47 protein-coding genes (1 of these 47 running past the window's edge) are annotated in these 57,671 nt (G+C 45.7%); 35 read left to right on the forward strand and 12 right to left on the reverse strand.

Annotated features, from left to right (window positions below):
• Window positions 1-183 (forward strand): hypothetical protein (locus tag DXD65_RS21315; protein WP_233556153.1); only part of this gene is annotated, 183 nt, incomplete at its 5' end.
• 60 nt (window positions 184-243) lie between these two features.
• On the opposite strand, the gene DXD65_RS15920 is transcribed toward DXD65_RS21315, so the two are convergent.
• Window positions 244-1,113 carry an NAD kinase gene (locus tag DXD65_RS15920; protein ID WP_009037868.1) on the reverse strand — a complete coding sequence of 290 codons (870 nt, stop codon included), beginning with the start codon at window positions 1,111-1,113 and terminating at the stop codon, window positions 244-246.
• A gap of 104 nt (window positions 1,114-1,217) precedes the next feature.
• Here DXD65_RS15920 and DXD65_RS15925 point away from each other — a divergent pair, with 104 nt between their 5' ends.
• From DXD65_RS15925 to folE, 13 genes are all read left to right on the forward strand, one after another.
• Window positions 1,218-1,931, forward strand: coding sequence for a pyridoxine 5'-phosphate synthase (locus DXD65_RS15925; protein WP_005833357.1), 714 nt, complete (start codon window positions 1,218-1,220; stop codon window positions 1,929-1,931).
• Window positions 1,931-2,647: a MotA/TolQ/ExbB proton channel family protein gene (locus DXD65_RS15930; RefSeq protein WP_005833356.1), complete on the forward strand. Its 717-nt coding sequence runs from the start codon at window positions 1,931-1,933 to the stop codon at window positions 2,645-2,647. Before DXD65_RS15925 ends, DXD65_RS15930 begins: the two co-directional genes overlap by 1 nt.
• 34 nt (window positions 2,648-2,681) lie before the next feature.
• Window positions 2,682-3,092, forward strand: a complete 411-nt coding sequence (locus DXD65_RS15935; protein WP_005833355.1) for an ExbD/TolR family protein — start codon at window positions 2,682-2,684, stop codon at window positions 3,090-3,092.
• 34 nt (window positions 3,093-3,126) lie between these two features.
• The gene (locus DXD65_RS15940; RefSeq protein ID WP_005829957.1) at window positions 3,127-3,945 is read left to right on the forward strand and encodes a TonB family protein; all 819 of its coding nucleotides are present in this window, start codon (window positions 3,127-3,129) and stop codon (window positions 3,943-3,945) included.
• 14 nt (window positions 3,946-3,959) lie between these two features.
• Window positions 3,960-4,514, forward strand: coding sequence for a DJ-1 family glyoxalase III (locus DXD65_RS15945; RefSeq protein ID WP_005829959.1), 555 nt, complete (start codon window positions 3,960-3,962; stop codon window positions 4,512-4,514).
• 41 nt (window positions 4,515-4,555) lie between these two features.
• Complete coding sequence (locus tag DXD65_RS15950) at window positions 4,556-5,230, forward strand: 2-C-methyl-D-erythritol 4-phosphate cytidylyltransferase (RefSeq protein ID WP_005833354.1); 675 nt, start codon at window positions 4,556-4,558, stop codon at window positions 5,228-5,230.
• Window positions 5,218-7,314, forward strand: a complete 2,097-nt coding sequence (recG, locus tag DXD65_RS15955) for an ATP-dependent DNA helicase RecG (protein ID WP_057258795.1) — start codon at window positions 5,218-5,220, stop codon at window positions 7,312-7,314. Before DXD65_RS15950 ends, recG begins: the two co-directional genes overlap by 13 nt.
• A gap of 269 nt (window positions 7,315-7,583) precedes the next feature.
• A complete protein-coding gene (locus DXD65_RS15960; RefSeq protein WP_005837478.1) occupies window positions 7,584-8,453 on the forward strand; it encodes a M23 family metallopeptidase in 870 nt (289 codons plus the stop codon).
• A 109-nt stretch (window positions 8,454-8,562) separates the two neighbouring features.
• On the forward strand, window positions 8,563-9,105 hold the full coding sequence (locus DXD65_RS15965; RefSeq protein ID WP_057258796.1) for a DUF1599 domain-containing protein: 543 nt from the start codon (window positions 8,563-8,565) through the stop codon (window positions 9,103-9,105).
• A complete protein-coding gene (locus tag DXD65_RS15970) occupies window positions 9,095-10,387 on the forward strand; it encodes a BT_3928 family protein (RefSeq protein ID WP_057258797.1) in 1,293 nt (430 codons plus the stop codon). The genes DXD65_RS15965 and DXD65_RS15970 overlap by 11 nt, the downstream gene beginning before the upstream one ends.
• 65 nt (window positions 10,388-10,452) lie before the next feature.
• Window positions 10,453-11,208 (forward strand): triose-phosphate isomerase, encoded by a 756-nt coding sequence (gene tpiA, locus DXD65_RS15975; protein WP_005829974.1) that lies wholly within the window; start codon window positions 10,453-10,455, stop codon window positions 11,206-11,208.
• Between the two features lie 101 nt (window positions 11,209-11,309).
• Window positions 11,310-11,768, forward strand: a complete 459-nt coding sequence (locus tag DXD65_RS15980; RefSeq protein WP_005829980.1) for an SPOR domain-containing protein — start codon at window positions 11,310-11,312, stop codon at window positions 11,766-11,768.
• Between the two features lie 9 nt (window positions 11,769-11,777).
• Window positions 11,778-12,365 (forward strand): GTP cyclohydrolase I FolE, encoded by a 588-nt coding sequence (gene folE / locus DXD65_RS15985; RefSeq protein WP_005829983.1) that lies wholly within the window; start codon window positions 11,778-11,780, stop codon window positions 12,363-12,365.
• A 22-nt stretch (window positions 12,366-12,387) separates the two neighbouring features.
• On the opposite strand, the gene dnaG is transcribed toward folE, so the two are convergent.
• From dnaG to recJ, 9 genes are all read right to left on the reverse strand, one after another.
• A complete protein-coding gene (dnaG, locus tag DXD65_RS15990; RefSeq protein ID WP_117887784.1) occupies window positions 12,388-14,490 on the reverse strand; it encodes a DNA primase in 2,103 nt (700 codons plus the stop codon).
• An 87-nt stretch (window positions 14,491-14,577) separates the two neighbouring features.
• The gene (locus tag DXD65_RS15995) at window positions 14,578-15,351 is read right to left on the reverse strand and encodes a prephenate dehydrogenase (protein ID WP_117887785.1); all 774 of its coding nucleotides are present in this window, start codon (window positions 15,349-15,351) and stop codon (window positions 14,578-14,580) included.
• A gap of 85 nt (window positions 15,352-15,436) precedes the next feature.
• A complete protein-coding gene (locus DXD65_RS16000) occupies window positions 15,437-16,504 on the reverse strand; it encodes a bifunctional 3-deoxy-7-phosphoheptulonate synthase/chorismate mutase type II (protein WP_005829998.1) in 1,068 nt (355 codons plus the stop codon).
• A gap of 214 nt (window positions 16,505-16,718) precedes the next feature.
• Window positions 16,719-17,900 (reverse strand): pyridoxal phosphate-dependent aminotransferase, encoded by a 1,182-nt coding sequence (locus DXD65_RS16005; protein ID WP_005830000.1) that lies wholly within the window; start codon window positions 17,898-17,900, stop codon window positions 16,719-16,721.
• Entirely contained in the window at window positions 17,875-18,723 is an 849-nt protein-coding gene (locus tag DXD65_RS16010; RefSeq protein WP_005830004.1) for a prephenate dehydratase, read from the reverse strand. Before DXD65_RS16010 ends, DXD65_RS16005 begins: the two co-directional genes overlap by 26 nt.
• 242 nt (window positions 18,724-18,965) lie before the next feature.
• On the reverse strand, window positions 18,966-19,766 hold the full coding sequence (locus DXD65_RS16015; protein ID WP_117887786.1) for an endonuclease/exonuclease/phosphatase family protein: 801 nt from the start codon (window positions 19,764-19,766) through the stop codon (window positions 18,966-18,968).
• A 21-nt stretch (window positions 19,767-19,787) separates the two neighbouring features.
• Window positions 19,788-20,747, reverse strand: coding sequence for a tetratricopeptide repeat protein (locus DXD65_RS16020; RefSeq protein ID WP_005830011.1), 960 nt, complete (start codon window positions 20,745-20,747; stop codon window positions 19,788-19,790).
• Between the two features lie 113 nt (window positions 20,748-20,860).
• Window positions 20,861-22,771, reverse strand: coding sequence for an ATP-dependent DNA helicase RecQ (locus DXD65_RS16025; RefSeq protein ID WP_008664190.1), 1,911 nt, complete (start codon window positions 22,769-22,771; stop codon window positions 20,861-20,863).
• A gap of 210 nt (window positions 22,772-22,981) precedes the next feature.
• Complete coding sequence (gene recJ / locus DXD65_RS16030) at window positions 22,982-24,697, reverse strand: single-stranded-DNA-specific exonuclease RecJ (RefSeq protein WP_005833333.1); 1,716 nt, start codon at window positions 24,695-24,697, stop codon at window positions 22,982-22,984.
• A gap of 195 nt (window positions 24,698-24,892) precedes the next feature.
• Here recJ and yaaA point away from each other — a divergent pair, with 195 nt between their 5' ends.
• The 12 genes from yaaA to DXD65_RS16090 all read left to right on the forward strand — a co-directional run bounded on the left by yaaA (window position 24,893) and on the right by DXD65_RS16090 (window position 44,775).
• Entirely contained in the window at window positions 24,893-25,666 is a 774-nt protein-coding gene (gene yaaA, locus DXD65_RS16035) for a peroxide stress protein YaaA (protein WP_005830017.1), read from the forward strand.
• 147 nt (window positions 25,667-25,813) lie between these two features.
• Entirely contained in the window at window positions 25,814-26,809 is a 996-nt protein-coding gene (locus DXD65_RS16040) for a phosphatidylinositol-specific phospholipase C (RefSeq protein WP_005830019.1), read from the forward strand.
• An 83-nt stretch (window positions 26,810-26,892) separates the two neighbouring features.
• Entirely contained in the window at window positions 26,893-27,717 is an 825-nt protein-coding gene (locus DXD65_RS16045) for an ROK family protein (protein ID WP_005833328.1), read from the forward strand.
• A gap of 173 nt (window positions 27,718-27,890) precedes the next feature.
• A complete protein-coding gene (locus tag DXD65_RS16050) occupies window positions 27,891-31,073 on the forward strand; it encodes a SusC/RagA family TonB-linked outer membrane protein (RefSeq protein ID WP_005830023.1) in 3,183 nt (1,060 codons plus the stop codon).
• 22 nt (window positions 31,074-31,095) lie between these two features.
• On the forward strand, window positions 31,096-32,733 hold the full coding sequence (locus DXD65_RS16055; protein ID WP_005833325.1) for a RagB/SusD family nutrient uptake outer membrane protein: 1,638 nt from the start codon (window positions 31,096-31,098) through the stop codon (window positions 32,731-32,733).
• Between the two features lie 202 nt (window positions 32,734-32,935).
• Entirely contained in the window at window positions 32,936-35,866 is a 2,931-nt protein-coding gene (locus tag DXD65_RS16060; protein WP_008664181.1) for a GH92 family glycosyl hydrolase, read from the forward strand.
• An 18-nt stretch (window positions 35,867-35,884) separates the two neighbouring features.
• Window positions 35,885-36,748 carry an endonuclease/exonuclease/phosphatase family protein gene (locus DXD65_RS16065; protein ID WP_005830032.1) on the forward strand — a complete coding sequence of 288 codons (864 nt, stop codon included), beginning with the start codon at window positions 35,885-35,887 and terminating at the stop codon, window positions 36,746-36,748.
• Between the two features lie 13 nt (window positions 36,749-36,761).
• Window positions 36,762-37,904 carry an alkaline phosphatase gene (locus tag DXD65_RS16070; RefSeq protein ID WP_008664179.1) on the forward strand — a complete coding sequence of 381 codons (1,143 nt, stop codon included), beginning with the start codon at window positions 36,762-36,764 and terminating at the stop codon, window positions 37,902-37,904.
• Between the two features lie 21 nt (window positions 37,905-37,925).
• Complete coding sequence (locus tag DXD65_RS16075) at window positions 37,926-39,530, forward strand: MGH1-like glycoside hydrolase domain-containing protein (protein WP_044468242.1); 1,605 nt, start codon at window positions 37,926-37,928, stop codon at window positions 39,528-39,530.
• A 14-nt stretch (window positions 39,531-39,544) separates the two neighbouring features.
• Entirely contained in the window at window positions 39,545-40,996 is a 1,452-nt protein-coding gene (locus DXD65_RS16080) for a glycoside hydrolase family 125 protein (RefSeq protein ID WP_022401375.1), read from the forward strand.
• Complete coding sequence (locus tag DXD65_RS16085; RefSeq protein ID WP_117887787.1) at window positions 40,993-43,314, forward strand: glycoside hydrolase family 20 protein; 2,322 nt, start codon at window positions 40,993-40,995, stop codon at window positions 43,312-43,314. Before DXD65_RS16080 ends, DXD65_RS16085 begins: the two co-directional genes overlap by 4 nt.
• A gap of 12 nt (window positions 43,315-43,326) precedes the next feature.
• Entirely contained in the window at window positions 43,327-44,775 is a 1,449-nt protein-coding gene (locus tag DXD65_RS16090) for a PA14 domain-containing protein (RefSeq protein WP_009037898.1), read from the forward strand.
• Window position 44,776: 1 nt separating this feature from the next.
• Here the strand turns inward: DXD65_RS16090 and DXD65_RS16095 are convergent, their stop codons facing one another.
• Together DXD65_RS16095 and DXD65_RS16100 are read right to left on the reverse strand one after the other, a co-directional pair.
• Window positions 44,777-45,949, reverse strand: coding sequence for a xylose operon transcription regulator XylR (locus DXD65_RS16095; protein WP_005830046.1), 1,173 nt, complete (start codon window positions 45,947-45,949; stop codon window positions 44,777-44,779).
• Between the two features lie 67 nt (window positions 45,950-46,016).
• Window positions 46,017-46,451, reverse strand: coding sequence for an acyl-CoA thioesterase (locus DXD65_RS16100; protein WP_005830048.1), 435 nt, complete (start codon window positions 46,449-46,451; stop codon window positions 46,017-46,019).
• 80 nt (window positions 46,452-46,531) lie between these two features.
• On the opposite strand from DXD65_RS16100, the gene DXD65_RS16105 reads away from it, so the two are divergent.
• The 9 genes from DXD65_RS16105 to DXD65_RS16145 form a co-directional block, all read left to right on the forward strand.
• Window positions 46,532-47,095 (forward strand): L-threonylcarbamoyladenylate synthase, encoded by a 564-nt coding sequence (locus DXD65_RS16105; protein ID WP_005830050.1) that lies wholly within the window; start codon window positions 46,532-46,534, stop codon window positions 47,093-47,095.
• Window positions 47,096-47,103: 8 nt separating this feature from the next.
• Window positions 47,104-48,894 carry a chloride channel protein gene (locus tag DXD65_RS16110; RefSeq protein ID WP_016273078.1) on the forward strand — a complete coding sequence of 597 codons (1,791 nt, stop codon included), beginning with the start codon at window positions 47,104-47,106 and terminating at the stop codon, window positions 48,892-48,894.
• A gap of 173 nt (window positions 48,895-49,067) precedes the next feature.
• Entirely contained in the window at window positions 49,068-50,039 is a 972-nt protein-coding gene (fmt, locus tag DXD65_RS16115; protein WP_117887788.1) for a methionyl-tRNA formyltransferase, read from the forward strand.
• A gap of 265 nt (window positions 50,040-50,304) precedes the next feature.
• The gene (gene rpe / locus DXD65_RS16120) at window positions 50,305-50,955 is read left to right on the forward strand and encodes a ribulose-phosphate 3-epimerase (RefSeq protein ID WP_005830060.1); all 651 of its coding nucleotides are present in this window, start codon (window positions 50,305-50,307) and stop codon (window positions 50,953-50,955) included.
• Between the two features lie 58 nt (window positions 50,956-51,013).
• On the forward strand, window positions 51,014-53,050 hold the full coding sequence (locus DXD65_RS16125; RefSeq protein WP_005830062.1) for a ComEC/Rec2 family competence protein: 2,037 nt from the start codon (window positions 51,014-51,016) through the stop codon (window positions 53,048-53,050).
• 86 nt (window positions 53,051-53,136) lie between these two features.
• Entirely contained in the window at window positions 53,137-54,174 is a 1,038-nt protein-coding gene (locus DXD65_RS16130) for a DHH family phosphoesterase (protein ID WP_005830066.1), read from the forward strand.
• Between the two features lie 103 nt (window positions 54,175-54,277).
• Entirely contained in the window at window positions 54,278-54,889 is a 612-nt protein-coding gene (locus tag DXD65_RS16135) for a DUF4827 domain-containing protein (protein ID WP_005830068.1), read from the forward strand.
• 25 nt (window positions 54,890-54,914) lie between these two features.
• Window positions 54,915-56,303 carry a phosphoglucosamine mutase gene (gene glmM / locus DXD65_RS16140; protein WP_005833310.1) on the forward strand — a complete coding sequence of 463 codons (1,389 nt, stop codon included), beginning with the start codon at window positions 54,915-54,917 and terminating at the stop codon, window positions 56,301-56,303.
• Window positions 56,304-56,402: 99 nt separating this feature from the next.
• A protein-coding gene (locus DXD65_RS16145) for an alanine/glycine:cation symporter family protein (protein WP_117887789.1) crosses the window boundary here: on the forward strand, window positions 56,403-57,671 show its 5' portion. It continues 87 nt past the right edge of the window; 1,269 of the gene's 1,356 nt are visible here — the first part of the coding sequence; it begins with the start codon at window positions 56,403-56,405; the stop codon falls past the right edge of the window.

A 57,671-nucleotide genomic window follows, 5' to 3' on the forward strand; every position in this document is an offset into this window, starting at 1 on the left:
CCGTCTACTGATATCGGTTATAAAAAGAAAAAGCGTCTAGCTAAATCAGGAAAAGACATACATTACATTTACAGCGTTGTTACATCCTTATGTAAAAGACGTTACATGCCGGGGAAAGACTCTTTACACACCGGGGTAAAGGCCGTTACATATCGGGGTAAAGGTAGTTACATCCTGGGGTAAATGGAGTTCCCCACTGAGGTAAATAAGTTATCCTGCTGGAGTGAATGAAGTGATATAGGCTTATCTGATGTCCGCCCCCCACATTAGTTTATTGCGAAGGGTATCAAAGAAAATATGGTTGAACCGTTTCACTACCTTTATGCTATAGTCGGCACGTGAGATGTGCAACTGGGTCGTTTCTTTGCAGGACTCGCTACGGCCGTCGATGGCAACCAAGAAGTTGTGGCTGCGGCTTTCCACATCAAGTGTAATTTCCCAGTCGTCACAAATGACGATGGGACGGACGTTGAGGCTGTGTGGAGCCACCGGGGTGATGGCAATGGTTTTACTGTGGGGCACAATGACCGGACCGCCGACGCTGAGTGAGTAGGCGGTGGAACCGGTAGGTGTGGAGATAACTAGGCCGTCAGCTTGATAAGTGGTCAACGGAGCGCCATTGATGGCGGCGTGGATACTGATCATGGACGAACTGTCCCGCTTCAATACGGCTATCTCATTGAGGGCGTAAGGGGATTGCATCAAGCGTTCATCGTCGCACCTCAATTGCAGTACACTACGCTCTTCCACCTTATAGTGGTTGTTGTAGATTTCATCGAAGGTCTCTTCCATCTCTTCCGGTGAGATGTCGGCAAGGAAACCCAGCCGGCCGGTATTGATGCCCAATATGGGGATATTCTTCTTTCCTACACGGCTGGCTGCTTTCAGGAAAGTGCCGTCGCCACCGATGCTGATAACCATGTCGGCACAGAAATCATCTCCGTCAAACAATTCGGCGTCAGGTATGTTTAAATGTAAATCGGTAGTCAGGAAGTGATGGAATTCCCGGCAGATGCAGAGCTGTGCATTATGCTGTCCGAGCAACCGGAAGAGGTTTTCTGCATGCGAGGATTTCTTTGCTTGGTAGGTATTTCCGAATATGGCAAATTTCATAATCAATTCTGTTGGATTGAAGTGCAAAGATGCTATTTTTTTCTCAGAATGCTGCCAATATATAACTATTATTTGTACTTTTGTCCCAAACTATAAACCGAATTATGACTAGATTAAGCGTTAATATAAATAAGGTGGCAACGCTGCGCAATGCCCGTGGAGGTGATGTCCCGAATGTTGTGAAGGTAGCGCTGGATTGTGAAGACTTTGGTGCTGATGGCATTACGGTGCATCCCCGTCCTGACGAGAGGCATATCCGCCGTAAGGATGTATATGATTTGCGGCCGTTGCTGCGGACAGAGTTCAATATCGAGGGTTATCCTACACCCGAATTTATGGATTTGGTCTTGAAGGTGAAACCGCATCAGGTAACTTTGGTGCCCGACAGCCCTACACAGCTGACTTCAAACGCAGGCTGGGATACCAAGACCCATTTTGACTTCTTGAACGAAGTGTTGGATGAGTTCAACAATGCTGGTATCCGTACTTCCGTATTTGTTTCCACCGATGCCGAAATGATAGAATATGCTGCCAAAGCCGGTGCCGACCGCGTGGAGCTATATACGGAACCTTATGCTACGGCTTATCCCAAAGGACGGGAAGCGGCTGTAGCTCCTTTTGTCGAGGCTGCCAAGGTGGCCCGCAGCTTAGGTCTGGGGCTGAATGCCGGACATGATCTGAGTCTGGTGAATCTGAATTATTTTTATCAAAACATTCCGTGGCTGGACGAGGTATCCATCGGGCATGCGCTGATTAGTGACGCGTTGTATCTGGGATTGGAGCGTACGGTCAAGGAATATAAAAACTGTCTTCGCTGATGAATGTAATGTTGTTATTGGCCCAAGTGGCTCCGGCACTGACTGACTCTATTGCAGGTGCCAATCCGGTACTGACACAAGTAAACGCTTCCGACGAAATGAATTTATGGAGCATGGCCATCAAAGGTGGCTGGATTATGATTGTCTTGGGTTTGATGTCCGTACTTTGTTTCTACATCTTGTTTGAACGTAATTATGTTATCCGGAAGGCGGGGAAAGAAGACCCTCAGTTCATGGATAAAATAAAGGATTATATTTTGGGTGGGGAATTGAAAGCTGCCATTGCTTATTGTCGCAGTGTGGATACTCCCTCGGCCCGTATGATTGAAAAGGGTATCAGCCGTTTGGGACGCCCGGTGAACGATGTGCAGGCTGCCATCGAGAATGTGGGTAATATTGAGGTTGCCAAACTGGAGAAGGGAATGACGATTATGGCCACGATTTCCGGTGGCGCTCCTATGCTAGGCTTCCTTGGCACGGTGACGGGTATGGTACGTGCATTTTGGCAAATGGCAAATGCCGGAAATAATATTGATATAACGTTGCTTTCCGGTGGTATTTATGAGGCGATGATTACTACGGTGGGCGGTTTGATAGTCGGTATCATAGCTATGTTTGCCTACAATTACCTGGTGACATTGATAGATGGCGTGGTCAACAAGATGGAAGCCAAGACAATGGCATTCATGGATTTGTTGAACGAACCGGCGAAATGATTAATTAAAGAATTAAGAATTAAAACTTAAAGGCGTGTTAAAACGTAGAGCTAAAATATCACCCAATTTCAGTATGGCGTCCATGACGGACCTGATTTTCCTGCTGCTGATTTTCTTTATGATAACATCTACCATGGTATCGCCCAATGCTATCAAGGTACTGCTGCCGCAGGGAAAGCAACAGACTTCTGCAAAGCCTTTGACAAGAGTCATCATAGATAAGAATCTGAATTATTATGCTGCTTTTGGCAATGACAAGGAACTGTCTCTGACGCTTGAAGAATTGACTCCTTTCCTACAATCGTGTGCGGAGAGGGAGCCTGAAATGTATATAGCTTTGTATGCTGACGAAACAGTGCCTTACCGGGAAATCGTGAAGGTGCTGAACATTGCAAACGAGAATAAATTCAAGATGGTGCTGGCTACACGACCACCGGAAAACTAAATCGTACATTGTACATGGCTAAATTGTAAATGCAATGGTGAATCGGAAGAAGAAAGGAAAATATATAGGTATGGCAGGTGCACTTGTGGTGCATGTTGCCATTATTGCCCTTCTGATACTGGTAGGATTCACACCGCCGGAACCCTCGGAAGAAGGCGGTGTACCCGTTATGCTGGGAGAGGTGCCCGATGCACTGGGCGCTGCCGACCCTTCTTTAGTAAAGGTGGATGTCATGCCGGAGGAAACCGCTCCTCAGGTGCAGGAAACGGTGGAGCAGGACATCATTACGCAGGAAACTGAAGAAACCGTTGCCATAAAGCCCAAAGCCGAACCCAAGAAAAAGGAGGAGGTGAAGAAACCGGAAAAGACGGAAGCCGAAAAAGCGGAAGAGGCCCGCAAACTGGCAGCGGCAAAAGCCGAACGGGAACGTAAGGAAGCCGAGGAAGCTGCCCGTAAACGGGTAGCTGGCGCTTTTGGCAAAGGTGCCCAAATGGGTAGTAAAGGCGATACGGAAGGCGAAGGTATTCAAGGAAGTCCTACGGGAAATGCTCCGTCCGGAGCCACTTCGGGTACGGGAGGCTACGGCTCGTTTAATTTGGGCGGACGTTCTCTTGGTGAGGGCGGATTGCCGCGGCCGGTATATAATGTGCAGGATGAAGGTAGGGTTGTGGTGACCATCACAGTGAACCCTGCCGGACATGTGATAGCAACCAGCATCAACCGCCAGACCAATACCGTCAATCCCGCATTGCGGAAAGCGGCGGAGGATGCTGCCAAGAAAGCCCGTTTCAATGCGGTAAGCGGCTTGAACAATCAGACGGGAACAATAACGTATTATTTTAATCTAAAATAAGAGGAGGAACAATTATGGGTACAGTTTATGTTTTTTTTGCCGACGGATTTGAAGAAATAGAAGCTTTTACTTCTGTGGATGTGATGAGACGCGCCGGACTGAACGTAGAAATGGTGACGGTAACCCCTGATGAAATAGTGACGGGAGCACACGATGTTCCGGTCTTGTGCGATAAGAATGTAGTGAACTGCGACTTCTTTGATGCAGAGCTTGTATTATTGCCTGGCGGTATGCCGGGTGCGTCCACTTTGGAGAAGTGTGGAGAACTGCGTAATCTGGTACTGCGTTTTGCCCAAGAGCAGAAACCGATTGCTGCTATTTGTGCGGCTCCTATGGTATTGGGTAAGCTGGGATTGCTGAAAGGCAAGAAGGCTACTTGCTATCCCGGCTTTGAACAGTATTTGGAAGGTGCCGAATGTACGGGTGCTCCGGTAGAAAGAGATGGCAATATCATCACTGGTAAAGGACCGGGCGCTGCCATGGAGTTTGCATTGGCCGTAGTGGAGCTGTTGCAAGGCAAAGAGAAGGTGCAGGAACTGAAAGAAGCTATGTGCGTAACGGATTTATGATTTTAAATCATAAATCATAAATCATAAATCATAAATCATAAATGGTTCAGTATGCTCTGATTGTTGCCGGTGGTAAGGGGTTGCGCATGGGGACCGAACTCCCCAAACAGTTTCTCCCGATAGGGGGGAAACCTGTTTTGATGCGCACTCTGGAGGCGTTTTATGACTACAATGCTGAGATACGGATAATATTGGTACTTCCCCACAGCCAGCAGGATTACTGGAGGCAGCTGTGCAGGGAGTACCGTTTTTCATTGCCGCATGCCATTGCAGATGGGGGGGAGACGCGGTTCCACTCCGTAAAGAACGGTTTGGCTTTGGTCAAGACACCTGCTTTGGTCGGTGTGCACGATGGGGTGCGTCCGTTCGTGGCCCGGGAAGTGATTGCACGCTGTTATGACTTGGCGGCCGAGAAAAAGGCCGTAATTCCGGTAATCGGTGTGGTAGAGACCGTTCGCCGTATGGAAGGGGAAAGCAGTGTGACTGTCGGCAGGGATGATTATAGATTGGTGCAGACTCCCCAGGTTTTTGATGCGGAACTGCTGAAAGCGGCATACGAGCAGCCCTATACACCCCATTTTACCGATGATGCTTCTGTGGTGGAGGCATTGGGTGTATCTGTCTTTTTGACGCCGGGAAACCGGGAAAACATTAAAATAACCACTCCTTTTGATTTAAAAATAGCCACAGCTCTGATAGGTTCATGTTCGATTTAGCCACGCGTGACATAAAATATTTGTCGGGCGTCGGGCCGCAGCGTGCTTCGGTGCTCAATAAGGAATTGGGCATTTACTCCTTGCACGATTTGCTATATTACTTTCCATATAAATATGTAGACCGCAGTCGGATTTATTATATTCAGGAGATCGATGGGACGATGCCCTATATTCAGCTGAAAGGTGAAATACTAAGTTTTGAGACGGCTGGAGAAGGGCGCCAGCGCAGGTTGATTGCTCATTTCTCGGACGGTACGGGGGTGGTGGACCTGGTTTGGTTCCAGGGCATCAAATATTTGGTAGGGAAGTATAAAGTGCATCAGGAATATATTGTGTTCGGAAAACCGACCTTCTTCAATGGTAGAATAAATATGGCTCATCCGGATATAGACTCTGCTTCGGATTTGAAATTGTCGTCCATGGGGTTACAACCTTATTATAATACGACTGAAAAGATGAAACGGAGTTCTCTCAATTCGCATGCCATCGAGAAGATGATGAATACGGTGGTGCAGCAGTTGCGTGAGCCGTTGCCCGAGACCCTTTCTCCCGCTATACTTGCCGAGCATCATCTGATGCCGTTGACGGAAGCTTTGGTCAATATACACTTTCCCGCTAATCCGGATTTATTGCGTAAGGCACAGTATCGCCTGAAGTTTGAGGAGCTCTTTTACGTACAGTTGAATATCCTGAGGTATGCAAAAGACCGTCAGCGGAAATATCGCGGTTATATTTTTGAAAGGGTGGGCGAAGTGTTCAATACCTTCTACTCCCGTAATCTTCCTTTTGAACTGACCAATGCACAGAAGCGGGTATTGAAGGAAATCCGTAAGGATGTAGGCTCAGGAAAGCAGATGAACCGCTTGCTGCAAGGGGATGTGGGAAGTGGAAAGACGCTTGTCGCACTGATGAGTATGTTGATGGCGCTCGATAATGGTTTTCAGGCATGCATGATGGCACCTACCGAGATTTTGGCAAACCAGCACTATGAAACCATCCGTGAGCTGCTGTATGGAATGGAGGTACGTGTGGAACTGTTGACCGGTTCTGTTAAGGGCAAGCGGCGCGAAGCTATCCTTGTCGGTTTGTTGACGGGAGACATACATATACTGATAGGTACCCATGCCGTCATTGAAGATACGGTGAATTTTGCTTCGCTCGGTTTGGTTGTGATTGACGAGCAGCATCGTTTCGGTGTGGCCCAACGGGCACGGTTGTGGACAAAGAATGTGCAGCCTCCCCATGTATTGGTGATGACGGCAACCCCGATTCCCCGTACATTGGCAATGACGCTTTATGGCGATTTGGATGTGTCTGTCATCGATGAATTGCCTCCCGGACGTAAACCGATTGTCACTCTTCATCAGTTTGATAGCCGTCGGATAAGCTTGTATCAGTCCATGCACAAGCAGATTGCCGAAGGCCGGCAGGTCTATATTGTCTACCCGCTGATTAAGGAAAGCGAAAAGATTGACTTAAAGAACCTTGAAGAAGGGTATCTGCATGTTTGTGAAGAGTTTCCCGAGTATAGGGTTTGCAAGGTACATGGAAAGATGAAACCTGCTGAAAAGGATGCTCAGATGCAATTGTTTGTATCCGGCGAGGCACAGATAATGGTGGCTACCACCGTGATTGAGGTAGGTGTAAATGTGCCCAATGCTTCGGTGATGGTGATTGAGAACGCCGAGCGTTTCGGGCTGTCCCAGCTTCATCAGCTTCGGGGACGTGTAGGACGTGGAGCTGACCAGTCCTATTGTATCCTGGTTACCGGCTACAAGTTGGCGGAGGATACAAGGAAGCGTTTGGAGATAATGGTGCGGACTAATGACGGCTTTGAAATAGCGGAAGCAGACTTGAAACTACGTGGTCCTGGAGATTTGGAAGGGACACAGCAGAGCGGCATTGCTTTCGACCTGAAGATTGCCGATATAGCCCGTGACGGACAATTGCTGCAATATGTCCGTGAAGTGGCGCAAACGGTGGTGGATGCAGATCCACATGGCATGTTGCCTGAGAATGAGGTCTTGTGGCGACAACTGAAAGCGTTGAGAAAAACGAACATTAATTGGGCTGCCATTAGCTGAAAAAACGGTTAAACATGCACTTTTATTGCATTTTATGTTGTAAAACATGTTTGCTTGTAAATCTCCTATCCATAGGGAATTAAGGCTTCTTTGCGGGCCTTGTAGTTCCCTCCACTTCGAAAAAATAGTTAATGACTGATGTCGTTTTTCAGAGAGAAATGTTACCTTTGGGAGAATTTTTGAAAATCAATCTGGATATTCGCATAGAACAGGTGGTGTTTGATTTGCCGAGATGCTTGCAACGGATATCAAAATGAATGACGAAACGGATGAATTTTAATTGGATAAAAACTGCTTTATTGGCTGCGACGGCAATGGTTAGCTTGAATTCTTTCTCGCAAGACCTGATTGCCCGCCAGGCCCCTATCGACAGAAAACTTAAGAGTGTTGATTCACTGGCTTTGCAAAAACAGATACGTGCAGAACAATCATTGTATCCGGGTTTGGATTTGTATCCCAACTGGAACAACGAATTCGTACAAGCCTATGGCAATGCGATTGTGCCTGAGAGCTATACATTTGATTTGACAGGTTTCTGTATGCCTACTCCCAATACCCGTATCACAGATGTATTCGGTTACCGTCCCCGGAGAAGAAGAGCTCATTATGGTTTGGATATCAAGGTGTATGTAGGCGATACAATCCGTGCGGCTTTTGATGGAAAAGTACGCGTTGTCAAGAATCAAGGTCGTCGTGGATACGGCAAATACGTCGTTATTCGTCACGACAATGGCTTGGAAACCGTTTACGGACACTTGTCTAAACAATTAGTTGATACAAACCAGTTGGTAAAAGCCGGCGAACCGATTGCATTGGGAGGAAATACCGGACGTTCTACCGGTTCACACCTTCACTTTGAAACCCGTTTCTTGGGTATTCCCATCAATCCTGCGCTTATGTTTGATTTTGAAAAGCAGGATATCGTAGCTGATTCCTATACTTTCCATAAAACAAAAGGCTCTTCCGGTACGGCGCGTAGCATGGCATCGGGTGAAGGTCTGTTCTATAAGGTAAAGAAGGGAGACACATTGGGACGGATTGCAGCACGTCAGGGAACCTCCATCGACAAGCTTTGCAAACTGAACAGAATTACGCGTAAAACAATCCTGAGACCGGGACAAGTACTGCGCTGCTCATAAAAACGTAAACAATCTCTATAGAAGAGGGTACTTTAATAGATTTTAGAGTGCCCTCTTTTTCTTTTTCTTTAATTATTCCTATCTTTGCAGCGCACTGTGAAAAAAGGAAATGAAAGATACCAAGCAACAATTTGAACATGTCATTGCGGTTTGCCGTGACTTGTTCTCTAAGAAACTTCATGATTACGGTCCGGCGTGGCGCATTCTTCGTCCGTCTTCCGTAACAGATCAGATATTCATCAAAGCCAACCGTATCAGAAGTATTGAAACGAAAGGGGTGACTTTGGTAGACGAAGGCATCCGTTCTGAATTCATAGCTATTGTCAACTATGGAATTGTAGGGCTGATACAGTTGGAACTTGGTTATGCCGAAGCTGCCGATATGACCAATGAAGAGGCATTGGTGCTGTATGACAAATATGCCAAAACCTCTTTGGAGCTGATGCTTGCCAAAAATCATGACTATGATGAGGCTTGGCGTAGTATGCGTATCAGTTCGTATACGGATTTGATATTGATGAAGATTTACCGGACAAAGCAGATTGAAAGCTTGTCCGGAGCGACTTTGGTTTCGGAAGGTATTGATGCCAACTATATGGATATGATTAACTATTCTGTATTCGGCTTAATTAAGATTAAATTTGGAGATTGACAAGAAACATATTGTCGGGAAAGTTTGGGTGAACCTCTGCCGTTTTCTGCTGGGGGCTTTGTTCATATTTTCCGGATTTGTGAAAGCTGTTGATCCGTTGGGTTTCTTCTATAAAATTCAAGATTACCTGACGGCTTTCGGCATGATTTCCTGGTTTCCTTCTTATGCGCCCTTGCTGGTAGGGATAGCGTTGTCTGCCATAGAGTTCAGTGTAGGTGTTTTCTTGTTTTTGGGTATACGCCGGAAGGTGGCATCTGCATTGGCATTATTGCTGATGGTTGTAATGACTCCGCTGACACTTTATCTGGCTTTGGCGAATCCGGTATCCGACTGCGGATGCTTCGGTGATGCGTGGATATTGACCAATTGGCAGACTTTCGGCAAGAACGTAGTATTGTTGGTGGCGGCAGTATCTGTATTCAAGTGGCAGGATTTACTGGTACGTTTCATTACTCCGAAGATGGAGTGGATGATTTCCATGTATACGTTTCTATTTGTGTTTGCGTTGTCCTTCTATTGCCTGGAGAATTTGCCGATACTTGATTTCCGACCTTACAGAATTGGAGCGAATATCAAGGCGGGCATGGAAATTCCGGAAGGTGCTAAACCAAGCGTGTTTGAAAGCCGGTTCATTTTGGAAAAAGGAGGAAAGCGTCAGGAATTTACATTGGATAACTATCCGGACAGTACATGGACGTTTGTAGAATCGCGTACGATACTGAAGGAAAAAGGTTATGAACCTCCCATTCACGATTTTTCCATGATGAGTCTGGATACATGGGAAGATATAACGGACAGCGTACTGTCGGATAAAGGATATACGTTTCTGCTGGTTGCCCATCGGATAGAAGGAGCGGACGACAGTAACATCGACCTTATCAATGAAATATACGATTACAGTGTGGAGCATGGTTATGGCTTTTATGCCTTGACTTCATCTCCGGAAGACGAGATAGAATTGTGGCGTGACAAGACTGGAGCAGAATACCCTTTCTGCCAGACAGATGATATTACGCTGAAGACCATTATCCGTTCAAATCCCGGTTTGCTGTTGGTAAAGGACGGAACAATTTTGAATAAGTGGAGTGACAACCGGCTGCCTGATGAATATGTGCTGACCGATAGCCTGGACAAGTTGGAATTGGGCAAGCAGAAGCAGGAAAGTGACTTACAAACAATAGGCTATGTGTTGCTGTGGTTCATCCTTCCTCTGATGATGGTGCTTTGTGTCGATATTTTAGTCGTAAGGCGCCGAGAGAAACAACGCCTCAGACAACAATAGTATCAAATAGTAAATAGTAAATTGTCAAATAGTAAATACATTAACCCTTTTAATAATAAAACAAAATGAGAAAAAACATTGTTGCAGGAAACTGGAAAATGAACAAAACCCTCCAAGAGGGTATTGCTCTTGCAAAAGAACTGAATGAAACATTGGCTAACGAAAAGCCTAACTGTGATGTAATCATCTGTACTCCGTTTATCCACCTGGCATCTGTTACTCCTTTGGTAGACGCTGCCAAGATTGGTGTAGGTGCAGAAAACTGTGCAGACAAGGAGTCAGGCGCATATACCGGCGAAGTATCAGCTGCTATGGTTGCTTCTACTGGTGCAAAATATGTCATTCTGGGTCACTCTGAACGTCGTGCTTACTATGGTGAAACAGTTGCTATTCTGGAAGAAAAAGTAAAATTGGCTTTGGCTAACGGTCTGACTCCGATTTTCTGTATCGGTGAGGTATTGGAAGAACGTGAAGCAAACAAGCAGAATGAAGTGGTAGCCGCTCAGCTGGCTTCTGTATTCTCTTTGTCTGCCGAAGATTTCTCTAAGATTATTTTGGCTTACGAGCCGGTTTGGGCTATCGGTACCGGTAAGACTGCTACTGCAGAACAAGCACAGGAAATCCACGCTTTCATCCGTTCCTTGATTGCTGAAAAGTATGGTAAGGAAATTGCTGACAACTGCTCTATCCTTTATGGTGGCAGCTGTAAGCCTTCTAATGCAAAGGAACTGTTTGCCAACCCGGATGTTGACGGCGGTCTGATTGGTGGTGCTGCCTTGAAGGTTTCTGACTTCAAGGGTATCATCGATGCCTTTAATTAAATAGTTGAAAGCTGAAAGTTGAAAATGGATTGCATGTCGTATCTGCATAACTGTTTTCCATTTTCAGCTTTCCATTTTCCGTTATATAAAGATATTGACTCATGAAAAAGCTTGGTTTACTTTTAGTTGCATGTTTCGCTTTTGCAACGATTTCTGTAGCGCAGAATAATATTGTGAAAAGCCTGGAACGTAATGTGCCGGGACAAGGCAAGGTGACTATCCATCAAGATGCACGCATTGCGGCATTGATAGGTTCGGAGTATGTTCCTGCCGGTTCGGATGAGCAGAAAGTGATTAAAAGTTCGGGTTACCGCATACAAGTTTATGCAGGGAATAATACCCGTCAGGCCAAGAACGAAGCTTATGCGGTAGCTACCCGCATCAAGGAACATTTTCCCGAACTTACAGTTTATACCTCTTTCAATCCCCCTCGTTGGCTGTGCCGTGCAGGAGATTTCCGCAGTATCGAAGAAGCGGATGCCATGATGCGTCAGTTGCGGGCTACTGGTGTATTCAAGGAAGTTTCTATCGTGAAAGAGCAGATAAACATCCCCTTATAAAGAATTATCATGTTAGGAAAAGAAGAAATTGTATCTCCTTCATTAGATGAATTGAAGGAACATTATCACCGCATCCTTACTCTGTTGGGTGAAGATGCCGGACGTGAAGGTTTGCAGAAGACACCTGAACGGGTGGCGAAGGCCATGTTGTCGTTGACGAAAGGGTATCATATGGACCCTCACGAGGTACTCCGTTCAGCCAAGTTTCAAGAAGAATACAGTCAGATGGTGATTGTGAAAGACATTGATTTCTTCTCGCTTTGCGAACATCACATGCTTCCCTTCTACGGAAAGGCACATGTGGCATATATTCCTAACGGCTACATTACCGGACTGAGCAAGATAGCCCGCGTAGTGGATATTTTCTCTCACCGCCTGCAAGTGCAGGAACGTATGACTCTCCAAATAAAAGAGTGTATTCAGGAGACGCTGAATCCGCTGGGGGTTATGGTTGTTGTGGAAGCCAAACACATGTGCATGCAGATGCGCGGAGTAGAGAAACAGAACTCCATTACCACTACATCCGATTTTACCGGAGCATTCAACCAAGCGAAGACCCGCGAGGAATTTATGAATTTAATCAGGCATAATTCTTGACGGAGAACTCCCCGAATTGAATTTAAAAATTCAGGATGACTCTGTCTCCCAGCCGCTTTGCCATGATGCTTTTTACTTTGTTCAATTCGTTGTAGCGCTCCATGATGCTGTTACACTGGGTTTCATCATTGGCTATGGCAGGGTTCTGTAACGCAAATAGGGTATGCTTCAATTCTTCGCAGACGATGGCATATTTGAAGTTTATCATTAACCGTGGAATTAGCTCATAGAGGCGTTCTTCGTCCGTCACCATTTGTTCTATCTGTGATTTCCTTAACTGATAGCGGTTGCTGATAAGTTCCACACTCAGCTTGCTGATGACGGGGTCGGGATGCGCCACAAAATACCGTTCGGCGGTAAAACCCTCATTGTGGATACGTTCGGTAGCCTCTGTCAGGATTTGCCGGTGAAGCGGATTGTGGAAGGCAAGCTCGTCCTCTTTTAAATCATTGACTATATATTCAGTTACAGTGATAGGGGTTTCCTGCCCCTCTTCATTGGTGACATTGCACATCACCCGCTCACCATAGAGCACTACCATCTTCAGAATAAGTCGTTCGTATTTATAGAACTCCTGGCCCTCCTTGCCCTCCTGTGGGATGAAGGATACATATTCTTCCTCGGGTGGAAAAGGTGGAGGTGTTTCGGAAGGGAGACCGGCAGGCAGTGATTCGGACGGATAGCCAGCTTGTTGTGCGTCGGGGCTGGTAGCTGTAGCTGCAGTATGACTGCCATTGACACCTGCTTCTGCATTGGCTCTTGCGGCATTGGCCGACCGACGCTCGCGTTCTGCTCGCTCAGCTTGTTGCTCGGCTTGCTTTTCGCGACGCTTGGCAACCTCAGAAACCAGCAGTTTATCTTCTACGTGCAATAATTGGGCGCACTCCTTGATATAGACATCACGCACAATGGCTTCGGGAATGATGGAAATGCTCTGCACAAGGTTTCCGATAAGCTCGGCACGCTTGATGGGGTCTTTTCCTGCATCTTCCAGCAACAGATTGGTTTTGAAGCGGATAAAGTCCGTTTCATTCTCTTGTATGAAGGCCTGGAACTCCGTCGCATTGTGTTTGCGTGCAAAGGAGTCCGGGTCGTCACCGTCGGGCAGGAGGCAGACTTTGACGTTCATGCCTTCTTCCAGCAACATATCAATACCTCGGATAGAGGCCTTTATACCGGCAGCGTCACCGTCGTAGAGCACTGTCATATTGTTGGTGAAACGATGAATCATCCGGATTTGTCCGGGTGTCAATGCCGTGCCCGAAGAGGCAACCACATTCTCTATGCCCGATTGGTGCATGGAAATGACATCCGTATAACCTTCGACCAGAAAGCAACGGTCTTGTTTCACAATGGCTTGTTTGGCAAAATATATGCCATACAGTTCATTGCTTTTATGATAAATTTCCGATTCAGGCGAGTTGACGTACTTCACCTTGACGCCTTTGGTGGCGCCGGCAAGCACACGTCCCCCGAAAGCCACCACCTTGCCGGAGAGAGTGTGTACCGGAAAGATGACCCGCCCCCAGAAGCGGTCGCGCAGTCGGTGGTCGTCCGTCTCGTAGCAGAGGCCGGTCTTGACAAGATAATCCTTTTTATAGCCTTTTTTCAAAGCTTCCTGGGCAAGGGCATCGTGGCTCTCGGTACAATAGCCCAACTGGAACTTCTCGATGATGTCATCCCGGAAGCCGCGGCTGCGGAAATAGGCCATGCCGATACTCTGTCCGTCTACGTGGTTCTTTAGGATATTCTGGAAGTAGTCACGGGCAAAGTTGTTCACAATGAAGAGGCTTTCCCGTTCGCTCTGTGCTATCTTCTCCTCGCTGGATAGTTCGCGTTCTTTGATTTCAATGCCGTATTTTTTTGCGAGATATTTCAGCGCCTCAGGATAAGACATCTGTTCGTGCTCCATGATGAAATGCACTGCATTTCCTCCTTTTCCGCAGGCAAAGCACTTGCAGAGCCCTTTGGCGGGGGATACATAGAAAGAAGGGGTTTTGTCATCGTGGAAGGGACACAGTCCTACATAATTCACGCCGCGTTTGCGCAGGGTAACGAAGTCCGATACGACATCGTATATTTGTGCGGTATCGAGAATTCTGTCTATAGTGGGTTGGTCTATCATGAAAGCGGTTCTATTAACAGTGCAAAGATAAAAAAAATCCCTCGTTGAGGACGAGGGAACCTGATGTTTTCACAATGGACATTTTTTCTATTTAATCTTTTCTCTGATTTTGGTCAGATACTTCTTCATGCCTTCCGCATCCTTGTTGTTGATGATTTCCAGCAGATTCTTCAGTTCCAGGCGGATGTTCTCCACTTGTGAGGGAGTGCGCGGGTTGAAGAGAATTTCTTGGAGCAAGTAGTCATCTTCACTCAGCAGTCCTTTGGCAATAGCCATGTGCTTCTTGAATGTAGTGCCTGGAGCTTCCTGGTGTTTCATTACCGCTGCAAACACGAAGGTGGATACAAACGGAATGGACAGCGAATAGGCTACAGTCTCATCATGCTCGTCGAATGTATATTCGAAGATGTTCAGTTTCATTGTCTGGTAGAGGTCCTTGAAGAAGATTTTTCCCAAGTGGTCACCTTCGCTGATGATGATCGCATTCTCTGTATTCAGATTGCTGAGACTGGCAAAAGTAGGGCCGAACATGGGATGTGTCGATACATATCGGAAACCGCTTTCTTCGTAAAATTTCTTCAATCCGGTCTTTACCGAAGCAATGTCACTGATGATGCAGTCCTTAGGCAGTACTGGCAGCACTTGGCGGAAGGCGTCCAGTGTGTATTTCACCGTAGCGGCATTGATGACCAGTTCCGGCTCGAACTCCTTGATTTCCTCCAATGTAGTGAAGCGGTAGGTGTTGTAGACAAAACGCAGTTGGTGCGGGTTGACATCGAACACAGCCGTCTCGTGCTGGAAACTCAATATATCTGTAAAGAAAGAGCCGATTTTTCCGGCCCCAAGTATAAGTATTCTCATGATGTTTAATGTGCTAATGTGCTAATGTGCTTATTGCCATGCGGCATCACTGCGCAGCCAATAAGCACATTGGCACATTAAATAATTACTTATTTATAATTTCCATTTGTTGCCTCACACTTTCTTCGTGTATCGCCTCAAATACCTTTTTGATGAATTCAGCATCCATGCCACACAATGCGCCTTGCGAGCCGCGTTTCTCGAGGATTTCGTTGTAGCGTCCGGTTTGCAGGATGGTCATGTCATGCTCTTTTTTGTATGTACCGATTTCACGTGCCACACGCATCCGTTTGGCCAGCTCCTGAATAAGATTGTTGTCGCATTCGTCTATCTGCTTGCGCAATTCGCTGAGGTTCTCGGTGCTTTGTGTTTCCTTGCGGATGACCAGCAGGTTGAGGATGTAATCCAGCACATCCGGGGTGACTTGCTGGGCTGCATCGCTCCAGGCACAGTCCGGGTTGCAGTGGCTCTCGATAATCAGTCCGTTGAAGCCCAAATCCATAGCTTGCTGGCAGAGTGGAGCAACCAGTTCGCGCTTTCCACCTATGTGGCTGGGGTCACAGATAATAGGAAGGTTGGGAATTCGGCGGCGCAGCTCAATGGGGATATGCCATTGGGGCAAGTTACGGTAGAGCTTTTTGTCATAGCTGCTGAATCCGCGGTGGATGGCACCCAGACGTTTCAAGCCTGCATTGTTGATACGTTCCAAAGCTCCAATCCACAGCTCCAGGTCAGGATTTACCGGATTCTTCACCAGTACCGGGATATCTACGCCTTTCAGTGCATCGGCAATTTCCTGTACGGCGAAAGGATTGGCGGTGGTACGTGCACCTACCCAAAGAAGGTCAATTCCAGCCTTTAGGCATTCGTATACATGTTTGGCGGTAGCAACTTCTGTTGAAACGTACATGCCGGTTTCTTTCTTTACCTCCTTCAGCCATGCAAGGCCGTCTACGCCTACTCCTTCGAAGCCGCCCGGTTTGGTGCGCGGTTTCCAGATGCCGGCACGGAATAGCTTGAGGCCTTTGTCTGCCAATTGTTTGGCGGTGCTCATTACTTGTTCTTCGGTTTCGGCACTGCAGGGGCCGGCTATTACCATAGGGCGTTTGTCTTCAACACCAGGTAATGTGATAGGTTCTAATTCGAGTTCCATATTCTTTATTTGTTTAATAATATTCTTTAATTATGCTTTTTCTTCCTTGTGACGTTTCCTCCTTTTCAGAAGACTTTCTGAGCAAGGTCCCGGAGATTTAGTAAAACGTCGGAGAAGATTTACTAAATCGTTCCTCCCGTTTTAGTAAATCTCCGGTGGAGTTTTAGTAAACGGGATTCCGGCTTTAGGGTGTTCATCTCTTACTTGTAAGCATTTATTTCATGTCCTTGATACGCTTCAATGCTTCTGCCAGTTTATTGTCCTTACAGCAGAGGGAGATGCGGATATACCGTTTCCCGTTACTTCCGAAGATAAACCCGGGAGTAATGAACACTCTGGCTTTATGCAGCACGTGTTCAGTCAGTTCTTCCACGTCTGTACAGCTGTCGGGGATTTTGCCCCAGAGGAACATGCCTACCTGGTTTTCGTCGTAGGTGCAACCCAAGGTATGCATGATTTCTCCTGCCAACTGACGGCGGTTGCGGTAATTCGCGTTGTTGCCGTCATACCAGTCTTGCTCTGCTTCCAGGGCAGTGGCGGCTGCCAGTTGCATGGCACGGAACATACCGCTGTCGATGTTGCTTTTTACTTTCAATATCCATTGCACGAAGTCGGCATTCGAGGCAAGCATGCCGATACGCCAGCCCGGCATGTTGTGGCTTTTGCTCATGGAATTGAATTCTATGCAGCACTCTTTGGCACCCGGAATGCTGAGGATGCTGATAGGATGTTCGTTCAGGATGAAACTGTAGGGGTTGTCGTTTACGATGACGATGTCCTTGCGGCGTGCGAAGTCCACCAGTTTCCGGTACAGTTCCGGTGTTGCGTTCGCCCCGGTGGGCATATTGGGATAGTTGGTCCACATCAGTTTTACACGGCTCATGTCCATCCGTTCCAGTTCGTCGAAGTCGGGCATCCAGCCGTTTTCTTCTTTCAAGTTATAGTTCACGACCTCGGCACCCAGAATCTTGCTTAATGAAGTATAGGTGGGATAGCCGGGATTGGGAACCAATACTTGTTCACCGGGGTTGACAAAGGCCAGCGTCACGTGCAGGATGCCTTCTTTGGAGCCGATGAGCGGTTGTATCTCTGTGTTGGGATTCAATGCTACACCGTACCATTTTTGGTACCAGTCCGCAAAACCGCGGCGCAGTTCGGGGATACCTACGTAGGGCATGTAACCATGTCCGTCCGGATTGCAGGCAGCTTCGCAAAGTGTCCGGATTGTCTTTTCGGAAGGCGGCATGTCGGGGCTTCCGATTCCCAGGCTGATGACATCCATTCCTTCGGCATTCATTTGTGCCACTTCTTTCAGCTTCTTCGAGAAGTAATATTCGCTTACGCTTGCCAGGCGGTCGGCAGGCTTTATTCTACACGTTTGATTTTCCATCTTCATATTCTCCTAATATTTTCAGCTCTTTGGTCAGCGGTGTGATGGCCGCAATGGATTGTTTATATCTCAGTACATTGTCGAAGACGACATCTACGTAAAACTGGTATTCCCATTCACGCCCGATGATGGGCAGTGATTGTATCTTGGTCAGGTTGATGCGGTAGAAAGACAAAATAGACAATACTTGGGAAAGGCTTCCTTCAGTATGGGGAAGTGTGAATACCATGCTTGCCTTGTTGACGTCCTTGCTGCGATGCCGGTTCAGTTCATCTACTTGCCAAGGGTCGGCTACGACCAGGAAACGGGTGAAGTTATGTTTGTTGGTTTCGATACCTTCCTGCAGGACCTTCATGCCATAACGCTCTGCAGCAGCTTTGGAGCAGATAGCTGCATGGCCTTTCAGATGTTCCTGTTGGATGATTTCGGCACTGCGGGCGGTATCTTCGCCTTCCACCACTTTGATTCCGGGGTGTTGTCCCAGGAATTCACGGCATTGCATCAGGGCGATAGGGTGGGAGTTGACTTCGGTAATATCATCCCAGTCTTCATCGGGCAGGCAGACAAAACTATGGGAAATACGCAGCTTGTACTCGCCGACAATCTGTGCGCCACTTTGGCGTAATAGCTCATTGTTATGCAGCAAACTACCTGCAATGGTGTTTTCTATCGCCAGCATTCCTATGGTCTGACTGTCTTTTTTGATGGCACCGAACACGTCTTCAAAGTTGGCGCAACAGATTAACTCTATTTCTTCTCCTTCGAAGTACTTGTGTGCGGCGATGTCGTGATACGAGCCTAATGTTCCTTGAATGGCTACCTTTTTCATTATTTTTATTTTCTTGGTTATGCTATAAAAAAAATCCCGCTTCCATACGATGGAGCGGGATTCTGTATATTTACTTGTTTCTCTATTCAGTCCTTAAGCATCACTGTCACTTGATACATACAAACTCCCGCTCTACTTTCTGGCTAAAGTAAAAGTAAAAAAAGAAGTAATATGCATAAGTAAATGACTTCATACTTGTATTCTCTGTTTTTGAATTACGTGACAAAAGTAATGCTTTTCTTTTATATACAAACAAAAAACAATGTTTTTTTTAGGGATAGTAGCAATTTAACTTGTTTCCCTTTAACTTGTACAATGACTTGAACCGGACGATGGTCGGATGAAATGGTGTCTTCTATGACTTTCCGGTATTGTACGTCAAACCGATACCCATTCTTGGAATAGCCGTAGATGTAGTCTATACATCGGTTGGGACGGTCTGCCGGGAAAGTATAAGAGGTTGTGTCATTGAGGGTGGCAAAATGTTTTGCCAATTCCAGCTGGGGAACGCTTGCTGGTGCAGAGTTCATGTCGCCTGCCATAAAGATGGGCTTATCGACGTTTTGCAAGGCTTTTTCTATCAATGGTACGGCAAGGAGCTGGTCTTCTGGAGTGAGGGACTGGTGTGTGGCACAAAATACATAATCTTTAAATTCTGCAATAATGAGGGTACGTTTTTCTTCCCGTCCGGGCATTGGAATGATTTTGTATTTTATGGGTATCTCTCTGGAGAGGATTCCGATGCCGTAGCTTCCACCCTGAAAAGGAATGGCTGCTGCATAAGTCCCGTGCATTCCGGTCAGTTTTTCTAGTTCTCCGAGAGCATGGATTCCTTTGTTGCGCACCGTTACACTGTCAAGTTCCTGCAGGGCGACTATGTCCGGAGAAGTTTGACTGATAACATTGGCAATGCGCCGGTAATTGTACTCCTTGTCCATACCTATGCAATTATGTACGTTATAGGACAATATGTTCACTTGCTGTGCATGGGCAGGTGCGAACATCAGTACAAAAAGTACTGATAGAAATAAATTTCGTTTCATTGGCGGCAATAATTGAATTTGTCATAATCCCAGGATATTACCGGTACTTCCCCCCGGTTGGTTACCATATTGTCCGTTAAAGTTCTGTATCTCTTTAGGATTGAGTTCCAGTCCTTTCTTCATGTCTTCTGCAGAACCTTCCTTGTCGCCGTTCAGCAACTTGGCACGTCCGCGCTCATGATAGGCCTCTGCGAAATTAGGGTTCAGTTCTGTGGCTTCCGTAAAGAGCTCGATGGCTTCTGCCAGTTTGTTTTGGGTGATGTAAAGCTGTCCTAAGTAGAGGAAGGCTTGTTCGTTGAAGGGATTCAACTCCGTCACTTTCTGATAGCTGCTTTCTGCTTTTTCTTTGTCTCCCGTAGCTTCTTCTATCTTTCCGCGGAGCAAGATGGCACTTTCGTCTTCCGGGTCTTGTGCCAGAATGGTGTCTATGTCTTCCATCGCTTCCTTGTATTGCTGCATTTGGACCAGGGCTTCGGCACGGAGCAGACGTGCTTCGATGAAATCATCTTTCAGTACGATGGCTTTCGTAAGATGGGCGATGCACATGATGCCGTCCCCTTGCCCATTGTCTGCTTTGCCGAGCAGGTAATGTGCCATGGCGTTGCCCTCTTCTATTTCGATAGCCTTCTTTGCCGCTCCTGCCATGGCGGGATAGTCTTCCTGCATGTAGCATACGTTGGCAAGACTGAGGTAGGTGGAGATATGTTCCGGCTCTATTTCGGTCATGCGTTCCAGTAGTTTGTGCGCCTCGTCCAGTTCGCTGGTCTGGGTGTAGACTTGGGCGAGATATCCCATGGTCTCGAAGTCTTCCTGAATGGCAAGGGCTTCAGTGAAGCATTTGATGGCGTAGTCTGTACGGCCCATGCGTTGTGCGCGCATACCGTCATACTTGAATATCTCAAAATTCTTCTGTTCGTTTTTTTGTTTCTCATTTGCCGGACTGTCTGACTTGCCGGAGAAAAAAGATTTAAAGAATCCCATAGGTGATTAAAAATTAAAGAATTAAAAATTAAAAAGGAAAAGGAGGGGCATGGCTGATAGGAGATGTTCCTCTCAGCGGCAGGACATTCTTTTCCAACGGCAAAAGTAATGAATTATTTTTTGATTTGAAGCATTCCGTTGACAGCAATTACCTTGCCTTCGTCCAACAATCCATGTAACACATCGATGAGCATGTTTTTATCGTCTGCTATCTGTTCTGCCAAAGTGGCTGGAGTTTGTCGTTTATCAGATAGGGCTTGAAGAATCTTTTCAGAAAGTTCCTTTTCCGAAAGGTGGCCGGAAGGTTTCTTGTTCTTCAAATTGATGCAAGTGTCGCACTGCCCGCAGTTATGCTCGTTCTTCTCTCCGAAGTAGTGTAGCAGCATCCGGCTACGGCACACGGTATCGCTGCTCACGTAATCCAGCATGGCACTTATGCGTTTCTCATATCGCTCTTTGCGTTCCTCGTACACGGTGGAAGGGATTTGCAGGTGGCGCATTTCAACCCTCTCTCGCGTGTATATTATATATGGTGTCTTTTTGCGGGGGATGTAACTGACGATATGTAGCTTGGCTAGGTGGATGAGCTGTTCATACACTTGCCGGCGTGTGAGTCCAGTGCGTATGGCCAGTGAATCTTCATTGATGAAAGCATGGTCTGTGAAAACCCCGGTATAGGAGCGGAGAATGGTTTGGATGAGTTTGTCCATATCTTCGCCGAGCTCTCTCAGTTTATAAAGTTCATCTCGACGGATAGTGAACAGTAGCCGGGATGCATTGTCTTGTTCGTCTGTATATTCCAGGTATCCCGCTTGTGTCAGAATCTTCAAGGCACTGTCCACGGGAACGGGGAAGTACTTGAACTTTCGACAAAAGTCTTCTATATTGAACTCGCGTACACAGCCTTGTCCGTCTCCCATTGCCATCTGGTAATAGTATTGAAGATGCTCATATACTTCCTTTATATACTCTTTTTCAGGAAAGGTGTCGGGAATGCGTTTGTGCAGTGTTGCCTTATCCGACTTGGCGTAAAGGACGACCGCGTAGGCTTTTTGTCCGTCCCTTCCGGCACGTCCTGCTTCCTGGAAGTAGGCTTCTATGGAATCGGGCAGGTCCATGTGGATGACAATCCGTACATCCGGTTTGTCGATACCCATACCGAATGCATTGGTGGCGACCATGACACGGCTTTCTCCTGTTTGCCAGCGTTGTTGGCGGATGTCTTTGGTGGCGTCATCCAGTCCGGCATGGTAGAAATCTGCGGTGATGCCTTCGTTGTGCAGCAGTTCGGTAATTTCCTTGGTGCGGCGGCGGTTGCGCACATAGATGATGGCGCTTCCGGGCATACGGCGCAGGATGTGCAACAGCTCTCCCGTCTTGTTTTCCGTTTTACGGACGATATAGGCGAGATTTTTGCGCTCGAAACTCATGCAGAACACATTTTCCTCACGGAAATGCAGACGGGCCTGGATATCTTTCACTACTTCCGGAGTGGCAGTGGCTGTCAGTGCCAGCACGGGTACACCGGGTAGCAGTGTGCGTATCTCGGCTATCTTCAGATAGGCAGGACGGAAGTCGTAGCCCCATTGCGATATGCAGTGGCTTTCGTCTACCGTAATCATACTGATTTTCATCTTCTGCAGTTTGGTGCGGAAGATTTCAGTATCGAGCCTTTCGGGGGAGATATAGAGGAACTTGAAATTGCCGAATATACAGTTCTCCAGTGTGACGATGATTTCCTGCCTGCTCATGCCTGAGTAGATGGCAAGCGCCTTGATTCCCCGCTTTTTCAGGTTTTGTACCTGGTCTTTCATGAGGGCAATCAACGGAGTGATGACCAGGCAAAGTCCTTCTTTAGCAAGTGCCGGAACTTGGAAAGTGATGGATTTTCCTCCTCCCGTGGGCATTAGTCCCAAAGTGTCCCGTCCCTCGGTAATGCTGTTGATGATATCTTCCTGGATTCCCCGGAAGGTATCGTATCCCCAGTATTGCTTCAGAAGCCTCACCCCCAATCCCTCCCCCATAGGGAGGGGAGTTTTGAAGTTACTACTGCTGCTCATGGTCTTATTGAACTTTCTTGCTACTTCTTATCGTTGAATTGATATTCTTTCCTTCTCTATGCTAATAGTAGTGATTACTAATCTTATAGCATCAACCAATTTTCATCATTTCCTTAATATAAGGAGACTATTCTTATTCCCCTCCCTGTGGGGGAGGGGTTAGGGGAGAGGCTTTCAGTTCGGCTTTATGTCTTCAATCTGCAACTGCACTTCACCCCTCTTATGGGTATTCTCTTCAATGGAATAGCAGATGTCGAAGGAACGTTTGGTCTTGATGAAGCGTACGTGGGAACTTTGCCCGAAAGCGATGCCGTTCATTACATTGTTCGATTTATTATCCACCAGTTCTAGCTTGATATGTTCCTGGTCGCGGCCTACGACTTTGCTGGTACCATAATCATAGACATTGTGCGTACAGAAAATGGGTTTGGCATTGTCCGGTCCGAATGGATTGAATTTCTTCAAGTCGCTGAAGAATTTCGGAGTGATGTCTCTGAAATCAATCTCGGCATTGATGTCGATGACGGCGCATGTCTGTTCCGGCAGGATATTTTGTGATACGAACTCTTCGAAGCGTTCGATAAAGGCCGGTACATTTTCCACCTTCATGGAAAGACCGGCGGCGTAGGTATGACCTCCGAAGTTTTCCAGAAGGTCGCGGCAGTATTCAATGGCTTTGTAGACATCGAATCCGGAGACGGAACGGGCAGATCCGGTTGCCATGTCATCCGTACGTGTCAGTACTACTGCCGGCCGGTAATAGATTTCCGTCAGCCGGGAGGCTACGATGCCGATGACGCCTTTATGCCAGTCTTCATTGTACAATACGATGGAACGTCGGTCGGCAAGTCCGTCCAGGTCAGCTACAATCTTGTTGGCCTCCTCGGTCATGGTCTTGTCCAAGTCCTTGCGTGTCTCGTTGTATTGGTTGATTTGTCCGGCTTTCTCCAGGGCAAGAGAGAAATCTTTTTCAGTAAGCAAGTCAACAGCTTCTTTCCCGTTCTGGATACGTCCGGAGGCGTTGATGCGGGGACCTATTTTGAATACAATGTCACTGACGGTGATGTCCTTGTCCGTCAGTCCGCAGACATCAATGATTGCTTTCAGGCCTACGCTGGGATTACTGTTCAACTGCTTCAAACCGTGGTAGGCGAGAATGCGGTTTTCACCCATAATGGGGACAATATCCGATGCGATACTGACGGCGCAAAGGTCCAGTAAAGGGATAAGGTGATGGAACTCGATACCGTTGTTGAGGGCAAATGCCTGCATGAACTTAAAGCCTACACCGCATCCGGACAGATGTTCATAAGGATAGGTGTTGTCTTCCCGTTTGGCATTCAGAATGGCTACAGCAGGGGGCAGTACATCATCGGGGACATGATGGTCGCAGATGATGAAATCAATGCCTTTCTCCTTGGCGTATGTGATTTCTTCGACGGCTTTGATACCGCAGTCCAATACAATAATCAAACCTACACCACTCTCTGCGGCATAGTCTACTCCTTGGATTGAAACTCCATACCCCTCATTGTAACGGTCGGGGATATAGTAGTCGATGTTCGAATAGAACTGTTGAATAAACTTGTAGACCAATGCCACAGCCGTGGTACCGTCTACGTCATAATCTCCATAAACAAGAATGCGCTCTTTCTTTCCCATTGCCTTGTTCAGGCGCTCTACGGCTATATCCATATCCTTCATCAGGAATGGGTCGTATAAGTCCGGTAGTTGGGGGCGGAAAAACTTCCGGGCATCCGCTGCCGTTGTTATTCCCCGCTCCACCAGCAATTTTCCCAATATTGGGCTAATTCCCAATTCTTGGGCCAGTTGTTGGCTTGCTTCTGCCTGTTCGGGTGTAATGGGTTGATAATTCCATTTGTGAGTCATTTTATATATTATTTTTTCTTTTTCTATCTCAAGATGTTGGGGGAGTAGAGGGGGGCAATACGTGCACTTTTCTCCAACAAGGTGTAAAGGTATGAAAAACTCTTGAAACGGAGGTGAATTCTGCGGAAAAACTTTATAAGTATATGTATTCTCCACTAAAAAACTTTATTTTTGTATCCATTAAAAAATATCGCTATGCTTGTTTTTATCTCTTGTGCAAAGACCATGGCAGCGCGCTGCTCTGTTGTCGTGCCCGAAGTCACAGTCCCGAAATTCGAAACGGAGGCTGTGCGGAATGCGTTGGAAATGTCGCAGTATTCAGTATCCGAATTGGAAAGGCTTCTTCGGGTGAATACCAAAATTGCTGCCGAGAACCGTTTGCGTTTTCATGATTTCTGTTCGGAGGAGAATCGTTCGATGCCAGCCGTTTGCGCCTACACGGGAGCTGTTTTTAAACGCATTCTTCCGAAAGATTTTTCAGCGGAGGATTTTCGTTATGCGCAAGAACATCTGCGTATCACTTCTTTTCTTTATGGGTTGCTTCGCCCGCTGGACGGTATCAAACCCTATCGTTTGGAAGGAGATGTCCGTTTGCCCGAAAAAGGTGGAATATCCATGTTTGATTATTGGAAGCCTTTGTTGACGGATTACTTCATAGAGGAAATTAAAAACTGTGGCGGTGTTCTCATTAATTTGGCAAGTGCTGAAATGAAAGATTTGTTCGACTGGAAGCGGGTGGAGCAAGAGGTGCGTGTTATTACGCCCGAGTTTCAAGTTTGGAAGGCCGGACAGCCGAAGACTGTCGTTATCTATGCCAAGATGTGTCGCGGAGAGATGACGCGTTTTATTGTCAAGAACCGTCTGGAGTGTCCTGAGGAGTTGAAATCCTTTTCTTGGGAGGGCTTCGTCTGGGATGAGATACGCAGTACGGAGAATGTATGGCATTTTTCGTTAGGTACATTTATGTAATGAAAAGGTACATTACGTTTGGCTCAGATGTTACTATATGTTGCTTTCGATGTTTGCGCAAAATGAAGAACTAAATACGCAATTTAGGATGAGGGAAAAGAATGAACCCTCTACATTTGCATGCAGTAAACTTAAAAGCAATATACTATGAAGAGAAACAGATTAAGAACAGTTGTTGTATTAGCTTTGACCATATTTCTATTGAATGCTCCGGTTTGTGCTACAGCTTCCAGATTGCAGGATACTTGTGCGGAGGCGCGGGATGAGGTTGCACTGCGGCCTGAGTGGATGAGGATTCTCCATGATACGCTTCCTATATGTAAGATTTCTATTCCTGGTTCACACGATAGCGGTAGTATCAAAGGAGGGCATATGTTGAAAACACAAGCAACAGATATTCCCGCTCAATTACGGCAAGGCATCCGTGCTTTCGATATCCGTTTGGAAAAGAAGGGTAATAAACTGGGGGTGTTTCACAGTCATGCCTTTCAGGATATATATTGGGAAGATGATGTTTTACCTGCTTTTATACACTTTCTGCAAACATATCCTTCTGAGACTTTGATTGTTTCCTTGAAAAAGGAAGGGGGAGAATTGCGGGATTATGCTTCTCTGCTGTCCGTTTCTTTAAGCAGCCCTGAGTATCAAAGTTATTTCGTGATGGACTTTCGCCCTGAACTGACGCTGAAAGATTGCCGTGGAAAGATTCTTTTCCTGCATAGGGATCATGCTATGGATAATTATCCTGGAGCAGCATGTGTAGGTTGGGAGGATGACAGTACTTGCCTGCTCACTCTTCGCAATAAAGATGGTAAGGAAGGAGTGGCTTTGCTCGAAGATGAATATCAATATGAATCGGGTGAGGAGGCCGGGAAGAAGGTAGGGGTTTGTGTCCGTAATATTGAAGGGATGTCTGCTGAGCCGGTTTCCTCACGTCGGTGGGGAATTACTTTTGTAAGTGCGACGGGGCTGCCCTTGGGAACCCCTAAAGTCTTTGCTGATAAGGTGAACAAGCCTATTGCTGACTATTTAAAACAAAAGAATAGCCGGAATTGCGGTATTGTTTTTATCGATTTTGTCAGTGAACCTGGAGGAAAAGATTTGGTGGAATATTTGATTGACAGTAATGTTTGCGCAAAATGAAGATTTATATGCGCAATTGGGAATACTGAAAAAAAAGCATTTTCTTAATTTTGCACATGTTGAACACCTTAATGTTATATACTATGAAACTGTCAATAGATTTAGGAGGAACCAATATTCGAATAGCCCAAGTGGAAAAAGGGAACTGCTTGAATAAAGTGTCGGTTCCATGTTTAGCTCAGCAAGATGCTTCTACTGTGCTAAACCAGCTTTCCCAGCTTATTCGGAATATGATGAATGAGCAGGTAGATGGTATCGGTATCGGTGTCCCTTCAATTGTTGATCCGGAGAAAGGAATTGTATATAATGTAGCAAATATATCTTCTTGGAAAGAAATACACTTGAAGGAGATTTTGGAGAACGAATTCAAGGTGGCAGTTGCCATTAATAATGATTCCAACTGTTTCACTTTGGGGGAGAGCCTATACGGCGAAGGAAAATCTTATACCAACATGGTAGGCGTTACTATTGGGACCGGAATTGGAGCTGGCGTTGTCATTGGCCGTCGTTTGTATGGTGGGCAATATATGGGAGCCGGTGAGATAGGCTCATTTCCTTATTTGGACTCTGATTTTGAACACTATTGCAGTAGTTTCTTGTTTAAACGTTATGGCACTACCGGTGCGGTAGTAGCTGAAAAAGCCCAGCAAGGAGAACAAGCTGCATTGGAGATTTGGAAAGAGTTTGGGAGGCATTTGGGTAATCTTATAAAGGCAATTCTTTTTGCCTATGCTCCCCAGGCTATTGTTTTAGGAGGCGGTATTGTATCGGCTTTTCCTTTCTTTAAAAATGCTATGGAACAAACAATGCAAAGTTTTCCCTACAAGATTATATCGGATAATGTGAGTGTGGTGGCTTCGCATCAAAAGGATTCCAGTTTATTGGGTGCTGCCGCTCTTCTTGAGTAATAATCCCTATACGGTTTGATTGAAAATAATAAATATTTTGCAGTTATATTATTTTACGCATAAATAAGGACTGTTAGAGAATTGTTCCTTTTGTAATAACTATGTAATTCTGCTTTCTGACCTTTGTGGCGGAATTATAATTTTCTATATTATAAACTTTAAATTTTGAATGCATGAAACAAGTAAATCTTAGAATCTATCGAACGATTCTGACCCTATTGTTGGGACTGTTCTTGTCGGCAGGTGCTTATGCACAGCAGATTTCTGTGAAAGGAACAGTAAAGGATCAGACTGGCGAACCTGTGATTGGTGCCAATGTGTTAGTAAAGGGGACGACTAATGGAGTGATTACGGACGTTGACGGAAACTTTAATGTTTCGGCCGATAAAAACGGCGTATTGGTAATCAGTTTTGTCGGCTATGTGACTCAGGAAGTACCAGTGGCAGAAAAACAAATGGTAATTGTGCTTAAAGAGGATACAGAACTTCTGGATGAGGTTGTTGTATTAGGGTATGGTGCGAATACACGTAAGCAGGACTTGTCTGCTTCAGTGGGTGTAGTAAGTAATACTGAAGAATTGGCTGCTCGCCCGGTAACTTCTACCGAAGGCATGCTGCAGGGACAGCTGGCAGGTGTTACCATTACGGCCGATGGTGGCGACCCAACTTCTTCTCCTAACATTGTGATTCGTGGTCAAGGCTCACAAGATGGAGACAATGTACTTTGGGTTGTGGACGGTGTTCCCGGTGCACCTATCTCATCCATGAATGATATTGAAAGTATCGTTGTTTTGAAGGATGCTGCTTCTGCTGCTATCTATGGCGCACAGTCTGGTGCAGGTGGTGTTGTGTTGGTAACTACCAAAAAAGCGAAACAAGGTGCTCCTTCGTTGACTTATGACGGCACTTTTGGTATTCGTCAGGCTACCAATTTGATAGAACCACTGAATGCGGAGCAGCAGATTGAGATGCGTAAGATATCTCATCAAAATGCAGGACTTTCGCTTCCAGTCGGTTGGGATGTTACCAAAAATCCATGGATAGGTACGACTCGTACTGATTGGATGGATGAGATTTTCCGCACTGCCTTCTACCAACGTCATAACGTAGCGTTGAATGTAGGTTCTGATAATTTTTCAAATCGTATATCTTTTGCTTACGATAATGATGAAGGTGTTTTGATTAATACTTTCAAGAAGAATCTTACATTACGTTATAATGGTAAAATGCAGCTGAACAAGTGGGTGAGCGTCAGTGAGGATTTTGTATGGCAGAACACTACCCAACGTTCCAAAGCTACGGATAACGATGCTTATACAGGACCTATCCTTTCGGCTATCTACATGCCGGCAAGTGCCACTGTCTATAATCCGTTGGACGGAAGTTATGGTGGTGTGACTACGGAAGATCCTGCCTATATTGAAAAATATGGTTCGAATTTCTCTGATATCCACGGGGATGCTGTAAATCCGGTACGTCTATTGGAAGCAGAGAATTTGTATGACAAGATAAGTGACATATGGAGCACTACCAGCTTGGAGATAGCTAATGTACTTCCTGGATTGAAGTTTACGAGTCGTTTTACTTATAATATGAAGACTAATCATTACAAGAAGTTCAATCCTATTCGTGATGAAGTAGGTAAACCGGCTTTGTCGAATAATCTTCAAGAAACTACTTACCGTAGAGATGCTTGGAAGACGGAAAATACCCTGACTTATGATAAGACATTCGGTGAACATACGGTTGGTGCCTTGTTCTCGACTACGGCAGATCATTCTGAAACGCGTGGACTGGAAGTGACGGGTAAGGATTTTGCGGATGAATCGGAATTTTTACAATACATGGCGTATGCAGGATCAGTGACAGCATCTGACTATTTGACTGGACCTGATGCCAATGTGTCGTTGATTGCCCGTTTGGCTTATTCTTATAATGACCGTTATTTTGCTACTGCATCTTGGCGTCGTGATTATGCTGGACGTTTGCCTAAGGAAAATAACTATGGTGATTTCCCTGCAGTGACCCTTGGATGGAAAATATCTAATGAAAAATTCTTTAAGAAGAGTGATTTTATCAGTTTGCTGAAATTGCGTGCTTCTTGGGGGCGTGTAGGTAATTTGAGCTCTATAGGGCTTAATTATAAGTCTGCTTTGTTGAAGAAAAGCTCGTGGACAGAACAAGCACAATATGGTCCTGAGGCAAATAATATCTGGAATACTTTGATTTACAACGGCTCTGCGTTAAATCCTGATTTGACCTGGGAAACTTCAGAACAGACTGACTTGGGCTTGGATGTTGAGATGTTTAAAAACCGTTTGTCGGTATCATTAGACTATTTTGATAAACGTACTTTCAATTTGATTCAGACACAATCAATGGGGTGGCCTTCTACTATGGGACTCGATGCCATGTTAATCAATCAAGGTGAAGTGCGTAACCGTGGCTTTGAGATTCAAGCTAATTGGAGCGATAAGATTAACAAAAACCTTTCTTATTTCGTATCGGGTAACTTCTCGTATTTAAAGAACTGGGTATCAGATATAGGTGTGAAGGATGCGGATGGCAATCCGGGTTTGTGGCCTAATGATAAAAGGTTCCGTAGCATCCCTTATATGATGCAGAGTACGGAAGGGGAACCTCTGAATTCCTTCTACTTGATTAAGACAGATGGTTTGTTCCAAAGTGATGCAGAAGTTGCCGAGTGGAATGCTAAACATGGAACATATGTGACCAATGATAATGGTGAAAAAGAGTGGGTAGGTATTCAGCCGAATGCCAAGGCTGGTGACTTGAAGTTTGTGGATCATAATGGCGATGGTAAAATTACGGATGCAGACCGTCAGTATATGGGTAGTGCGACTCCGAAGACGACTTTTGCCTTTACATTGGGAATGACGTGGAAAAAACTTTCTTTCAGTGCCATGTTCCAGGGAGTAGGTGGAGCAAAAGCTTTATATGTAGGAAAGTACATGCTGTTGAGTGATGTAGAAGGAAACTTTAACCGTTCCAGCGGGATATTGAATGCTTGGAGTCCTACAAATACCGGTTCTGATATTCCTCGTTTGTCAAAGAATGACCCGAATGGAAACTTTACGACTGCATCTGATTGGTATTTGGAGAATGCTTCTTATCTGCGTTTGAAGAATGTAACCCTTTCTTATGATTTAAGCGATGTATTCCGCAAGTGGTCTCATTTGAATGACCGTAACAGCCGTTTGTCTGTGTACTTCAGTGGTGAAAATCTTGCTACTATCACTGGATATTCTGGTATGGATCCTGAATGTGGTGGCTGGGATGCTTTGAAATATCCGGTATCTCGCGTATTATCTGTTGGTGTAAAATTGACTTACTAATAATTAATAGAGAAGAATGATTATGAAAAAAAATATATTATTTTTTGCGATGTCTGCCACATTGCTTATGAGTTCTTGCAGTGACTTCCTTGATGTGCAACCAGAGGGAGATGCTACTACAACGACTTATTTTACCAATGACCTGCAGGCTATTGATGCTGTAGATGCATTGTATGAAAGATTTCATCAGGAAGCTGTATATGGACGCGAACTGTTTTGGGAACAAGGTGCCGCGTGCGACGTTGTGTGGGGAAAGACCCGTGATTTTCCAACACTTGCTACATTGAAATATACAGGAGACGAATCCCCTTTGCGTACTATTTTTGATACTATGTACAAAGTGATGGCACGTTCCAACTGGGTAATACAAGAGTTGCTTAAGAAAGGGAAAAGCACCACTTTGAGTGATATTGAAAAGAGAAGTCTCGGTGAAGCTTACTTCACTCGTGGATGGGCTCATTTCTTGATTGCTTATCGTTACGGTCTTGATACACAAGGGGTACCTTTTGTCCGTTATGAAGATTTTGAAGGTGGCTATGACAATTCTATTCCTCCTCAGCAAGCTTCGGTCATCGATAATTATAAATTGATTATCTCGGATATGGACAAGGCAATAGAGTATTTGCCCCGTTTTGAAGAGTATGGAGATAATGATAGAGGACGCGCGCACGATGCGGCTGCAGTAGCTTTTAAAGCTAAAGTTTATGCTTATTGGGCAACTTGGGATGCTACACAATGGGGAAATGTAATCAGTATGGTCAATGAACTGGAAACTGCTTACGGACGTGATTTAGCCGGTACTTATGAAGAGTTGTTCTCTTCTGATTTCTCTAAATGGTGGAATAAAGAGTATATTTGGACTATTCCTGGAAATGGTGGCTCTCAAGGTGGCGGTTCGGAGTTTCCGGGAGTTGTCCTTGAGAACAAAGGCTGGGGACAATATAATGGCTGGGGACAGAACAAGCCGTCTTATGATATTTACGAAGAGATGTTGAAAGACGGAGCTGGTAATGACCGTTTGGTTCGTACGGTTTTAGAGTATGGTCAGGAATTTCAATTCTTGGGTGAATCCCGTGCTTTTTATTCAAGCTCGGATATTGAATCCGGTTTTATGATTAATAAATACATGGATCCCTTTAAGTATGAAGATGCAGCCAATAAGGGGTATATCAATACAAACGGAGACTGGCCGACGGTACGTATTAATTTTCCGGTTATCCGTTTTGCAGAAATGTTACTTTTCCGTGCGGAAGCTTATTTGATGACTAATAAAGCGGACTTGGCTACGGCTGATTTGAATCGCATTCGTAAACGTGCCAATGTTGCATTATTGACGGGCACTGCTACTATGGCTGACCTATATCATGAACGCCGTTGTGAATTGGCATTTGAGTTTACAGACCATTTATATGATTTGAAACGCTGGTATCGCTCAGGCAATACTGAAATAAAGGCTTTGGCTGCTGCCGAATTGAATGCCCGTCCGCGCGTACGTCATTATGCCAACCGCCAGGACCCTGCTTCCACATTCGTTGTAGGTGAGTATGAGGATTATACGGATAAGATTGCTTATCAGGATTACATGATCGTATTCCCTTATCCTTCGGTTCAGATTACCAAATCTGATGGTAAATTAAAACAGAATCCTCATTATGATTGATATTTTCTCTGAAAGAGATAAAATATAAAAAAAGACCTCATTGCCATTGGTCTAATCTGCAGGGGTTGGTATTTTCGGGTATTGATCCTTGCAGATATTTCTTCTTTTTCTTTCATTTGCAAAGGCTATTCATAAAATCATTTTAATATACGGAGAGACGGCATTCCCGACAGTCTGCAGCGCTCTTCAAATATACAGTCTGATGAAATTAAAAACTCTTATATGTGCAACTACTGCCTTTTGGGCTTGCTGCTCTTGTACATCCGGTGAACTATCTCCCGTAGACTATGTAGACCCTTTTATAGGTACCGGCTTTCATGGGCATACTTATCCGGGGGCAACCGTTCCGTTCGGGGCGGTACAGTTAAGTCCTGACACGCGTGCCGGAAACTGGGATGCTTGTTCGGGGTATCATTATAATGATACGACTCTAAAAGGTTTTTCACACACACATTTAAGTGGGACCGGATGCATTGATCTTGGGGATATACTGTTTCGTCCTACTACGCTGAAACCGGATTTGACTACGGAAAGCATTTACCAGCCAGCGGCTTTTTCCCATAAAGACGAAGATGCTTCTGCCGGATATTATTCGGTTGTTCTGAAAGAAGAAGGAATAAAAGCTGAATTGACGGTAACGGCACACGCCGGTATGCACCGCTATACGTTTTCTTCCGGCAAAGAAGCATCTATTATTATAGATTTGACTCATTTGCTTGATAACGAATATATTTATGAGGCTGAACTTGAACAGACTGCCGCCAACGAAATAACAGGTATGCGCAGAACCAGGGGATGGACGGACAATCAGTACGTTTATTTTGTAGCCCAGTTCTCGAAACCTTTTCAGGCCATAGACTTTATACAGAATAAAAAGATGGTTTCTGCAGGAGTTAAGTTGAACGGTACCGATTTGCAGGCTTGCTTGTCCTTCGATAATAGTAATGGAGAGCCGGTTATAGCCAAAGTTGGATTATCCATTGTCAGTGAAAAGAATGCACGTGAGAATTTGGAAACCGAGGTGATAGGTTTCGATTTTGATGCCGTGCGTAGTGCTGCCCGTTCCGCTTGGGAACAAGCTCTCTCTGCTATTACGGTAAAAGGCGGCAATACGGACGACTTGAAGAATTTCTATACAGCCATGTATCATTCTATGGTTGTACCCAATGTCGTGAGTGATGTCAATGGTGAGTACCGCCGTCATAATATGGAAATTGGGCAATTGCCAAAAGGCAAAGTGCAATATTCTACATTTTCGCTTTGGGATACTTTCCGTGCATGGAATCCGTTGATGACTTTGATTGATACAACTTTGGTCAATAATATGATAAATTCCTTTCTGGACATTTACGAATCTTCGGGTGAACTTCCTATCTGGCCGCTTTCTGCCGGAGAGACGGGAACTATGATTGGTTATCATGCAGTGTCCGTTATAGCAGATGCTTATATGAAGGGTATTAGAGGATTTGACGCGGAAAAGGCGTTGGAAGCTATGGTAGTTTCTTCTGAAAAGAACAAAAAGGGAGCTGATTACTATATTCAGAATGGCTTTATTCCTTCTAATATAAAGAAAGAGTCCATCTCTTGTTTGCTGGAGTTTGCCTATGATGACTGGTGTATTGCACGTATGGCTCAGGAAATGGGTAAGGATGATATTTATCAAAAGTATATTCAACGTTCCCAGAACTATATCAATGTTTTTGATGGTAATACAAAATTCTTCCGCCCCAAGCGGATGGATGGGAACTGGGAAACTCCCTTCAATCCTATTGAGATAGGTCGTGCCTATACGGAAGCCACAGCCTGGCAGTATCGTTTCTTTGTACCTCACGATGTAAGCGGTATGGCACAACTGTTTGGTGGTAAGAAAGAGTTTATTACCGCACTCGATTCTATCTTTACAGTAGAGTCGGATGTACATGGCGATTTAGTGGATATTACCGGACTGATAGGTCAATATGTTCATGGCAATGAGCCGAGCCATCATATCGCCTATCTGTACGATTACGTCGGACAGCCTTGGAAGACGCAGGAAATGACACGCCGTCTGCTCCATGAAATGTACGCTCCTACGCCTGAAGGAATCATTGGTAATGAAGATTGTGGACAGATGTCCGGTTGGTATATATTATCCAGCTTGGGTATTTATTCAGTTTGTCCGGGAAGCAATGAATTTGCACTGACTACTCCTCTATTTGAGAAAGCGGTTGTCAACCTGGCAAATAGAAAGACTTTGACCATCCTTGCCAACAATCCGAAGAAGAATGTCTATATCACAAAAGTAGAATTGAACGGACAACCGATAGATGTAAATTTTATTACTTATGCACAGTTGATGGAAGGTGGAGAACTTCGTTTTACTTTGTCCGATAAGCCGAATATGGAGAGAGGTGTTTCCTCTGAAGCATCCCCTTATTCCTATACTAAAGATGAAGTCGTTTCCATTCCCTATGTGGATAAGGATTTGAACTTGTTTATGGATAAGGTAACGGTTGCATTGGCCACAACAACCAAGGATGCCGAAATCAGATATACATTGGATGGCAGCGAGCCCACAGAGCAGTCGGCATTGTACGAGCAGCCTTTTGAACTGGACAAGACCACTTTAATAAAAGCCAAAGGATTCAAGGAAGGTCTCCGCTCAAGCAGAACATTATCCATATCGGCAACGAAAGCTGAATTAAAGGCTGCTCTTTCTGTAAATCCTACTCAGAATGGTACATCTTATAAGTACTTTGAAGGCACTTACCAGAAAGTGGCTGATGTAGAAAAGTCACCGTTGCTGGAGTCTGGTGTCATGCCCGAACCTTCTATTAAGGGTGCTAAGCAGGAGGATCATTTCGGTTATATCTTTTCTGGATTGATAAATGTTCCCGAAGATGGGGTCTATACTTTCCAGACCCGTTCGGACGATGGCAGTGTCTTGTACATTCACGATGAGCAGGTAGTCAATAATGATGCTTCCCATGCTGCAATTCCTGCTACCGGAATGGTCGCGCTGAAGAAAGGTTTTCATCCTTACAAGCTCTATTACTTTGAAGATTATGAAGGTGAGTATTTGAGCTGGGCTTGGAAACTGCCTTCTGCCGAGAAGTTGGCACCCATCCCTGCATCGGCTTTATTTGTGAAATAATAGTTTAATATATATGCTATGAGAAAGTTATTTTTGTTATTTTTACCTTTGTTCGCTGCATCATGCGGACAGGTGAAGCAGCAGGCGCCTGCACCAGAGCCCGTTAATGTCATGAGTTTCAATATTCGCTATGACAATCCGGAAGATAGCTTGGACAACTGGCAATACCGTAAAGACCGCGCGGCAAATGCCATCCGTTTTTATGATGTGGATATATTGGGTACGCAAGAAGTACTTCATAATCAGTTGGAAGACCTTAAACAACGATTGCCGGAATACGGAGTCATCGGTGTAGGTCGTGAAGATGGAAAGGAAAAGGGTGAATATAGTGCACTCTGGTATAAGAAAGATCGTTTCAACTTGCTGGATTCTGGCTATTTCTGGTTGAGCGAGACTCCTGAAGTTGCCGGTTCCAAGGGCTGGGATGGAGCTTGTGAGCGTATCGCTTCATGGGCAAAACTGCAAGATAAAGTAAGTGGCAAGGAGTTCTTCGCATTGAATACCCACTTGGATCATGTAGGTGTTGCTGCACGTCGTGAAGGTATAAGCCTTATGCTGGATAAAGTAAATGAGTTGAGTGGTAACTTACCCGTAGTAGTAACGGGCGACTTTAATGCTAGTCCGGAATCGGATGTCATCAAACACGTGACTGACCCTTCCAATCCGGAACACTTGACAGATGCACGCCAGGCATCGGCAATTGTTTATGGTCCGGCATGGAGTTTCCATGATTTCGGAAAGATTCCTTACGATAAACGTCCGCTGATTGATTACGTTTTTGTACGTAATGGACTGAAAGTTTTGAGGTATGGTGTATTGGCTGAAACAGAGAATAATGCTTTCCTCTCCGACCATGCCCCTATTTTAGTAACGGTTGAATAATAAAACAATAATTATGACTAAGATATTAAGAATATGTATCGTTATGCTCTTGGCAGTCTTGCTACTGCCGGTAGAGTTATCGGCACAAAGCCGCCGTGATAAAGAACAGACCTATGTTTTGGACCAACCTTATGAGGTGACAAAGATTACCCCTCCCCAGGGCAAGAAGATAAAGAATGTCATCTTGATGATTGGTGATGGCATGAGTCTTATGCACGTATATTCTGCCTGGACAGCCAATCGAGGCAAGTTGTTTTTGGATAACTGCCAGGTAGTGGGTTTGTCTAAAACCTATTGTGCCAACAAGCTGATTACAGACTCGGGAGCGGGTGGAACAGCCATAGCTACGGGGCAGAAGACAAACTATCATTCTGTGGGTGTAGATACCGAAGGACGTCCTTTGAAATCATTGGTAGACCTGGCTGCTGCTAAAGGTAAATCGACCGGTATAGCGGTGACTTGCCGTCTGTGGGATGCCACTCCTGCTGATTTTTGTTGCCATAACAAGGATAGGGATGCGGAAGCTGAAATCGTAGCAGATTACGTTAATTGCAGTGCCGATTATGTATTCGGTGGAGGTGCCAAGCTTTTCGAAAACCGTGAAGATGGACGTGACTTGTTTAAGGAACTACGCGATAAAGGATTTCAGACTCCTCGCAGTTGGGATGAATTGGCTGGCATAAAGAGTGGTAAGGTATTTGCCGTACCTTATCCCGTCGATACTCCTCTTCCTGCTGAACGTGGCGACCTTTTGGCACGTGCTTCATTGAAAGGTATCGAATTGCTGGACCAAAATAAAAACGGTTTCTTTATGATGATAGAAGGTTCGCAGCTGGATGACTACGGACACTTCAATGACATTGATTTGCTGATGCAGGAAACACATGACTTTGACCGTACTATCGGTGCCATTTATGAATGGGCTGCCAAGGATGGAGAAACATTGGTAGTAGTTACTGCAGACCATGAGACTGGTGGACTTACGTTGGTTGATGGAGATTTGGCAGAAGGCAGAATCGTATGTAAGTTCTCTACCGGTGGTCATAGCGGTGTAATGGTACCAGTGTATGCTTTTGGTCCCGGTGCAGAGGAGTTTACAGGGATTTTTGAAAATACTGCTATCTTTGACAAGATAAAAAAACTGCTCAATTTGTAATTTAAAAAATAACTATTTCCTATGTTGAAACACATTTTATTGGTAGGCTTGCTTTCTTTTTCCACTCTCCCTTTGCTGAAAGCTCAGAGCTGTGGCAATGATGAAAAGTATCATTTGCCTTATAAAAATACATATGTAAAGGAACCGCTGGTCACTGAAAATGAGTATCGTGTGGCAAAACCTGAGACGATTGTGCCGAAAAGCTTCGAAGAAGCTCGGCAGATTCTTCCCAATCCCATTTGGGGTGGACATGACAAGGAACTTGAAATGTATTGGAAGGCATGGGAAATAGCTATCGGCAATATTCGTGCTCCTCAAGCAGGCTCGGGTTTTGTCTCAAGCTATTTGGATACAGCTTATAATGGTAATATCTTTATGTGGGATTCCTCTTTCATTCTGATGTTTGCCCGTTATGGTACCCGTTTCTTTCCTTTCCAGAATACGCTGAACAACTTTTACGCCAAGCAGCATCCCGACGGTTTCATTTGCCGTGAAATAAAGGCAGATGGTGCCGATTGCTTTGAACGCTATGATCCGGTGAGTACCGGACCGAATTTGATGCCTTGGTGTGAGATGGTCTATTTCCATCAGTTTGGTGATACGGAACGCCTGCACAAGATATTTCCGGTACTTTGTGCTTATTATAAGTGGTTGAAATTGAACCATACTTGGAGAAATGGAACCTACTGGTCAAGCGGATGGGGGACCGGCATGGATAATATGCCCCGTGTTCCGTCGGAATACAGCCCTATCTACAGTCACGGGCATATGATTTGGTTAGATACAAACCTACAGCAATTATTTACTGCCAATTTACTACTTGAGATGGGCTTTTATCTGGAACGTTGGCAAGAGATAGAAGAGTTTGAAGACGAAGCCAAAATGCTGGGAAAATATATCCATGACAATCTTTGGGATGAAAAGACCGGTTTCCTTTATGACCAGTATGCTGACGGTACGCTCTGTACAACCAAGGGAATAGGTGCCTATTGGGCTCTGTTTACTGATGTATTGGATTCTGTACAGTTGGACCGCATGGTGAAGGAATTGGATAATCCTGCCACATTCAACCGGAAACACCGTATTCCTTCTTTGTCTGCCGATAATCCCAAGTACAAGGAGAATGGCCGTTATTGGCAGGGTGGCGTATGGCCGGGAACTAATTACATGGTGATGCAGGGCCTTGTGCAGAAAGGTTATGGTAAACTGGCACGGGAGATTTGTTTGAATCATTATGCCCAGGTGTTTGAGGTCTATAAGAAGACTGGAACTTTTTGGGAATATTATGCTCCGGAAAGTGCTGAGCCGGGATTTATGGCAAGGGATAATTTTGTGGGTTGGGCAGGACTTCCTCCTATTGCTGAATTGATAGAATTTATTATCGGTATTCGGGGAGATTATGCCAAAAAGCAGATTATCTGGGATATGAATTTGACGGAGATTAACGGCATAGAACGCTATCCTTTTGGTCCCGAAGGGCTTATCTCCTTAAAAGCTGAAGCACGCCGTTCTGCAAGTGATGAACCCCGTATCACAGTAGATTCTAATATTGATTTTGAACTGTGTGTACTCTATGGTGGAAAAGAGAAAAAGATAAATGTGACATCCGGTAAGCATACCTATTAAAGAAGAAATCAATCATGAAAAACAATATGTCAAGACGCCAATTTCTGAAGACTGGCGGGCTTGCCTTGGCTGCAATGACCTTTCAGCCCGCTTCCGTATTATCTTCATCCGGGACTTTCAGCCAGAGATATGTTTCGTTGCGTCCTTCTGCAAGCAAAAGGAGCTTCATTTCGAAGGCAGTAGATGCTGCCATTGAAGAAGCAAAGCCTAAAATAAAGGACGAGAAGTTGCGTTGGATGTTCGAGAACTGTTTTCCCAATACGCTTGACACTACTGTCAGATATAGAGTGAAGAATGGCAGACCAGATACTTTCGTCATTACAGGTGATATAGATGCCATGTGGCTGCGCGACTCTTCAGCGCAAGTATGGCCCTATCTGCCGTTGATGAAGAAAGATAAGGACTTGCAGTTGATGGTGGCAGGACTTGTCAACAGACAGACTGAATGTATCTTGATAGACCCGTATGCCAATGCCTTCAACGACGGGCCGTTGGGCAGCTATTGGGAAACCGACCATACACAACATATGGTTAAGGAACTGCATGAACGCAAATGGGAGATAGATTCTTTGTGCTATCCCATTCGTCTGGCTTATCATTATTGGCAATACACGGAAGACACGTCTGTGTTCGATGAAAATTGGCATAAAGCTATGCTGCTGGTGGTCAAGACCTTTAAAGAGCAACAGAGGAAACAAGGCTTAGGACCTTATAGCTTTACGCGCGATTGCGACCGCCCTACAGATTCGCAGATTAACAACGGATGGGGAGCACCGGTAAAGCCGGTCGGCTTAATCGTTTCTTCTTTCCGTCCGTCAGATGATGCTACACAATACGGTTTTCTGATTCCTGCTAATATGTTTGCGGTTGTGTCATTGCGCCAATTGGCTGAGATAGAGGATAAAGTTTATGGAAACAAGGACTTCTCCGGAGAATGTATAACATTGGCAGATGAAGTGGATGCAGCTATCCGTAGGTATGGTACTTTCAATCATCCGGTTTGTGGACGTATTTATGCCTTTGAGGTCGACGGTTTTGGTAACGCGCTTTGTATGGACGATGCCAATGTACCCAGTTTGCTGGCTGCGCCTTATCTGGGTTATTGTTCTTTTAAAGATGCGATTTATCAGAATACCCGTAAAATGATATGGAGCGGCAATAATCCTTATTTCTTTAAAGGAAAAGCCGGTGAAGGGGTAGGAGGCCCTCATGTGGGATTGAATTATATCTGGCCGATGAGCATCATTATGAAGGCTTTTACAACGGATGATTCCGAAGAAATACGTGCTTGTCTGAAGCAACTTCGTGATACGGATGGAGGGACGGGCTTTATGCATGAGTCTTTCCATTCGGAGGATGCCGCGGACTTTACTCGTTCCTGGTTTGCCTGGACAAATACTTTGTTCGGTGAACTGATACTGAATACAATCAAGGAATATCCCAACTTATTATCCCAAATACTATGAAGATAAGATATTGGTTACTGGCTATGTCATTCATTTTTCTCTCTTGTGGGAGAGTGGCTGATGATGTAGCGGCAAACTATGGTATTATACCCATGCCGAATGAACTTGCTCCAATGCAGGGAGTGTATGTCCTGCAAGGGGAAAAAACAGTGGCTGTCCCTTCCGGGGAAGCCGCGATGAAAGTTTTTCATTATTTGGAGGATGCGTTGAAAAACACTTCTGTAACGCTGAAGGGTATTTCGGAAACGGGAAAGGCCGATATTTGCTTATCTATAGATAATTCCTTGCCCGATGAGGCCTATACATTGGAGGTTTCTTCCGATAGGATAAATATATCTTCCAATGAAACTGCCGCCGGATTTTTTTATGGTGTCCAGTCTTTGCTGCAGCTCATGCCGGCAGCCATTTATGATGGTGACCGGAAATACGAAGGAAAGATTAGGATTCCTGCTGTCAGCATTACGGATGCTCCCCGTTTCCCTCATCGTGGGGCTATGATGGATGTAGGGCGTAATTTTCTGCCAAAAGAGGAAGTGCTGAAGTTTCTTGATTTGATGGCATTCTATAAATTGAATAAATTCCATTTTCATCTGACAGATGACCAAGGATGGAGAATAGAAATAAAGAAATACCCGAAACTGACTGAAATAGGTTCTTATCGTAAACAGACTCAGATAGGACACTCTGATTATTATTTTCCACGGCGTTACGATGGAAAAGAAAAGAGAGGCTATTATACGCAGGAAGAAATAAAGGAAATTGTGAAGTATGCATCCGACCGTTTCATTACGGTCATTCCCGAAATTGAAATGCCGGGACATGCATCCGCAGCACTGGCTTCCTATCCGGAACTTTCTTGCGGACTGGGAAAGACTTATGTGGTGCGTGATTATTTTGATGTTTTTGATGAGGTCTATTGTCCCAAAGAGCATACATTTGAATTCTTACAAAATGTGCTGACCGAAGTTATGGAACTCTTCCCCAGCCATTATATCCACATTGGTGGAGATGAGTGTCCCAAGAAAGCATGGAAGAAGTGTGCCCATTGCCAGCATTTGATGAAGTGGGAAGGTCTGCCCAACGAAGAAGCTCTGCAAAGTTGGTTTATCCATCGGATTGAGCAATTTGTGAACAGTAAAGGGCGTGACATCATCGGGTGGGATGAGATTCTGGAAGGAGGGCTTGCCCCTAATGCTACCGTCATGTCATGGCGTGGCGAGAAAGGAGGTATCGAAGCGGCTCGCCAACGGCATAAAGTCATTATGACACCCGGCAAAAAGTGTTATTTGGATTACTACCAGGAAAGTCCGGAATTTGCCCCGTTGGCTATCGGCGGTTTTCTTCCGTTGGATACGGTGTACAATTATAACCCGCTTCCTGCTGAACTGACTCCGGAAGAACAAGCTTATATAATAGGTGTACAAGCCAATATCTGGGGAGAGTACATACAGACTCCCGAGTATTTTGAATATATGGCTTTCCCTCGTTTGCTGGCTATGTCAGAGGTGCAATGGACACAGCCGGAACATAAGGACTTCGAGTCGTTTGCCCGTAGGCTGGATAAGGAGTTTGAACGATTGGATTATTGCGGAGTGAATGCTTGCCGCAACTTCTATGAAGTCAATCAGGCTGGTGCGTGGAACAAGTCGCAGCAGACTTATGAGGTGACTTTGAACACCTTCTGTCCGGATGCCGATATTTACTATGCGGTAAATGATTCAACGGTCAACACTTCATCTTCCCTTTATGAGACTCCGATACCGTTGGACGAGGATGCAACTATTTATTCGGCAGTTTACAGAAGCGGTAAGCCGCTAGGGAAAGTGACCCGCAAGAGTTTTGCTGTAAACAAGGCAACCGGATGTGACTATACTTGTAATCCTGAAGCAGGATGGGAACACTTGAATAAAGGCTTCGGGCTGACTGATGGACGACGTGGCTATGCCCGCGACATGCGTCGCTGGATTAGCTTCTACCAGGATACTGTACAGATTGTAGTGGAACTGAAGAAACCTCAAAAAGTCAAGGAAGTGGCCTTTTCTTCTTTATGGCGGCCGGTAAATGAGATATGGCCGGCAAGAGCGATGGGTGTCTCTGTTTCAATGGATGGTCAGACTTTTATTCCGGTGGGCACTAAACGGCTGACTTATGATTTTAGCTTGACGGAAGGCACCCGTTTTCCGGCATCTCTTTCATTTGCCGAAACGGAAGCTACATTTGTCCGCTTGGAATTATTGAGTGGTGGCTTGTGCCCGAAAGGATATTTTCATGAAGGGTTGCAGAGTGAGTTGGCAATAGATGAAATAGAAATATATTAATCTCAAGAAATTATGAAGAAAATAGTTGTTCTTTTAGTTGTACTGTTGGGCTGTATGCCGGTAACGGCTTTTGCGCAGAAGCAATTCTTTTTTAAGGATGGCAAGTTTGTAGTAGCACAGTTTACAGATTTGCACTGGATGCCGGGTTCTGCAAAGTGTGCCGAAACGGCAGCTACTATCCGTGCTGTCCTGGCAGCCGAACATCCGGACATTGCTATACTGAGTGGGGATGTGGTGACCGATGACCCTGCTATGGATGGATGGAAAAGTGTAGTGGATATTTTCAATGAAGCCAAGATGCCTTTTGTGGTGATGATGGGAAACCATGATGCAGAATACTTGACGCGCAATGAAATCTATGATTTCCTCTTGAAGTCTCCCTACTATGTGGGGGCAAAAGGCCCTGAAGATATTATGGGATGTGGTAATTGTGTGATTTCTATTTATAGTCCGGAGAAGAAGGACCAGGTAGAGGCATTGCTCTATTGCATGGATTCCAACGACTATCAGCCTAATAAAATCTATGGTGCTTACGACTGGATTCATTTCGACCAAATAGAATGGTACAGAAAGCAAAGTAAGCACTTTGCAGAGAAGAACGGTGGTAATCCCGTTCCTGCTTTGGCCTTTTTCCATATTCCGCTGATTGAATACAACGAAATCAGAGGTGACGGGAAAACTTATGGCAATGACAAAGAAGGTGGAGTTGCCTCTGCTAATATCAATTCCGGTATGTTTGCTTCCTTCCTTGACATGAGGGATGTAATGGGAGTATTTGTAGGACATGACCATGATAACGATTTTATAGGAATAGATAAAGGTATTGCATTGGGATACGGACGGGTGACCGGTGCGGATGCGTATGGAGAGTTGACGAGAGGAGCCCGTATCATTGAACTGTACGAAGACCAATTCAAATTTGACACATGGATTTCCACTCCTTCGGGAAGGGAGGCTGCCTACTATTACCCTTCAGGTCTGAATTCGGATGAGGAGCAGAGTATGGCTTATTTGCCGGCTACGGGAACTTCTCCCAAGAAGCAGGGCGTGGCATATACCTATTATGAAGGCAAATGTAAACGTGTTGCCGATATTGCCGCCTGCAATAAAGTGAAGGAAGGGGTGATGAAGAACTTCTCGATTGAAGAAGTAGCCGTCCCTGATCATTTTGCTTATGATTTCCGTACGTTGGTGAAAATTCCAGAAAGGGGAGTATACCGTTTCTATACTTTTTCCGATGATGGTTCTAAACTATACATAGACGGTAAATTGATTGTTGATAACGACGGTGGACACAGCGGACGCCGTGCCGAAGGGAAAGTCGCTCTCGAAGCAGGGTACCACGAGTTGCATCTGCTGTATTTCGAAGATTACATGGGCCAGGAATTGGAAGTCGGGTATTCGGGACGGAATGTTCTGGAAACCGTGTTACCTGATACCATGTTGTTTGTACCGGATTAAATCAGCGCTGGTAACTCTTTGTCTGGTACTCTTTCCGATATTCATTGGGGGAAACTTTCTTCAAAGCTTTGAATTGGCGGGACAAGTTCTTCAGATTGTTTATTCCGACTTGTTCCGCCACATCTGCAATCGGAGCATCACTGGCCAACAGCAATTGGGCAAAACGTTCCATCCTAAGGTTGAAGATGTATTTGTGGATGGATTGCTGAGTGACTTGCTTGAAACGAATCTCCAATAAACGGCGTGATAATGGTACTTGTTTCACTATATCCGATACGGTGATATCAGCCGCTATATTCTGATGGATATATTTCAGAGCGGTTTGGATATGGGCATCGGTGGTAGAATAGAAGTCGGTCGAAAGCCGGTTGATTATATTAACTGGTTGGAGCACTACGTCCTGATAAGTGGCCTCCTCATCATTCAATAGATGTTCTATGAGGGCAGCTGCCTCAAATCCGCCTCTTACAATGTTTTGGCTGATACTGGATAGGGGAGGGTCTGAAAGATTGCATATAATCTCATCATTGTCGACTCCTAATATTGCTATCTTGTCGGGCACTCTGATGTTGTTGACTTTACAGATTTCCGTAATGCGGTTACCTTGATTGTCATCGCAAGCCATGAGTGCCGTAGGTTGTGGCAATGACTTTAACCAGTTGAGCAGGGGCGGTGCTTCATAAAACCATAAGTCATCAAGGGATTGGTCCTGATAAGAATAGAAATTGTTTCCAAACCCTTGGGCTGCTATACATTCATAGAAACCCTCGCAACGTTCTTGTGACCATACCGTATCGCGATAACCATAGAATGCGAAGTTCTGAAAGCCTTTACTCAGAAAAAACTCTGCTGCCATTCTGCCGGTCTTGCGGTAATCGCCGGTGATGTTTGGAATATTGCTGAACCTTGATTTATAATCCTGGGCCAATGCGATAATTCCGTTTTCACGGAATAGCTCCACGTTGTCATCATTGTCAAATCTGCCGATGATTGCATCTGCATGCCATGTCTTTGCCCATTTCAAGACTCCTTCTATACCATGACTGTTTTTGTAGGAGGGTGGCATACGGCATACTACCCATGGCTCATGGCTTTTGGAATAGGCCAATACCCCCTTTAGCAGATTGTACGAAAAGGACTCTGTAAAATCGGTCAATAATATCAATCGAATCATAGCAGTTGACTAAATGTAACTGATTGTTACTTATACAAATGTTAGCTTAATTGACAAATATAGGATTTTATTTCTTTTTCTTCAAATCTTTTCCCTCATATTTGCAGATTGCTTCAATCCATTTTTCTTCCAGTGGCTTGGACTCGTGTTTGGCGAGGTCGAAGGCTACCATGACGGAGGTACATACGCATTTTACTTCTTGGGTTTCCGTATCAATGACCCGTTGGGCGAGGTGGAAGCTTTTGGTTCCTATCTCAGTGACGGCAGTTTGCACGGCGATATGGTCCGAACCATAAATCTGTGCGAGGAAGTTTGCTTCAATATGGACGACAACGATACCATCCTTTTCCCAATCTACATCCGGGCATACGGAAGCGAAATATTCCGTTTTTCCTAAATCATAAAAAGAGAAGTAAACAGTGTTGTTTACATGGCCGAATTTGTCGACGTCATTGAAGCGTAGTTGTATGGGCAGGGTGTGGTTAAATTGAATTTCTTCCATTGTTTTCTCTTAAACTTTGTTTATAATCGCTGCAAAAATACTATTTTTGCGTGTTAATCCGTGAACTTATATATCAAGAAATGATAGAAGACATCAAAAAAGCCTGCCAGGTAATGAGCGAGGGCGGGGTAATTCTGTATCCGACAGATACGATTTGGGGTATAGGTTGTGACGCTACCAATGAAGAAGCGGTGCGCCGTGTATATGAAATCAAGCAACGCTCTGACAGTAAGGCGATGCTGGTATTGGTAGATTCTCCGGTAAAGGTGGATTTCTATGTGCAGGATGTTCCGGAGGTTGCCTGGGATTTGATAGAACTGGCTGACAAGCCCCTTACCATAATTTATTCCGGAGCGCGTAATCTGGCTCCTAACTTGCTTGCCGAAGATGGTAGTGTAGGTATCCGTGTCACCAGTGAGGCATTTTCAAAACGGCTTTGTCAGCAGTTCCGCAAGGCGATAGTCTCTACTTCTGCCAATGTCAGCGGGCAACCGTCTCCCGGTAACTTCAGTGAAATAAGTGAAGACATCAAGTCTGCGGTGGATTATATAGTAGGATACCGCCAGGAGGAAACGGGACGCCCGAAACCGTCCAGTATCATCAAGTTGGGCAAGGGCGGAGTCATTAAGATTATTCGCGAATAAAAGGAAAAATGGCAGAGGACAAGAGGAGTTTGTTGCAGCGCTTCATCATATGGCGCGAAAAGAATATCAAGGAAAAGCGGTTCATACTGATTCTCAGTTTTCTTGTAGGTATCTTTACGGCATTCGCCGCACTGATACTGAAAGTCATCATACACTGGATACAGAACTTCCTGACGGATAATTTCAATGCGACGGAAGCCAACTACCTTTATCTGGTCTATCCGGTAGTGGGTATCTTCCTGACCGGATTGTTTGTCCGCTACGTGGTGAAGGACGACATCAGTCATGGTGTTACCAAAATCCTATACGCCATCTCGCGGCGGCAGGGACGCATCAAACGGCATAACACTTGGTCGTCCATCATAGCCAGTTCCATTACCATCGGTTTCGGTGGTTCGGTCGGGGCAGAGGCGCCTATTGTGCTGACGGGTTCGGCTATCGGTTCCAATCTGGGAACCATCTTCAAGATGGAGCATCGTACGCTGATGCTATTGGTGGGATGTGGTGCTGCCGGTGCGGTTGCAGGCATTTTCAAGGCGCCGATTGCCGGTCTGGTATTTACGCTGGAGGTACTGATGATAGATTTGACAATGTCCTCCTTGTTGCCGTTGCTGATATCTGCGGTGACGGCTGCAACTGTTTCCTATATCGTGACGGGTACGGATGCCATGTTCAAATTCCATCTGGACCAAGCTTTCGAACTGGAGCGTATTCCGTATGTCATTATGCTGGGTATCTTCTGCGGATTGGTTTCCCTTTATTTTACCCGGGCCATGAACTCTGTGGAAGGCGTGTTCGGAAGGTTGAGAACTCCCTATAAGAAACTGATAATGGGCGGTGCCATGCTGAGTATCCTGATATTCCTTTTCCCACCGTTGTATGGCGAAGGTTACGATACGATAGAATTGTTGCTGAATGGGATGAGCAATGCCGAATGGGACACGGTGATGAATAATTCCTTCTTCTACGGGCACGGCAATCTGTTGCTGATATACCTCATACTGATTATTCTGTTCAAGGTCTTTGCCTCGAGTGCCACGAATGGCGGGGGCGGTTGCGGCGGTATCTTCGCACCTTCGTTGTATCTGGGTTGTATTGCCGGTTTTGTCTTTTCACATTTCAGCAATGAAATAGAGATGACGGCTTATCTGCCCGAGAAGAACTTTGCCTTGATGGGAATGGCGGGGGTCATGAGTGGGGTCATGCACGCTCCGCTGACCGGCGTGTTCCTCATAGCCGAGCTTACGGGAGGATACGACCTGTTTCTGCCACTGATGATTGTTTCCGTCAGTTCTTATCTTACCATCATCATGTTCGAGCCTCATAGTATCTATTCCATGCGTTTGGCCAAGAAAGGAGAACTGTTGACGCACCATAAGGACAAGGCCATCCTTACCCTGATGAAGATGGAGAATGTGGTGGAAAAGGATTTTGTGACCGTGCATCCCGAAATGGATTTGGGCGAACTGGTAAAGGCCATTTCTGCCTCGCATCGCAATGTCTTTCCCGTGACGGATAAGGAAGGGGTGCTGATTGGCATTGTCTTGTTGGACGATATCCGGAACATTATGTTCCGCCAGGAGTTATATCATCGCTTTACGGTGGGAAAACTGATGACTTCGGCTCCGGCACGTCTGTATGATACGGACAGTATGGAGCAGGTGATGCGCACCTTTGATGATACGAAGGCGTGGAATCTGCCGGTGGTGGATGCGGAAAACAAATACTTGGGCTTCGTGTCCAAGTCGAAGATATTCAACTCGTACCGTGAAGTATTGGTACATTTTTCGGAAGACTGAGGACTTTTTGGTATTTACTATTTTACTATTTACAAGTTACTATTTGCCGTTCGGGGTGATGGGGCATTGTAAATCGCAAAGAAGATGCTTCGTACATTGTAAATGGTAAATTGTAAATGGGCAAATGAGCTGCCTCGCAAATGGTACATTGTAAATGGTAAACTGTAAATGAAATGGTGGAAAAGAAGAATTTGAGGATTGTATATATGGGTACTCCCGACTTTGCGGTGGAGGCTCTTCGTTGCCTGGTAGAAGGAGGCTACAATGTGGTGGGTGTCATTACGATGCCCGACAAGCCTGCCGGACGGGGACATAAACTCCAGTTTTCTCCGGTGAAGCAGTATGCACTGGAACATAATCTTCCGCTTCTTCAGCCGGAGAAGCTGAAGGATGAGGCTTTTGTGGAGGCGTTGCGTGCATGGAAGGCCGATTTGCAGATAGTCGTTGCTTTCCGCATGTTGCCGGAGGTGGTATGGAACATGCCGCGATTGGGCACCTTCAACCTGCATGCTTCCCTGCTTCCGCAGTATCGCGGCGCAGCCCCCATCAACTGGGCGGTGATTAATGGTGATACGGAAACGGGCATCACCACTTTCTTCCTGAAACATGAGATTGACACCGGTGAGGTTATCCAGCAGGTACGGGTACCCATTGCCGATACGGACAACGTGGGTATCGTCCACGACAAACTGATGCTGTTGGGCGGTCGCCTGGTGGTAGAAACCGTAGATGCCATTCTTGCCGGTACAGTGAAAAGTATTCCTCAAGAAGAAATGGCCGTCGTGGGTGAACTGCGTCCGGCACCGAAAATCTTCAAAGATACTTGTCGTATTGACTGGAACCGCCCGGTGAAGCGTATTTACGATTTTATACGCGGTCTTTCTCCCTATCCTGCCGCTTGGACGGAGCTGGTCCAACCCGGTGGAGAATCTGTTGTGGTAAAAATCTTCGAGACGGAGAAAATAGGGGAATCCCATCAACTGACTCCCGGAACCTTGCAGACAGACGGGAAGACCTATATCCGCGTTGCTGCCGAAGATGGCTTTGTCGGCATCTGCTCCCTCCAGCTTCCGGGCAAGAAGAGACTGAAAACGGATGAACTGTTGCGCGGCTTCTGGTTGACGGAAGGATACGTGATGAAATAACTGATTGTCATTCAGTGACTTCCTACTGCAAAACTACTGCACTCGTTTTGCAGCGTCACTGCAAACCACTTTGCAGTGTTGCTGCAACTAATATGCAGTGTGACTGCAACTGCTTTGCAGTAGCACTGCAACACGTTTGCAGTGACGCTGCAAAAGGTATGCAGTAAGTTTGCAGTGAGAGTTTTGACTTCCAATGTTAGGCTGAATTAAATCTTTTCTCTATATTTGTACATAACAAAGTTCGTAAACTTTAGAACATAACATTATGAAACCAATCATATCCCCTTCTATTCTCTCTGCCGATTTTGGTTATCTGGCACGAGACATTGAAATGATTAACGAAAGTGAGGCGGAGTGGGTACATATCGACATCATGGACGGTGTGTTTGTCCCTAATATTTCTTTCGGATTCCCGGTACTGAAGTATGTGGCAAAACTGTCGCAGAAGCCTTTGGATGTGCATCTGATGATTGTACAGCCGGAGAAGTTTATTCCGGAGGTGAAGGCTCTGGGAGCACATGTCATGAATGTGCATTACGAGGCTTGTCCGCATCTGCACCGCGTGGTGCAGCAAATTCGCGAAGCAGGGATGCAGCCGGCAGTAACGATTAATCCGGCAACTCCCGTGTCCTTGTTGAAGGATATTATTAATGATGTATACATGGTGCTGATAATGAGCGTAAATCCCGGCTTCGGCGGACAAAAGTTCATAGAGCATTCTCTTGATAAAGTGCGCGAATTGCGTGAATTGATTACGGTTACCGGTTCGCAGGCCTTGATAGAAGTGGACGGTGGCGTAAACTTGGAAACCGGTTCGCGTCTGGTAGAGGCTGGAGCAGATGTACTGGTGGCAGGCAATGCCGTTTTCTCGGCTCCCGACCCGAAAGAGGCCATCCGTGCATTAAGGAATCTGTAATCCGTCTTCTGGATTGATAATCGACAGCTGGCAACGGCATCCTTTCCTTCGACTGTTGATGCCGTTGGTAGTTGGTATTTTGTGTGGAGATGCGTTTCCACATGTGCTTTCTGCATGGGAGTATGTGGCAGGTTTTCTGCTTTTTCTTTTTATTATAGGTAGATACAAGCATACCGGATGGGTGTATGGAGCGGCGGTATACCTTTTCTTGGGTGGTACGGGGTTCTGCTTGATGAGTTGGCAGCAGGGAAAGACGGTATTTCCCTTTTCGGGCAAACCTGCTGTTTATAGGGTTTGTATCCGTGAGCATCCAGAAGAGAGGGAGCGCAGCATATTGTGCAGGGTTGCCCTGCTGGGAGAGGTGGAGCAGGATACAGTTACGGGTTGTCCCCGGAATCATCTTTTTCTGGCTTATTTCCCGAAAGATTCTGCTACGGTCACTTTGTGCCGTGGTGATGAGTTGCTGGTATCTACCCGGCTTGCTCCTCCGGCGAACAATGGTAATCCCGACGAGTTTGACTATGCTCGCTACCTGAGGCGGAAAGGTTATAGCGGCACGGCCTACGTGGCTGACGGACATTGGCGGAAGACGGGGCATGATGCCTCCCGCACTGTCAGCCAGGTGGCACTGGATTATAGGGAGAAAGTGATTGGCTTATACCGGAGTTTGGGTTTTGAAACTGATGAATTGGCGGTACTTGCTGCGTTGACAGTGGGGGATAAAGAGGAACTGAGTGATGATATTGTGGAGACCTACTCCGTCTCGGGAGCCAGCCATGTACTGGCACTTTCGGGATTGCATATAGGGTTTCTGTATGCTTTGCTCTTGTTTGTGCTTCGTCCTTTGTGGAGGCGATGGCGGCGGTTGAAACCTTTGTTGCTTTTGCTTCTGGTCCTTTTCTTGGTGAGTTTTGCTTTTTTCACGGGATTGTCTTCCTCGGTGGTGCGGTCGGTCATCATGTTCTCTTTGTTGGCGTTTGCCGGTTTGCAGCCGGAAAAGCCGCTGACTCTGAATACGCTGGCGGCAACTGCTTTCCTGATGCTGCTGTGCAAGCCGGTCTGGTTGTTTGATGTCGGTTTTCAGTTGTCATTCTCGGCGGTTGCAGCTATTGTACTTGTACAGCCTAAGTTATATGCCCTTTGGAAGGTTGACAATCGTTTCCTGCGATATTTGTGGGGACTTATGACAGTGTCTGTGGCGGCTCAGCTGGGTACGGCCCCTTTGGTCATTTTCTATTTCTCCCGTTTTTCCACTCATTTTCTGTTGACTAATCTTTGGGTAATTCCCATGGTGTCGCTCGTTCTGTATTCTGCTGTCTTTCTGTTGATGCTTACGCCGCTGCCTTTTGTACAACATCTGTTTGCAAGGGTAGTAGAGGCATTGGTACATGTCCAGAATGAAGTGCTCCGCTGGATAGAGCGTCTTCCCGGCGCTGCTGTCGATGATATTTGGTTGGATATATGGGGTGTTCTGCTCGTCTATCTGTTCTTGGGGATGGCATATTATGGCTTTCTACGCCTTACGGTACGTAGAGTCTGCTTTGCGTTGCTGGCATTGTTGGCAGTGGTTTCCTGGCATTCCCTTTCCATCATGTCCAATGCTTCCCGGCAGGGGATTGCTTTTTATAGCGTGAGAGGCTGTCCCGTTGTCCATTGTATGGCAGACAACCGTCATTCTTGGTTGGCATGTGCCGATAGCTTGCCGGATATGCCGTGTTTGTGCCGTGCCCTTTCTCCGCATTGGAACCGCCTGCGTCTGGAGACTCCCCGACTGGTTGCCGGAGATTATACCACTTCCGGCTTATCCATGCGCAACCAGATTGTCTCTTACGCCGGTAAGCGCATCTGTCTTCTTTCCGACAACCGTTGGAGAAACAAGAGCTCTTCCCATCCCCTTTCAGTTGATTATCTGTATGTCTCCAAGGGGTATCAAGGTGGGATAGAGGAACTTACTTCGCTCTTTTCCATGGGCATGGTGGTGCTTGACGCTTCTCTTTCAGACTATTATCAGAATAAGATTGCCAATGATTGCGTTCGCTTAGGTATTCCCTATCTTCTTCTTTCTCAAAAAGGTTCTTACCGCATATTGTTATAAATCACAAACTTTTCGTACTTTTGCCCCTTCAATTTGTTATAAACGCCAAATAGTAAATAGTCAATCGTCAAATAGTAAATAAAAATATGTTGACCAAAGTAATAGAACAATCCAAGATAGACCATTTCACCAAATGGTTTGACCGTGCAGACAAGATAGTAATCGTTTCGCATGTGGGTCCCGACGGGGACGCCATCGGCTCTTCTCTGGGCTTGTGGCACTTCTTCAGCTCGCAGGGAAAGACGGCGAATGTTATTGTGCCGAACGCCTTTCCCGACTTCTTGAAATGGATGCCCGGGAGCAAGGACGTCCTTCTGTACGACCGCTACAAGGAGTTCGCTGACAAGCTGATTGCCGAGGCGGATGTCATTTGCTGTCTGGACTTTAATGCTATCCATCGTATAGATGCCATGGGTGACGCTGTTCTTGCATCCCCGGCAAGAAAAATACTGATAGACCATCATCTCCATCCGGAGGATTTCTGCAAGATTATCATTTCCCATCCGGAGATATCTTCCACTTCGGAACTGGTTTTCCGCCTGATTTGCCGTATGGGCTATTTCAGTGACATTTCAAGGGAAGGAGCAGAGTGTATCTATACGGGTATGATGACGGATACCGGCGGGTTCACCTATAATTCCAATAATCGGGAAATCTATTTCATCATCAGCGAACTGTTGTCGAAAGGTATTGACAAGGACGAGATTTACCGTAAGGTGTTCAATACTTATTCAGAAAGCCGTTTGCGCCTAATGGGATATGTCTTGTCACAAATGAAGGTCTATCCGGACTATCATGCAGCCTTAATTTCTCTGACTAAAGCCGAACAAAGCCAGTTCGACTATGTGCGTGGAGATAGTGAGGGGTTTGTGAACATTCCTTTAAGCATCAAAGGGGTGATTTTCTCTTGCTTCCTGCGTGAAGATACGGAGAAGCCGATGATAAAGATTTCTTTACGTTCGGTCGGTACATTCCCCTGCAATCAGCTGGCTGCCGAGTTCTTTGGCGGCGGCGGTCATTTGAATGCTTCCGGCGGTGAATTTTATGGAACGATGGATGAGGCCCGCAAGGTCTTTGAGCAGGCTTTGGAGAAATACAAACCGCTGCTGAATGCCAAAGGATAAAAAAAGTTCAGTTGTAAAGGTTAAAAGTTACGAACTTTCTATCCGCAGCTTTCAACTTTCAAGGAAATCAGATACTTTTGTACGAAATTACTAAATAACAGAAATGAAGAAACTTACTTTATTCTTTTTTGCCTTACTTGCAGTTTGTTTAGCCTTCCAGGCATGCGATAATTCTAAAACTTATGCCGAAATGCTTGAGGAAGAAAAAGATGCCATCAAAGCATTTATCAAAGACAGTAGCATTGTCGTTATTTCTCAAAGTGAATTCTATGCGCAAGATTCGACAACGGATGTAAGCAGGAATGAGTATGTGCAGCTGGCAAGCGGGGTGTATATGCAGATTGTGGATAAAGGTTCGACGAATCCTGCAGATACAGTTAAACCGAATGATTTGATTTTGGTGCGCTTTGAAGAACAAGGGTTGATAGCTGTTGGAGGGGTGAAATCGTATATAACCAATATGAATAGTCCGACTGTTGTGGATGAGTTTAGATATTCTGTTACTTCTTCGTCTATTGCCGGACTTTTCACTCAAGGCTATATGCTTATATATCATGGTTCGTCTGTACCTGCTGGCTGGCTGGTTGCGTTGAATTATATTCGTAACGGAGCACATGTGAAGCTGATTGTTCCTTCCAAGATGGGACAGTCGGATGCTATGCGGGACGTTCATCCTTATTATTACGATTTACATAAACTCCAAATTTGGAACTAACCGATAAATTTTAAATCATTAACCTATGACTCTAATCAAATCTATTTCTGGAATCCGCGGAACAATTGGCGGTGGTGCTGGCGAGGGATTGAATCCGCTCGACATTGTGAAGTTCACTTCAGCTTATGCTACCCTGATTCGTAAGACGTGTACTGTAAAAAGTAACAAAATCGTGGTAGGGCGTGATGCCCGCATCTCTGGCGAGATGGTCAAGAACGTAGTAGTCGGTACCTTGATGGGTATGGGCTGGGATGTAGTGGACATTGATTTGGCTTCTACTCCGACTACCGAGCTGGCTGTAACCATGGAAGGTGCCAGTGGAGGTATTATTCTGACTGCCTCACACAATCCCAAGCAGTGGAATGCGTTGAAACTGCTGAATGAAAAGGGCGAATTTCTGAACGCTGCCGAAGGCCAGGAAGTACTCCGCATTGCCGCCGCCGAAGAATTCGACTATGCCGAAGTGGACCAACTCGGCTCGTACCGTCAGGATTTAAGCTACAACCAGAAACATATCGACAGCGTATTGGCACTTGACCTCGTAGATGTGGAAGCTATCCGAAAGGCAAACTTCCGTGTAGCCATCGATTGTGTAAACTCTGTAGGTGGTATTATTCTGCCGCAACTACTTGAGCAGCTTGGTGTTCAGCACGTAGAGAAGCTCTATTGCGAACCGACCGGTAACTTCCAGCATAATCCCGAGCCTTTGGAAAAGAACTTGGGTGACATCATGAACCTGATGAAAGGGGGGAAGGCAGATGTTGCATTTGTTGTAGACCCTGATGTAGACCGCCTGGCAATGATTTGCGAAGACGGCAAGATGTACGGTGAAGAATATACGCTGGTTACTGTTGCCGACTACGTATTGAAACATACTCCGGGCAATACGGTATCCAATTTGAGTTCGACCCGTGCCTTGCGCGATGTAACCCGCAAGTATGGGCAAGAATATTACGCTTCTGCCGTAGGTGAAGTGAATGTAACTACCAAAATGAAGGAAGTAGGTGCCGTTATCGGTGGCGAAGGAAACGGTGGGGTAATCTATCCGGCCAGCCACTATGGACGTGATGCCTTGGTAGGTATTGCCTTGTTCTTGAGCCATCTGGCACACGAAGGTAAGAAGGTGAGCGAACTCCGTGCATCCTATCCTGCATACTTCATGGCAAAGAATCGTGTAGACTTGACTCCTGAAACAGATGTAGATGCTATTCTTGCCAAGGTGAAGGAGCTGTATAAGAATGAAGAAATCAATGATATAGACGGTGTGAAGATTGACTTCCCCGACAAATGGGTTCATCTGCGTAAGAGCAATACGGAACCGATTATCCGTGTCTATAGTGAGGCTGCCACACCGGAGGCTGCCGAGGAAATCGGCCAGCAGATTATGAAGGTGATTGAAGACCTGGCTAAATAAGGCCGAACGAAATGTTATAATGAATGTCCCACTTTCCCGTGAAAGAGAAGTGGGACTTTTTTTAAACCTTCCCATGAACTCCTCCATCAAACTACTACTATGAATGGTATTTTAGATTCTATAGGCTCAGCAATAACCATTGTCAGTGACTTTGTCTGCGGGTATCCCTTATTTATCCTTCTGATAGGGGGAGGACTTTTCTTGTTCTTTTATTCCGGAGCTGTGTCCCTCTGCCGCATCGGATATTCGATAAAGGCCTTGCGCTATAAATCGGAAGTGGCGGGCGAAGGACAAATCAGTTCTTTCCAGGCCTTGATGAGCGCCATAGCGTCAACAGTGGGTATGGGGAATATTGCGGGGGTGGCTATCGCTATTACAGTAGGAGGTCCCGGAGCCATTTTCTGGATGTGGGTAAGTGCCGTTGTGGGTATGTCCACCAAATTCTTTGAAGGGGCTCTTGCCATTATGTACAAAGGACACGATTCTGCCGGAGAACCGCAAGGGGGGACGATGTATATCATTCTTCATGGGTTGGGCGAACGCTGGAAACCGTTTGCTTATTTCTTTGCGGTGGTGGGGTTGATAGGTACGTTGTGTGTAATGCAAGCCAATCAGTTGGTCGAGTCTGTCACTACGGTATTTACTACTCCGGCAGGAATAGAGAATACACTCGGTCTGCGTTTTGTGATGGGTATTGTCATTAGCCTGGTGGTAGGGGCAGTCATTATCGGTGGCATCCGGCGCATTTCGGTTATCTCGGCTAAAATAGTGCCGATGATGGTTACTTGCTATATGCTGCTTGTCTTCGTTGTTCTTTGTTTGAATTTTGATAAGTTGCCGGGAGTGTTGGCTTCCATTTTCCAGTCTGCCTTCAGCCTGGAAGCCGGTATCGGTGGAATTTTGGGAACTGCACTGACTGGTGCCCGCCGTGCTGCCTACGTCAATGAAGCAGGTGTAGGTACGGCCTCTATGATGCATGGCGCCTCCCGTAATGACAATCCCATTCGTGAGGGGCTGGTAGCCATGATTGGACCGGCCATCGACTCGGGGCTTGTTTGTACATTGACGGCCTTCCCTATTCTTATAGCTGGAAACTATGCGTCGGAAGGAGGCATAAAAGGCCTTTATATTGCTTTGAATTCTTTTGAGCAGCTCCTTCCCGGCTATGGGCATTATCTGTTGATGGTGATGGTCTTTTTCTTTGCCTTTTCTACCATGTTCTCTTATTCGTATTATGGACTGAAGTGCACCAACTTCTTGTTTGGTGCGGAGAATGCCAAGTATTATAACTACTTCTATTTGGTGATGATTGTTGTGGCTGCCATGATTCCGTTGGGAGCAGTGGTTGCCATCATGGATTTGGCTTTT

The sequence above is a fragment of the Bacteroides sp. 4_1_36 genome (genome assembly GCF_003466325.1).
Lineage (GTDB): Bacteria > Bacteroidota > Bacteroidia > Bacteroidales > Bacteroidaceae > Bacteroides > Bacteroides uniformis.

What these genes read in the sequence shown, in the direction of transcription:
- DXD65_RS15920 (WP_009037868.1), bottom strand. Translation starts at nt 1,113, where the DNA reads ATGAAATTTGCCATATTCGGAAATACCTACCAAGCAAAGAAATCCTCG.
- DXD65_RS15925 (WP_005833357.1), top strand. Translation starts at nt 1,218, where the DNA reads ATGACTAGATTAAGCGTTAATATAAATAAGGTGGCAACGCTGCGCAAT.
- DXD65_RS15930 (WP_005833356.1), top strand. Translation starts at nt 1,931, where the DNA reads ATGAATGTAATGTTGTTATTGGCCCAAGTGGCTCCGGCACTGACTGAC.
- DXD65_RS15940 (WP_005829957.1), top strand. Translation starts at nt 3,127, where the DNA reads ATGGTGAATCGGAAGAAGAAAGGAAAATATATAGGTATGGCAGGTGCA.
- DXD65_RS15945 (WP_005829959.1), top strand. Translation starts at nt 3,960, where the DNA reads ATGGGTACAGTTTATGTTTTTTTTGCCGACGGATTTGAAGAAATAGAA.
- DXD65_RS15950 (WP_005833354.1), top strand. Translation starts at nt 4,556, where the DNA reads ATGGTTCAGTATGCTCTGATTGTTGCCGGTGGTAAGGGGTTGCGCATG.
- recG (WP_057258795.1), top strand. Translation starts at nt 5,218, where the DNA reads ATGTTCGATTTAGCCACGCGTGACATAAAATATTTGTCGGGCGTCGGG.
- DXD65_RS15960 (WP_005837478.1), top strand. Translation starts at nt 7,584, where the DNA reads ATGAATTTTAATTGGATAAAAACTGCTTTATTGGCTGCGACGGCAATG.
- DXD65_RS15965 (WP_057258796.1), top strand. Translation starts at nt 8,563, where the DNA reads ATGAAAGATACCAAGCAACAATTTGAACATGTCATTGCGGTTTGCCGT.
- tpiA (WP_005829974.1), top strand. Translation starts at nt 10,453, where the DNA reads ATGAGAAAAAACATTGTTGCAGGAAACTGGAAAATGAACAAAACCCTC.
- DXD65_RS15980 (WP_005829980.1), top strand. Translation starts at nt 11,310, where the DNA reads ATGAAAAAGCTTGGTTTACTTTTAGTTGCATGTTTCGCTTTTGCAACG.
- folE (WP_005829983.1), top strand. Translation starts at nt 11,778, where the DNA reads ATGTTAGGAAAAGAAGAAATTGTATCTCCTTCATTAGATGAATTGAAG.
- dnaG (WP_117887784.1), bottom strand. Translation starts at nt 14,490, where the DNA reads ATGATAGACCAACCCACTATAGACAGAATTCTCGATACCGCACAAATA.
- DXD65_RS15995 (WP_117887785.1), bottom strand. Translation starts at nt 15,351, where the DNA reads ATGAGAATACTTATACTTGGGGCCGGAAAAATCGGCTCTTTCTTTACA.
- DXD65_RS16000 (WP_005829998.1), bottom strand. Translation starts at nt 16,504, where the DNA reads ATGGAACTCGAATTAGAACCTATCACATTACCTGGTGTTGAAGACAAA.
- DXD65_RS16005 (WP_005830000.1), bottom strand. Translation starts at nt 17,900, where the DNA reads ATGAAGATGGAAAATCAAACGTGTAGAATAAAGCCTGCCGACCGCCTG.
- DXD65_RS16010 (WP_005830004.1), bottom strand. Translation starts at nt 18,723, where the DNA reads ATGAAAAAGGTAGCCATTCAAGGAACATTAGGCTCGTATCACGACATC.
- DXD65_RS16015 (WP_117887786.1), bottom strand. Translation starts at nt 19,766, where the DNA reads ATGAAACGAAATTTATTTCTATCAGTACTTTTTGTACTGATGTTCGCA.
- DXD65_RS16020 (WP_005830011.1), bottom strand. Translation starts at nt 20,747, where the DNA reads ATGGGATTCTTTAAATCTTTTTTCTCCGGCAAGTCAGACAGTCCGGCA.
- DXD65_RS16025 (WP_008664190.1), bottom strand. Translation starts at nt 22,771, where the DNA reads ATGGGGGAGGGATTGGGGGTGAGGCTTCTGAAGCAATACTGGGGATAC.
- recJ (WP_005833333.1), bottom strand. Translation starts at nt 24,697, where the DNA reads ATGACTCACAAATGGAATTATCAACCCATTACACCCGAACAGGCAGAA.
- yaaA (WP_005830017.1), top strand. Translation starts at nt 24,893, where the DNA reads ATGCTTGTTTTTATCTCTTGTGCAAAGACCATGGCAGCGCGCTGCTCT.
- DXD65_RS16040 (WP_005830019.1), top strand. Translation starts at nt 25,814, where the DNA reads ATGAAGAGAAACAGATTAAGAACAGTTGTTGTATTAGCTTTGACCATA.
- DXD65_RS16045 (WP_005833328.1), top strand. Translation starts at nt 26,893, where the DNA reads ATGAAACTGTCAATAGATTTAGGAGGAACCAATATTCGAATAGCCCAA.
- DXD65_RS16050 (WP_005830023.1), top strand. Translation starts at nt 27,891, where the DNA reads ATGAAACAAGTAAATCTTAGAATCTATCGAACGATTCTGACCCTATTG.
- DXD65_RS16055 (WP_005833325.1), top strand. Translation starts at nt 31,096, where the DNA reads ATGAAAAAAAATATATTATTTTTTGCGATGTCTGCCACATTGCTTATG.
- DXD65_RS16060 (WP_008664181.1), top strand. Translation starts at nt 32,936, where the DNA reads ATGAAATTAAAAACTCTTATATGTGCAACTACTGCCTTTTGGGCTTGC.
- DXD65_RS16065 (WP_005830032.1), top strand. Translation starts at nt 35,885, where the DNA reads ATGAGAAAGTTATTTTTGTTATTTTTACCTTTGTTCGCTGCATCATGC.
- DXD65_RS16070 (WP_008664179.1), top strand. Translation starts at nt 36,762, where the DNA reads ATGACTAAGATATTAAGAATATGTATCGTTATGCTCTTGGCAGTCTTG.
- DXD65_RS16075 (WP_044468242.1), top strand. Translation starts at nt 37,926, where the DNA reads ATGTTGAAACACATTTTATTGGTAGGCTTGCTTTCTTTTTCCACTCTC.
- DXD65_RS16080 (WP_022401375.1), top strand. Translation starts at nt 39,545, where the DNA reads ATGAAAAACAATATGTCAAGACGCCAATTTCTGAAGACTGGCGGGCTT.
- DXD65_RS16085 (WP_117887787.1), top strand. Translation starts at nt 40,993, where the DNA reads ATGAAGATAAGATATTGGTTACTGGCTATGTCATTCATTTTTCTCTCT.
- DXD65_RS16090 (WP_009037898.1), top strand. Translation starts at nt 43,327, where the DNA reads ATGAAGAAAATAGTTGTTCTTTTAGTTGTACTGTTGGGCTGTATGCCG.
- DXD65_RS16095 (WP_005830046.1), bottom strand. Translation starts at nt 45,949, where the DNA reads ATGATTCGATTGATATTATTGACCGATTTTACAGAGTCCTTTTCGTAC.
- DXD65_RS16100 (WP_005830048.1), bottom strand. Translation starts at nt 46,451, where the DNA reads ATGGAAGAAATTCAATTTAACCACACCCTGCCCATACAACTACGCTTC.
- DXD65_RS16105 (WP_005830050.1), top strand. Translation starts at nt 46,532, where the DNA reads ATGATAGAAGACATCAAAAAAGCCTGCCAGGTAATGAGCGAGGGCGGG.
- DXD65_RS16110 (WP_016273078.1), top strand. Translation starts at nt 47,104, where the DNA reads ATGGCAGAGGACAAGAGGAGTTTGTTGCAGCGCTTCATCATATGGCGC.
- fmt (WP_117887788.1), top strand. Translation starts at nt 49,068, where the DNA reads ATGGTGGAAAAGAAGAATTTGAGGATTGTATATATGGGTACTCCCGAC.
- rpe (WP_005830060.1), top strand. Translation starts at nt 50,305, where the DNA reads ATGAAACCAATCATATCCCCTTCTATTCTCTCTGCCGATTTTGGTTAT.
- DXD65_RS16125 (WP_005830062.1), top strand. Translation starts at nt 51,014, where the DNA reads ATGCCGTTGGTAGTTGGTATTTTGTGTGGAGATGCGTTTCCACATGTG.
- DXD65_RS16130 (WP_005830066.1), top strand. Translation starts at nt 53,137, where the DNA reads ATGTTGACCAAAGTAATAGAACAATCCAAGATAGACCATTTCACCAAA.
- DXD65_RS16135 (WP_005830068.1), top strand. Translation starts at nt 54,278, where the DNA reads ATGAAGAAACTTACTTTATTCTTTTTTGCCTTACTTGCAGTTTGTTTA.
- glmM (WP_005833310.1), top strand. Translation starts at nt 54,915, where the DNA reads ATGACTCTAATCAAATCTATTTCTGGAATCCGCGGAACAATTGGCGGT.